At 72.2% G+C, this 57,159-nt stretch carries 44 protein-coding genes, 1 tRNA gene and 1 other RNA gene (2 of these 46 only partly in view); 23 read left to right on the top strand and 23 right to left on the bottom strand.

What is annotated here, in order from left to right:
- The 5 genes from WMF44_RS48200 to rpmE form a co-directional block, all read right to left on the bottom strand.
- Nucleotides 1-246 carry the 5' portion of a histidine triad nucleotide-binding protein gene (locus tag WMF44_RS48200; protein WP_012241641.1) on the bottom strand. Its footprint begins 93 nt before the window's first position, so the window shows 246 of its 339 coding nt (coding positions 1-246); it begins with the start codon at nucleotides 244-246; its stop codon lies beyond the left edge, outside the window.
- A 9-nt stretch (nucleotides 247-255) separates the two neighbouring features.
- Nucleotides 256-843, bottom strand: a complete 588-nt coding sequence (locus tag WMF44_RS48195) for a hypothetical protein (protein ID WP_437296784.1) — start codon at nucleotides 841-843, stop codon at nucleotides 256-258.
- Complete coding sequence (gene prfA / locus WMF44_RS48190; RefSeq protein WP_437296783.1) at nucleotides 843-1,937, bottom strand: peptide chain release factor 1; 1,095 nt, start codon at nucleotides 1,935-1,937, stop codon at nucleotides 843-845. The genes WMF44_RS48195 and prfA overlap by 1 nt, the downstream gene beginning before the upstream one ends.
- Nucleotides 1,938-1,999: 62 nt before the next feature.
- Entirely contained in the window at nucleotides 2,000-3,175 is a 1,176-nt protein-coding gene (locus tag WMF44_RS48185) for a DUF1385 domain-containing protein (RefSeq protein WP_437296782.1), read from the bottom strand.
- 264 nt (nucleotides 3,176-3,439) lie between these two features.
- Complete coding sequence (rpmE, locus tag WMF44_RS48180; protein ID WP_012241637.1) at nucleotides 3,440-3,646, bottom strand: 50S ribosomal protein L31; 207 nt, start codon at nucleotides 3,644-3,646, stop codon at nucleotides 3,440-3,442.
- Nucleotides 3,647-4,107: 461 nt separating this feature from the next.
- Between rpmE and dnaK the strand changes: the two genes are divergently transcribed.
- The 3 genes from dnaK (at nucleotide 4,108) to WMF44_RS48165 (ending at nucleotide 8,939) form a co-directional block, all read left to right on the top strand.
- Complete coding sequence (dnaK, locus tag WMF44_RS48175) at nucleotides 4,108-6,027, top strand: molecular chaperone DnaK (protein ID WP_437296781.1); 1,920 nt, start codon at nucleotides 4,108-4,110, stop codon at nucleotides 6,025-6,027.
- Nucleotides 6,028-6,258: 231 nt separating this feature from the next.
- On the top strand, nucleotides 6,259-8,286 hold the full coding sequence (locus tag WMF44_RS48170) for a hypothetical protein (RefSeq protein WP_437296780.1): 2,028 nt from the start codon (nucleotides 6,259-6,261) through the stop codon (nucleotides 8,284-8,286).
- A 182-nt stretch (nucleotides 8,287-8,468) separates the two neighbouring features.
- A complete protein-coding gene (locus WMF44_RS48165; RefSeq protein ID WP_437296779.1) occupies nucleotides 8,469-8,939 on the top strand; it encodes a TraR/DksA family transcriptional regulator in 471 nt (156 codons plus the stop codon).
- A gap of 168 nt (nucleotides 8,940-9,107) precedes the next feature.
- Here the strand turns inward: WMF44_RS48165 and def are convergent, their stop codons facing one another.
- Nucleotides 9,108-9,683 (bottom strand): peptide deformylase, encoded by a 576-nt coding sequence (gene def / locus WMF44_RS48160; RefSeq protein WP_437296778.1) that lies wholly within the window; start codon nucleotides 9,681-9,683, stop codon nucleotides 9,108-9,110.
- A gap of 104 nt (nucleotides 9,684-9,787) precedes the next feature.
- On the opposite strand from def, the gene WMF44_RS48155 reads away from it, so the two are divergent.
- On the top strand, nucleotides 9,788-10,711 hold the full coding sequence (locus WMF44_RS48155) for a hypothetical protein (RefSeq protein ID WP_437296777.1): 924 nt from the start codon (nucleotides 9,788-9,790) through the stop codon (nucleotides 10,709-10,711).
- Nucleotides 10,712-10,803: 92 nt separating this feature from the next.
- Here WMF44_RS48155 and WMF44_RS48150 read toward each other — a convergent pair whose 3' ends face one another.
- A complete protein-coding gene (locus tag WMF44_RS48150; protein WP_437296776.1) occupies nucleotides 10,804-11,592 on the bottom strand; it encodes a hypothetical protein in 789 nt (262 codons plus the stop codon).
- Between the two features lie 337 nt (nucleotides 11,593-11,929).
- On the opposite strand from WMF44_RS48150, the gene ffs reads away from it, so the two are divergent.
- Nucleotides 11,930-12,019, top strand: an RNA gene (ffs, locus tag WMF44_RS48145) — signal recognition particle sRNA small type.
- A 91-nt stretch (nucleotides 12,020-12,110) separates the two neighbouring features.
- Here the strand turns inward: ffs and WMF44_RS48140 are convergent.
- The gene (locus tag WMF44_RS48140; RefSeq protein ID WP_437296775.1) at nucleotides 12,111-13,580 is read right to left on the bottom strand and encodes a hypothetical protein; all 1,470 of its coding nucleotides are present in this window, start codon (nucleotides 13,578-13,580) and stop codon (nucleotides 12,111-12,113) included.
- A gap of 55 nt (nucleotides 13,581-13,635) precedes the next feature.
- Nucleotides 13,636-18,006, bottom strand: a complete 4,371-nt coding sequence (locus tag WMF44_RS48135; protein ID WP_437296774.1) for a protein kinase domain-containing protein — start codon at nucleotides 18,004-18,006, stop codon at nucleotides 13,636-13,638.
- Nucleotides 18,007-18,333: 327 nt separating this feature from the next.
- Between WMF44_RS48135 and WMF44_RS48130 the strand changes: the two genes are divergently transcribed.
- A complete protein-coding gene (locus WMF44_RS48130; RefSeq protein WP_437296773.1) occupies nucleotides 18,334-19,821 on the top strand; it encodes a sigma 54-interacting transcriptional regulator in 1,488 nt (495 codons plus the stop codon).
- Between the two features lie 89 nt (nucleotides 19,822-19,910).
- Here the strand turns inward: WMF44_RS48130 and WMF44_RS48125 are convergent, their stop codons facing one another.
- The gene (locus WMF44_RS48125; RefSeq protein WP_044967417.1) at nucleotides 19,911-20,351 is read right to left on the bottom strand and encodes a deoxycytidylate deaminase; all 441 of its coding nucleotides are present in this window, start codon (nucleotides 20,349-20,351) and stop codon (nucleotides 19,911-19,913) included.
- A gap of 280 nt (nucleotides 20,352-20,631) precedes the next feature.
- On the opposite strand from WMF44_RS48125, the gene purD reads away from it, so the two are divergent.
- The 4 genes from purD (at nucleotide 20,632) to WMF44_RS48105 (ending at nucleotide 24,379) form a co-directional block, all read left to right on the top strand.
- Entirely contained in the window at nucleotides 20,632-21,966 is a 1,335-nt protein-coding gene (gene purD / locus WMF44_RS48120) for a phosphoribosylamine--glycine ligase (RefSeq protein ID WP_437296772.1), read from the top strand.
- A 9-nt stretch (nucleotides 21,967-21,975) separates the two neighbouring features.
- Nucleotides 21,976-22,425, top strand: a complete 450-nt coding sequence (locus tag WMF44_RS48115) for a hypothetical protein (protein ID WP_437296771.1) — start codon at nucleotides 21,976-21,978, stop codon at nucleotides 22,423-22,425.
- A 223-nt stretch (nucleotides 22,426-22,648) separates the two neighbouring features.
- Nucleotides 22,649-23,527 carry an FHA domain-containing protein gene (locus tag WMF44_RS48110; protein WP_437296770.1) on the top strand — a complete coding sequence of 293 codons (879 nt, stop codon included), beginning with the start codon at nucleotides 22,649-22,651 and terminating at the stop codon, nucleotides 23,525-23,527.
- A gap of 3 nt (nucleotides 23,528-23,530) precedes the next feature.
- Entirely contained in the window at nucleotides 23,531-24,379 is an 849-nt protein-coding gene (locus tag WMF44_RS48105) for an FHA domain-containing protein (protein WP_012241622.1), read from the top strand.
- On the opposite strand, the gene WMF44_RS48100 is transcribed toward WMF44_RS48105, so the two are convergent.
- From WMF44_RS48100 to WMF44_RS48090, 3 genes are all read right to left on the bottom strand, one after another.
- Nucleotides 24,270-24,962, bottom strand: a complete 693-nt coding sequence (locus tag WMF44_RS48100; RefSeq protein ID WP_437301693.1) for a DUF721 domain-containing protein — start codon at nucleotides 24,960-24,962, stop codon at nucleotides 24,270-24,272. The genes WMF44_RS48105 and WMF44_RS48100 overlap by 110 nt on opposite strands.
- Before the next feature lie 277 nt (nucleotides 24,963-25,239).
- A tRNA-Leu gene (locus tag WMF44_RS48095) sits at nucleotides 25,240-25,322 on the bottom strand.
- Between the two features lie 214 nt (nucleotides 25,323-25,536).
- Nucleotides 25,537-26,400 carry a Crp/Fnr family transcriptional regulator gene (locus tag WMF44_RS48090; protein ID WP_437296769.1) on the bottom strand — a complete coding sequence of 288 codons (864 nt, stop codon included), beginning with the start codon at nucleotides 26,398-26,400 and terminating at the stop codon, nucleotides 25,537-25,539.
- Between the two features lie 241 nt (nucleotides 26,401-26,641).
- Here WMF44_RS48090 and WMF44_RS48085 point away from each other — a divergent pair, with 241 nt between their 5' ends.
- A complete protein-coding gene (locus WMF44_RS48085; RefSeq protein WP_437296768.1) occupies nucleotides 26,642-27,628 on the top strand; it encodes a hypothetical protein in 987 nt (328 codons plus the stop codon).
- A gap of 11 nt (nucleotides 27,629-27,639) precedes the next feature.
- Nucleotides 27,640-29,559, top strand: coding sequence for an NAD(+) synthase (nadE, locus tag WMF44_RS48080; RefSeq protein WP_437296767.1), 1,920 nt, complete (start codon nucleotides 27,640-27,642; stop codon nucleotides 29,557-29,559).
- A gap of 78 nt (nucleotides 29,560-29,637) precedes the next feature.
- Here the strand turns inward: nadE and add are convergent, their stop codons facing one another.
- Together add and WMF44_RS48070 are read right to left on the bottom strand one after the other, a co-directional pair.
- Entirely contained in the window at nucleotides 29,638-30,831 is a 1,194-nt protein-coding gene (gene add, locus WMF44_RS48075; protein ID WP_437296766.1) for an adenosine deaminase, read from the bottom strand.
- A gap of 57 nt (nucleotides 30,832-30,888) precedes the next feature.
- A complete protein-coding gene (locus WMF44_RS48070; protein ID WP_437296765.1) occupies nucleotides 30,889-32,274 on the bottom strand; it encodes a vitamin K epoxide reductase family protein in 1,386 nt (461 codons plus the stop codon).
- Between the two features lie 103 nt (nucleotides 32,275-32,377).
- Between WMF44_RS48070 and rnr the strand changes: the two genes are divergently transcribed.
- From rnr to WMF44_RS48025, 9 genes are all read left to right on the top strand, one after another.
- Nucleotides 32,378-34,750, top strand: a complete 2,373-nt coding sequence (rnr, locus tag WMF44_RS48065) for a ribonuclease R (RefSeq protein ID WP_437296764.1) — start codon at nucleotides 32,378-32,380, stop codon at nucleotides 34,748-34,750.
- Nucleotides 34,751-34,972: 222 nt separating this feature from the next.
- Nucleotides 34,973-35,455 (top strand): MSMEG_0572/Sll0783 family nitrogen starvation response protein, encoded by a 483-nt coding sequence (locus WMF44_RS48060; RefSeq protein WP_020742060.1) that lies wholly within the window; start codon nucleotides 34,973-34,975, stop codon nucleotides 35,453-35,455.
- A 14-nt stretch (nucleotides 35,456-35,469) separates the two neighbouring features.
- Entirely contained in the window at nucleotides 35,470-36,498 is a 1,029-nt protein-coding gene (locus tag WMF44_RS48055) for a Nit6803 family nitrilase (RefSeq protein WP_012241613.1), read from the top strand.
- Entirely contained in the window at nucleotides 36,443-37,762 is a 1,320-nt protein-coding gene (locus WMF44_RS48050) for an MSMEG_0568 family radical SAM protein (protein WP_437296763.1), read from the top strand. Before WMF44_RS48055 ends, WMF44_RS48050 begins: the two co-directional genes overlap by 56 nt.
- Nucleotides 37,659-38,165, top strand: coding sequence for an MSMEG_0567/Sll0786 family nitrogen starvation N-acetyltransferase (locus WMF44_RS48045; RefSeq protein ID WP_437296762.1), 507 nt, complete (start codon nucleotides 37,659-37,661; stop codon nucleotides 38,163-38,165). The genes WMF44_RS48050 and WMF44_RS48045 overlap by 104 nt, the downstream gene beginning before the upstream one ends.
- Nucleotides 38,165-39,145 (top strand): sll0787 family AIR synthase-like protein, encoded by a 981-nt coding sequence (locus WMF44_RS48040; protein ID WP_437296761.1) that lies wholly within the window; start codon nucleotides 38,165-38,167, stop codon nucleotides 39,143-39,145. The genes WMF44_RS48045 and WMF44_RS48040 overlap by 1 nt, the downstream gene beginning before the upstream one ends.
- Complete coding sequence (locus tag WMF44_RS48035) at nucleotides 39,142-40,371, top strand: MSMEG_0565 family glycosyltransferase (protein WP_437296760.1); 1,230 nt, start codon at nucleotides 39,142-39,144, stop codon at nucleotides 40,369-40,371. Before WMF44_RS48040 ends, WMF44_RS48035 begins: the two co-directional genes overlap by 4 nt.
- Nucleotides 40,372-40,387: 16 nt before the next feature.
- Nucleotides 40,388-40,675: an MSMEG_0570 family nitrogen starvation response protein gene (locus WMF44_RS48030; RefSeq protein ID WP_437296759.1), complete on the top strand. Its 288-nt coding sequence runs from the start codon at nucleotides 40,388-40,390 to the stop codon at nucleotides 40,673-40,675.
- Nucleotides 40,676-40,715: 40 nt separating this feature from the next.
- Nucleotides 40,716-41,627 (top strand): methylenetetrahydrofolate reductase, encoded by a 912-nt coding sequence (locus tag WMF44_RS48025; RefSeq protein WP_437296758.1) that lies wholly within the window; start codon nucleotides 40,716-40,718, stop codon nucleotides 41,625-41,627.
- Nucleotides 41,628-41,705: 78 nt separating this feature from the next.
- On the opposite strand, the gene WMF44_RS48020 is transcribed toward WMF44_RS48025, so the two are convergent.
- From WMF44_RS48020 to WMF44_RS48000, 5 genes are all read right to left on the bottom strand, one after another.
- The gene (locus WMF44_RS48020) at nucleotides 41,706-42,869 is read right to left on the bottom strand and encodes a flavin reductase (RefSeq protein ID WP_437296757.1); all 1,164 of its coding nucleotides are present in this window, start codon (nucleotides 42,867-42,869) and stop codon (nucleotides 41,706-41,708) included.
- Nucleotides 42,870-43,017: 148 nt separating this feature from the next.
- Entirely contained in the window at nucleotides 43,018-43,386 is a 369-nt protein-coding gene (locus WMF44_RS48015; RefSeq protein WP_437296756.1) for a cupin domain-containing protein, read from the bottom strand.
- Nucleotides 43,387-43,400: 14 nt separating this feature from the next.
- Nucleotides 43,401-43,865 (bottom strand): hypothetical protein, encoded by a 465-nt coding sequence (locus WMF44_RS48010; protein WP_437296755.1) that lies wholly within the window; start codon nucleotides 43,863-43,865, stop codon nucleotides 43,401-43,403.
- A gap of 55 nt (nucleotides 43,866-43,920) precedes the next feature.
- A complete protein-coding gene (locus WMF44_RS48005; RefSeq protein ID WP_437296754.1) occupies nucleotides 43,921-44,919 on the bottom strand; it encodes an FHA domain-containing protein in 999 nt (332 codons plus the stop codon).
- Nucleotides 44,920-44,953: 34 nt separating this feature from the next.
- Complete coding sequence (locus WMF44_RS48000; protein ID WP_437296753.1) at nucleotides 44,954-46,942, bottom strand: methyl-accepting chemotaxis protein; 1,989 nt, start codon at nucleotides 46,940-46,942, stop codon at nucleotides 44,954-44,956.
- Nucleotides 46,943-47,359: 417 nt separating this feature from the next.
- On the opposite strand from WMF44_RS48000, the gene WMF44_RS47995 reads away from it, so the two are divergent.
- On the top strand, nucleotides 47,360-49,135 hold the full coding sequence (locus WMF44_RS47995; RefSeq protein WP_437296752.1) for an ATP-binding protein: 1,776 nt from the start codon (nucleotides 47,360-47,362) through the stop codon (nucleotides 49,133-49,135).
- Between the two features lie 214 nt (nucleotides 49,136-49,349).
- On the opposite strand, the gene WMF44_RS47990 is transcribed toward WMF44_RS47995, so the two are convergent.
- From WMF44_RS47990 to WMF44_RS47980, 3 genes are all read right to left on the bottom strand, one after another.
- Nucleotides 49,350-53,240 carry a DUF4215 domain-containing protein gene (locus WMF44_RS47990; RefSeq protein ID WP_437301692.1) on the bottom strand — a complete coding sequence of 1,297 codons (3,891 nt, stop codon included), beginning with the start codon at nucleotides 53,238-53,240 and terminating at the stop codon, nucleotides 49,350-49,352.
- Nucleotides 53,241-53,694: 454 nt separating this feature from the next.
- Complete coding sequence (locus WMF44_RS47985; protein ID WP_437296751.1) at nucleotides 53,695-54,624, bottom strand: phosphatase PAP2 family protein; 930 nt, start codon at nucleotides 54,622-54,624, stop codon at nucleotides 53,695-53,697.
- A gap of 38 nt (nucleotides 54,625-54,662) precedes the next feature.
- The gene (locus tag WMF44_RS47980; RefSeq protein WP_437296750.1) at nucleotides 54,663-56,855 is read right to left on the bottom strand and encodes a beta-propeller domain-containing protein; all 2,193 of its coding nucleotides are present in this window, start codon (nucleotides 56,853-56,855) and stop codon (nucleotides 54,663-54,665) included.
- A 273-nt stretch (nucleotides 56,856-57,128) separates the two neighbouring features.
- Here WMF44_RS47980 and WMF44_RS47975 point away from each other — a divergent pair, with 273 nt between their 5' ends.
- Nucleotides 57,129-57,159 carry the beginning of a DUF4291 domain-containing protein gene (locus WMF44_RS47975; RefSeq protein WP_437296749.1) on the top strand. Its footprint extends 614 nt past the window's final position, so the window shows 31 of its 645 coding nt (coding positions 1-31); it begins with the start codon at nucleotides 57,129-57,131; its stop codon lies beyond the right edge, outside the window.

The following is a 57,159-nucleotide window of genomic DNA, read 5'->3' as shown; positions in this document are numbered from 1 at the left end:
GGTCCTGAAGCCGCTCTCCGCGATGCCGGTGAGCTCCGCGACCCGCCGCGCTGCGAGGAGCAGCCGGCCGAGGACGGCCTCGTCCTCGGGCGTGGCCTGGGCGATGCCCGCGATGTGGCGCTTCGGGATGACGAGCGCGTGCGTGGGCGCCTGCGGGTTCACGTCGTGGAAGGCGATGACGTGCTCGTCCTCGAACACGACCTTCGACGGGATCTCCTTGTTCGCGATCTTGCAGAAGATGCACATGGCCGCCTCCTACTCCCAGGGTGCTTGCGAGTCACGCCGCGCCTGGTCACGCGGCAGCGCCCTGGTCCCGGGGTCCGGCTCTCCCGGCTCCCCCTCGCCAGGAGGCTCCAGCGCTCCGCCAGCCTTCCCCTCGGGCAGCAGCCGGGCGAGCGCGCGCTCGATCCGCGACGTGTCCGCCGGCTCGGGGAGGAGCGCATCCGGCAAGGCGGCGCCTGTCGCCGAGCTCGGCGCGGCGCCCCCGCCGCCCGGCTGCTCGGCCCGCGGGACCACCCCGCGCGCGACAGCGATGCGGAGCACCGCGAGCTCCAGGGCGTCGAGCGCGGCGGTGCGCTTCAACCCGAGCGACGGCACGTCGTAGGTGAGCAGCGCGCCGCCGCTCGCGGCGGGCGCGAGCCCGGCGCGGTCCGCGCCCGCGACCAGCTGCCGCACGATGCTCCTGAGCAGCGCCGCCCGCCGCCGCACCCGGCGCGCCTCCGGGTCGGCGTACAGCGAGAAGAAGCGGTTTCGCGAGAAGGTCGACGGCGCCAGCACGAGCGCGACGAGCAGCGCCTCCAGATCGACGGGCGGCGCCCCGCTCTCGATGGACGGCGCCCCCATCACGTGGCGGGCTCCAGCGCGGGCCCCGAGAGCCCGCCACGCCGCAGGAGCTCCGCCTGGCGGTGCGTGCGCAGCGCGCCGATGAGCTCGTCGAGGTCCCCTTCGATGATCTTGTCGAGCTTGTGCAGCGTGAGGCCGATCCGGTGATCCGTCACGCGGTTCTGCGGGAAGTTGTAGGTCCGCACCTTCTGCGCCCGCTCCCCCGTGCCGACCATGGTCCTTCGCTCGGCGCTCTGGGCCTCCTCCTGCCGGCGCTGCTCGAGCTCGAGCAGCCGGCTCCGGAGCACCTTCATCGCCTTCGCCTTGTTCTTCAGCTGGGAGCGCTCGTCCTGGCACTTCACGATCATGCCCGTCGGCAGGTGCTTGATCTGCACGGCGCTGTTCGTCGTGTTGACGCCCTGGCCGCCGGGGCCGCCCGATGCGGCGATCGAGATCTCCAGGTCCTTGTCGTCGATGTGCACGTCGACCTCGTCGGCCTCGGGCAGCACGGCCACGGTCGCGGTCGAGGTGTGGATCCGCCCCTGCGTCTCCGTCGAGGGGACGCGCTGGACGCGGTGGACGCCGCCCTCGTACCGGAGGTGGGAGTAGACGTCCTGCCCCGTGATCAGCGCCGCGACCTCCTTGTAGCCGCCGGCGGAGGCCTCGCTCAGGTTGAGCACCTCGACCTTCCACCGCTTCGTCTCCGCGTAGCGGCAGAGCATGCGGAAGAGATCGGCGGCGAAGAGCGCCGCCTCCTCGCCGCCCTCGCCGCTGCGGATCTCGATCACGGTGTTCCGCGTGTCGTTGGGGTCCTTCGGCAGGAGGAGCACCTCGAGCTCGCCGGCGAGCCGCTCGCGCTCGATCTCGAGCTCGGGCAGCTCCGCCTGGGCGAGCTCGGACAGGTCGGGATCGCTCAGCGCCTCGCGATCCTCGGCGATGCGCCGCTCGACGTCCCGCAGCCGGGCGAAGGCGACGACCACCGGCTCGATCTCGGTCCGCTCGCGGTTGAGCCGCTGGAGCTCGGCCGGCGCGGAGAGCACCGCCGGGCTGCACATGAGGTGCTCGAGTTCCTGAAAGCGGCGCTGAACCGCCTCGAGTTTCGCGATAGGTAGCATCTGCAATCCGAAGACGACGCGGGGTTGGACGGCGGCGAGGGGCCCGGCGGAGCCGGCGCGCGCTAGCCGTGAGCGCCTGCGTAGCCGGGGTCGGCCAGCAGCTTGGAGTAGTCGGCGAACACCCGATCGGGCTGGACAGGAGCGGCCACCGAGGCCTCGCGCCAGAGCGTCGCGCGGAGCGACGCGAGGGCGATCTCCAGCTGCGCGTCGTCGGGCTCCGCCGTCGTGATCTTCTGGACCAGGAACCCCGGCCAGAGCAGCGCGCGGAGCGGGCCGGTGGTGCAATAACGCGCGAAGATCCGCTGGATCTCGAAGGTGACCGCGGCGATCAGCGGGAGGAACGGCAGCTTCATCAGGAAGAACGTGACGCTCTCGACGAGCCGGCCGCCGGGCAGCTTGGGCAGGAGCGCCCCGAGGGACGCCCCGGCCACCGAGAACACAACGATCGACACGAGCGCCACCATGACCAGGAACGTCGTCCCGCAGCGGGGGTGCATGGCCGTCTTCCGGCGCGCGTTCTCGACCTCGAGGAGCTCGTGCGCCTCGTAGGTGGAGATCGCCTTGTGCTCGGCGCCGTGGTACTGGAAAACGCGTCGAACCTCGGGGATCTGGCGGATCAGCAGGAGGTAGCCGACGACGATGGCGAGCTTCGCCACGCCGGTGATCGCCTGGAACGCCGGCGACGTGACCTCGAGGCCGAGGCCCAGGAGCTTGTTGACCAGCTCGGCGCCGGCCTGGGGCGCCGCCACGAAGAGCAGGACCGCGAAGAGGATCGGGATCATGCCCATCCCTCCTCCGCGCTTCTTCCCCTCTGCGCCGCCGCCCGGCGCGGGGCTGCCCGTGACCTGCGCGGGCTCCACGTCCTGCGCAGCGATCGCCGCCATGCTGAGCGCCAGGGAGGTGAGGTTCACCCCGCCCGCCTGCCCCGCGCTCGGGCGCTTCGACTCCGGCCCCTTGGCCGAGCCCGCCTCCTCGGCCGAGAGATCTTGCTCGTAGAGGTCCGCGGACCAGCGGAGCGCCTGGGATCCCAGGCGGAGCGACTCGACGAGCGTCGCGACCCCCCGCACGAACGGCCAGGTGCGCGGCCCCTTCGAGACGGCGGTCATCGGCTGCTCGCGCACGACCAGCTCTCCCGAGCGGCGCCGGCAGACGATCGCGACCGAGCTCGGCGACCGCATCATGACCCCTTCGATGACCGCTTGGCCGCCGATATACGGACGTGCAGGCTGATCGCTCATACGCGTTCCAATCTAGCGCATAACACGGCCAGCGCATCGGCCCGACCGACGAGCGCTGCACAGGTGAATGTGCCGACGTCGTCGGGTTCGCCTTCGCGTCCGGGTCCGCGTACGCCGCGCGCGACGTCTCGGCCGCTCACGTTCCGCGCAGGGCCAGCGGGCTCCAGGCGAACGAGCCCATCCGCCACGCCCTGGGCGGGCGCGGCGTGACGGGCGAATCCGGTGAAAGAAGGGAGTTCGGGGATAGAGGGACGATCGGCCCGGCTACTTGCCTGCGGTCGCGTACTTCTTGCGGAAGCGGTCAACGCGGCCGGCGACGTCCATGATCTTGTGCTTGCCCGTGTAGAACGGGTGGCAGGCGGAGCAGACGTCGGTGGTGAAGCTGCCGCGGGTGGAGCGGGTCTCGACGACGGCGCCGCACGCGCAGGTGATCGTGGAGGCCTTGTACTCGGGGTGGATGCCGGGCTTCATGGTGAGTCCTTCGGGTGTTGCGAGGGAGGGCGCCTATAGCTCAGCGCGTCTTGGACCGCAAGAAGCCCCTCGGACGCGCCCGCTCTTCTATTCTCTCGTCCGGTTCAGGTCCGGCCCGCTCGGCATCGTCTGCGATCGTTTGCGCCGCTAGCGATGCGAAGCGCGGACACCTCAGGTGCGGCGCGACCGGGCTCCGGTCAAGGTCCGGGCGGCCCCAGCCCGCGCGCACGGCAATTGCTAGAGGCGGCGTTGACGCTCGGGCGCACATGGTTAGCTTCGCGGTCGCGAGCCAGCGAGCTCGCGAAAACTCGGCGAAAGTATCCGGATTCCCAGCGGTTTTTGACGGCTCTGGAGCGGTGGCTCGCGGCAGCTGTCAGCTGAGCCCTGCTGGCCGGTCGGGTCTTCTCGCCCCCCGTGGCCATCAGGCCGTCGCGCAAACAGTTCTCGGAGGGTTCAACGTCATGGGCAAGATCATCGGCATCGATCTCGGCACGACCAACAGCGTCGTCGCGGTGATGGAGGGCAAGGAGCCCAAGGTCATCGTGAATGAGGAGGGCTCGCGCCTCACGCCGTCCGTCGTGGCCTGGGACGACAAGGGCGAGGTGCTCGTCGGGCAGATCGCCAAGCGCCAGGCGGTCACGAACCCCACCAACACCATCTACTCGGCCAAGCGCTTCATGGGGCGCCGCTACGAGGAGGTGCAGGAAGAGGCGAAGCGCGTCCCGTACACGGTCAGCAAGGGCAAGAACAGCGACGCCTCGATCGCGGTGCGCGGCAAGCAGATGTCGCCCCCCGAGGTCTCCGCGAAGGTCCTCCAGAAGCTGAAGAAGGCCGCGGAGGACTACCTCGGCGAGAAGGTCACCGAGGCCGTCATCACCGTGCCGGCGTACTTCAACGACTCGCAGCGCCAGGCGACCAAGGACGCGGGCCGCATCGCCGGGCTCGACGTGAAGCGCATCGTCAACGAGCCCACGGCCGCCGCGCTCGCGTACGGGCTCGACAAGAAGAACGAGCAGGTCATCGCCGTGTACGACTTCGGCGGCGGCACGTTCGACATCTCGATCCTCGAGGTCGGCGACAACGTCGTGCAGGTCATCTCGACCAACGGCGACACCCACCTCGGCGGCGACGACGTCGACCACCTCGTGATGGACTGGCTCGCGGCCGAGTTCAAGAAGGACACCGGCATCGACGTCTCGAACGACAAGATGGTCGTGCAGCGGCTCAAGGACGCCGCGGAGCAGGCGAAGATCGAGCTGTCGAACGTGCAGGAGACGACGATCAACCTGCCGTTCTTGACCGCGGACGCCTCGGGGCCGAAGCACCTCCAGAAGCAGCTCACCCGGGCGAAGCTCGAGCAGATGATCCGGCCGCTCATCGACCGCACGCTCGAGCCGACCCGCAAGGCGCTCGCCGACGCGAAGAAGTCGCCGCAGCAGATCGACGAGATCGTCCTCGTCGGCGGCTCGACCCGCATCCCGCTCGTGCAGGAGACGGTCAAGAAGTTCTTCGGCAAGGAGCCCCACAAGGGCGTGAACCCGGACGAGGTCGTGGCCGTCGGCGCCGCGGTCCAGGCCGGCGTGCTCTCGGGCGACGTGAAGGACCTCGTGCTGCTCGACGTCACGCCGCTCTCGCTGGGCGTCGAGACGCTCGGCGGCGTGATGACCGTGATGATCTCGAGGAACACCACGATCCCGACCCAGAAGAAGGAGATCTTCTCGACCGCGACCGACAGCCAGCCCAGCGTCGAGGTCCACGTGCTCCAGGGCGAGCGCACCGAGGCCCGCTACAACCGGACCCTGGGCCGCTTCCACCTGGAAGGGATCATGCCGGCGCCCCGCGGCGTGCCGAAGATCGAGGTGACGTTCGACATCGACGCGAACGGCATCCTCTCGGTCCACGCCAAGGACACGGCCACCGGCAAGGATCAGCGCATCACGATCACCGCGTCGGGCGGCCTGAAGGAGGACGAGATCAACCGGATGGTCAACGAGGCGGCGGCGCACGAGGCCGAGGACAAGCGCCGGCGCGAGGAGATCGAGCGGCGCAACAAGCTCGATAACCTCTGCTACACGCTGGAGAAGACGATCAGCGAGAACAAGGACAAGCTGCCGGAGGGCGACGTCTCGGCGCTGAACGGGGTCATCGCCGAGGGGCGGTCGGCCATCGAGAAGCAGGACGACGCGGCCGTGAGCGCGGCGCTGGAGAAGCTCGAGAAGGAAGCGCACCGCATCGCGAGCGTCATGTACGAGAAGGCCGGCCCGCCGCAGGACGGCGGCGGCGCCGCGCCCGGCGGCGCGCCGGGAGGCCAGCCGCCGCCCCCCGCCGGCGGCAAGGGGAAGGATTCGGTCATCGACGCGGAGTTCGAAGAGTCGAACTGATCGCCGCGAGGAGCCCGCTCCTCGACGGTGTGCGACGAGCGCGGATCCCTCCGCGCGCGTTCGCCGAGCGGCAAGCGCCAAACGCCAAACGCAACGAGCGCGGATTCGTCCGCGCTCGTTCGCATTTGGAGCGACCGCCGCGCGCTATGCGGCGCACGCGGCCGTCGCCTGCGCGGCGCGCTCCTTGTTGGGCGTCGACTCGGATGTCCGGGAGCCGTATAACCGGCGCTCATGCGAACTCTCCTGCCGATCGCCCCCCTGGTCCTGATGGCCGGTTCCCTCGCCTGCGGGCCGTCCCCCGCGCCTGTCGCGCCGACAGCAGGACAAGGCGAGGTCAAGGCCGGGCCTGCCCAGGTCGCCGCCGGCCCAGCGTTCGATCTATCCCCCGTCGCCGAGCCGGCCGACATCGTCGGCGTGCTCCGCTGGAGCAACCCCGCGGCGACGCTGTCGAGCATCGCGACGTGCGCGGGGCTGCCTCCGGCGCTCGCGGAGACGGGCGCGCAGGCGTTCTCCTCGGGTGTGCTGGGCGAGCTCGTGAGCCCTTCCATCGACACCGACCAGCTCGCCGCGGTGCTCGCGCTCGACGCGCCGGTGCACCTGATCGTCGCGCTCGATGACAGCTCGAAGCGGGGCAAGCCCGTGGCGGCCGTGTCGTTCGGGCTCACGTCGCTCGAGCGGGCGAGGGGCGCGCTCGAGGCGGGCGCCGCGCTCACCGAGGTGAAGCCCGGCATGTGGAAGATCGGCGGCAAGGAGCCCTCGTCATCGAGCTGCTTCCTCGCCGCGTCCGCCGGATCGGCGCCCGCGCGGCTCCTCTGCGGCGATCGGGACCGCGACGTGACGACGCTCGGGCCGTACCTCGCGCGCACGCTGCCGACGCTCGCGCCCGAGGCGCGCGATCTCCACGGCGAGGTCCGCTTCGTCCCGCTCAGCACGAAGTTCGGCGGCATGGCGAAGCAGCAGCTCGGCGGGCTCCCTATCCTCGCGCAGAGCCAGCTCTCGATCGGACAGCCCCAGTTCGATCGGGCGCTCACCGACGCGACGACCGCCGTCCAGCAGGAGCTCGAGGCGCTCATCAACGACGCGAGCAAGGCGGTCGTCGATCTCCAGGTCGACAACCAGTCCTGCGTGAGCCTCACGGCTGCCCTGGAGCTCCGGGGCCAGTCGTCGTGGCTCGCCAAGACGATGGCCGACGGCGCGAACCGCGCCGGGGCCGCGCCGGAGCTCTACTGGCGCGTGCCGAAGGACAGCGCCGGCGCGTTCTTCGACCACGGCTACGACCCGGCGCACTACGGCGGCATCCTGAAGACGCTGCGCGAGATGCTCGAAGGGTGGCTGGAGAAGGAGAAGATCGGCAACCCCGCCGATCGCAAGGCGCTCGCCGGCGTCCTCTCGCCGCCTATCAACAGGGGGCCCAGCGTGTCCGCCCACGGGTACGTCGACGCGCCTCCTGCCGCTGCGCAGGCCGGGAAGCCGACGCCGAACGAGGCGCTCGACAAGATGATGGGGGGCTTCGTCGGCTGGAACCTGTTCGGGTTTGAGGAGGCGCCCGACGCGATCATCAAGTACGTGAAGAACGCCGTCACCGCCTACAACACGCCCGGGCTGCGCAAGCGGCTCCCGGAGATCGACGTCAATCCGAAGGATCTGCCGACGGTCAAGACGGTCCAGGCGCCGAAGGAGCTCGGGAAGACGTCCCTCGCCGTCGAGGTCCAGCTCGTCCACGAGCTCCCGCCGCTCGACGGCGACGCGAGTTCGACCCCCGCCGCCAAGGGCAAGCAGAAGCCCAAGCTGACGATGACGCTCCACCTCTTCGTCATGGGTGACGAGAAGACGACGTGGGTCGCGTTCGGGCACGACAAGGGCGAGCTGCTGAGGCGGCTCGCCACGGTGAAAGCGGGCGCGCCCGCCGCGGCGACGCTCGCGTCACGTCCGGGGCTCGAGAAGCTGAAGACCGGGAAGTTCGCCTCGGGTGGATTCTCGACGCTCACCCCGATCACCCGCACGCTTCAGAGCGTGCTCACGACGCTGGACCAGCCCGGCGCGTCCCCGCTGGCGCTGCCTAGGGAAGCCCGAATGTTCGGCGAAGCGCTGGCAAAGCTCCCCCACAAAGGGGAAGGGCTGATGTTCATCACCACCCAGCAGCAGGGCGGCGCCGCGCCGCGGGCCGAGATCTCGATCAACGTGTCGAAGCCCGTGCTCGAGGACATCGGCGCGCTCGTCGCGGCAGGGTTTCGAATGGCCGGCATCACGAAGCCATAGGCTCGTGGATGCGCTATCACCATAGCCAGTAGCCTGGCGCGGCCGCTCCTGCTCGGTCGTGTTTCCTGGTCACCGCGCCTCGCGCGTGCTTCGTCCGCCCACGTTCAAGATCGGTACGCGAATTGCCACCGAAAAGATGAGAGGAAACAATGAACAACCGTGAAGGTGCGAGTCGCGACGGAATGAGCCCGGCGCGGCCGGAGACGTCCGTCACGACGGCAGCCGCCATGCCGAGGCCGCCCGTGCGCCGCGCGGCGCCCGAAACGGACGACTCCGACCTGCCCGATCTGACGCCGGAGCAGCTCGACGAGCTCAAGCAGGCGCTCGAGGAGCGCCGGGCGGCCCTCGTCGCCAACATCGATGAGCGGCAGCACGCGGAGCGCGACATCTCGCGCGAGGTGGGCGACGAGATGGACGAGGCCAACGCCGAGGGCGCGACGTCGCTGACGTCGAAGCTCCTGGAGCGCGACGTCCGCGTGCTCGCCGAGATCGACCGTGCTCTCGCGAAGATGAAGGAGGGGAGCTACGGGATGTGCGAGGGTACCGGCGAGCCCATCGGTTACCGCCGCCTCAAGCTGCGTCCCTGGGCGCGCTACAGCGTCGCCTACCAGGAGCAGATCGAGCGCGAAGAGCGGACCGGCGGCGGCGCCTGATCGCTCCCCGCCAGCAGGCACCGCACGTCCCTCCCCGCCAGCGCGGGCGAGAGGCGTGCGGCCTGCGTTCGCGGAGGCGCATGTCCGCGGGAGCGCTCGAGCTCGCGCCGAGCGCCCTGGTCCGCGCAGCGGTCACACGCACGAGCAGGGCCCGCGCGACGAGGCGCCTCAGCCGCCCATCCGCTGGATGAAAGGGACGATGCGCTCGACGAAGGGCTGCTTGTGATAGCGGTCGAACTCCGCCCAGGTGCAGAGCGTCCGCGGATCCTTCACGCGATCGATAAAGAGCACGCCGTCGACGTGATCCTTCTCGTGCTGGAAGGTGCCCGCCGACAGCCCGCGCACGACGCGGTCGATCGGCCTCCCGTCGCGATCCAGGCCGGTGAGCCGGATCTCGGTGGCGCGATCGACAACACCCCTCAGGTTCGGGACGCTCAGGCACCCTTCGTAGTTCTCGAACGTCTCCTGCGTGAGCGGCTCGATCACCGGATTGACCACGATGGTGAGCGGGATGTTCGGCTTGTACGGATAGCGGGGGTTGTCCTGCACCTCGACCGCGAAGATGCGCACCGGCACATGGACCTGGGTGGCGGCGATGCCCGCGCCGTTCGCGTCGCGCATCGTCTCCACCAGATCGTCGATGAACGCCTGCATCGCAGGGGAGGAGAGCTCTTCTGCCGTGACCTCACGCGCTCGCTGCCTGAGGACAGGGTTGCCGATGTGGGCGATTTTCAGGAGCGTCACGCGGCGATCGTACCATGGACGCGCGCCGTCGGCCTGGCCGGCCATGGCGGCGCCCAGGCGCTGGTCCATGCGGCGCGCGGCGGCGTCAGCTATGGAGACGGGGCATGCGCTACTTCCCTGACGAGCCTTGCGTCCCCGAGCAGCAGCAGGCGACCGCCGTCATGCACCTCCGCTTCGAAGACGTCAGCCAGAACGGACAGGTGATGCTGGACGCGCTGCCGCACGGCCTCGGGCCCGCGGTCTGGGCGAAGCTCCTGCGGGCGAGCCCCGTCGAGGCGCTCATGCTCACGCAAGGGATCGTCCCGATCCTCACCCGCCTCATCATCGAGGGCGGAGAGGGGCCGATCGCGACGCGGGAGCCGCTGGAGCTGCAGGGCCGCTACCAGCTGGCGCACACGGAGGACGCGACCTCCCAGGTGAACCGGCTGATCCTGGCCATGTGGCTCTCGGCCAGCGGGCGCCGCAGCCGGACCTACGGCCCGCCGCCGCCCGGCGCGGGCGAGCCGATCCAGGTGGGTCGCGTGTTCGCGGAGCACGTCTTCACGCGGCCCTTCGCGGCGCCCGAGGCGCGCAAGGTGCTGCGCTTCGAGTCCCCGGATCTGCCGGCGGTGCCGCCCGAGCGCTACGACTTTCGCTCGCCGGAGGCGTTGATGGGCCTGCCCGAGGGCGCGGAGCCGCTCGACGCGAAGCCGACCCTGGATCCGATCCCGGTGGCGTTCGGCCTGGATCACACGGACGGGAACCAGCACGTGAACTCGCTCGTGTACCCGCGGCTCTTCGCGGAGGCCGCGCTGCGACGCCTCTCGGCGCAGGGCCATGGCACGGCGGTGCTCGCCCGGAGGGTGGAGGTCGCCTACCGCAAGCCGTGCTTCGCGGGCACGCAGGCGAGGATCATGCTGCGCACGTTCACCCTCGGCGGCGCGCTCGGCGCGCTCGGCGCGTTCGTGCCGGACGCGCCGGAAGACGCCGCCAGCGCAGCCCCCGGGGCGCGCGCCTATTGCTACATCCGCACGCTGTTCCAGGGCTGAGCCAGCGCGAGCGCGAAGCCGGCGCGGCCTCTGGAAGGACCGGCGTTCCGGGTCGGCGCCGCGCGCAGCGGCGCCGCGCGACGACCGGCCCGCTACGCGCTCACCGTGCGGGGAAGGCCGGCGCGATCGGCGATCTCGTCGTGGAAGGCGCGGAACGTCGACTCCTGGGGCCATGAGGGCGCGTCGGCGAGGAGCTCTTCGACGCGGGTGAGCTCGCCCTCGTCGATGGCGACGACGGCCGCGGCGTAACGCATGGCCCAGAAGACGAGCGGGCTTGCCTCGCTCGCGCGCTCCAGCAGCGCGCGGTCGCCCGGCACGCTCGTGTGAGCGAAGGCGCGGGCGAGCGCGCCGGCCGCCGCTCGCAGGATGACCACCCGGCTGCGAAAGGGCGAGCTGATGTCCGGGAGAGGGAGGCGCGCCAGGCGACGCGCCTGCGCGAGCGCCATGTCGCGATCGCCCTCGAAGGTGCAGAGGAGCGTGTCGAGGAAGAGGCGGTGCTCGAGGGCCGCTTCCCACGCGGGCCCCCGCTCGGCGGCGGCCATGGCCGCGCGCGCCTTCTCGACCCAGCCATAGGCCGCGAACGCCGTCGCCGTCATGAGCGGCGCCATCGTGGCGGGGTGCGGGATGCGGTGAAGCGACGTCGACCAGCGCCGCAGCACCGAGCCCACGTCGCCCGAGCGCAGCAGCCGGCGCAGCTTGCGGCGCGCGAGCCAGCGGGCCGCGGCGAACACGAGAACCACGCTGACCACCGCCGCCATGAGCACCGGCTGCTGCCAGGCGAGCCGGAGCGCGGCCGCTGCCAGCGCTGCGGAGCCGATGAAGAGAAGCACCGGAATCAGCCGGCTGCCCCGTCCCTCGTCCTCGGAATCGAACGGATTCACGACAGCTCCAAGCGTACGGGGCTTCCTGAACGAGGCAAGTCCCGGCCGATGCCGCTCCAGGTCGATCGCTCCACGCTCACACCACCACCCTTTGCACACCCCGATCGCAGCTCACGCTCACACCTCACTCACTCCGCGCTCACCCCCCCGAAGACTCCCGAGGAGGGAACCAAACGTGGGCGACGTGGGCGACGTGGGCGACGTGGGCGGCGGCGCTGCGTCCGCGAAGGAGTCGAGACGCCATGGCCCACGAATCGCCGCCGCGCGCGCCGTGGGGCTCGACATGGGGACGAGGTTCGACTACGAAGTCCCTGCGTCAGGCAACAGCGCCTGGACCTCATGGGTCCGCCGACAGCGCGCCGTGAACCCCGCCAGGCCCGGAAGGGAGCAACGGTAGCGGAAAGCGAGTGTGGCGGGCCCACTTACTTTTTGTCGGTCCAGTTGTGGGCCCGACGCGCTCCCGCGCTCACCTCGGGACGCGGTCCCAGCGCCGGGCCGTCGCCGCGCGGATGCAGGCCTCAGGGGGCGTCGAGCGCCGCCGGCGCGATGGGCGCGACGGGCACGGAGAACAGCGCCTCCGGGCTCGTCACGATGCGCGGGACATCCGCGTCGCGCAGCGGGCTCATGCCGTCAGCGGGCAGACGCTGCTGCACGATGCCCGCCGCTTCGTCGCCGCCCTCCAGCGTCACGGCGGAGAGGCGGCTGTCCAGGCCGACGCCGCCGTCGATGAGCACGCTCGCGCGGCGTGACGGGCGGATGGAAGGGTTGAGGGACTCGAGCCCGTTGCCGCTCAGGACGAGCCCGAAGATCGCGGCCTGCGCGCGCTCCTGCCAGCTCACGCCGTCGCCGACGACCTCCTGGGCGAGCCCGCCGTCCGCGCTCACCACCGCCGAGTCCGCGAAGGTCCCGGCGATGCGCATGCCATCGATGATGATGCCGCGCGCGTCGCCGCTCATCCCCAGGCCGATGGCCCGGTTCTTCTCGAGCAGGCCTCCGGTGAGCTGGACGGTCTGCTCCGGCGTCGTGTGCTGGATCCAGATCCCGGGCTGGTTGCCGCTCACCTCGAAGCCCTCGCCGCTCTCGCCGAGGGCTGCGTTCGCCCGATCGATCAGGAGACCGAACCCGGTGTTGTCGGCGACCTTGAGGGCCGCCGCGTCGAGGCTCGAGCAGCCGGACACGGAGATGCCGCCGCTCGGGTCGAACCCGCTCAGGCCATTGCCGCTGACCTCGACGAAAGACATCGTGGCGCGCGCCCCGACGAGCGACACGCCGACCACCTTGCTGTCGCGGACGAGCGCGTCCTCGACGTGGAGCTCCACCGGCGCCTCGCAGTCACAGCCGCCGGTGCACTGCGCCCACAGCCCCGGCCCCTGCGAGCCCGAGACGACAGACCGCACGACGGAGACGCGGGCGGCGTCGAACGCGCTCAGGCCGTACCGCGCGGAGCCCTCGATCGCCGACGCGACGAGGTCGAGCGACGCGCCGAGGCCGAGCGTCACGCCGTCGGACGCGCTGCCGACGACGCGCACCGCCTCGATCCGCGCCCGGGCGCCGGCCGCGATCCGCACGCCGCCCTCGCCCACGGTCAACGCCCGGAGGACGGCGCCGTCGCCGGCCGCGAGCGAGACCGCCGCGACACTCACGGAGCCAGCGCCCCGGCCGAGCAGGCTCACGCCGGGGGGCAGATCGATCGGGCCGTAGGCGCCAGGGCCGAGCGCGATGCACGCCCCAGGTCGAGCGGCCTCGGTCGCCTGCGAGAGCGCGGCGGCGCTCGAGACCTCGATGACCTCGGCGCAATCGACCGACGCGGCGCAGAAGTCCCCGTCGCAGAGCGCTCCCGCGGGGACACCGATGCACGCGCCGGACGCCGCGCGCGCGCCAGGGCATCCGCCCGGCGGCGCGGGATCCGACGCGCACCCGAGCGCCGCCGAGCCGAGCGCGGCCGCGGCGGTCAGAACGATAGCTGCCTGATTCCAAGACTCGATCATGACGAACGTCTCCCGCGCGGCACGTCGCGCTACCTGACGAGAAAGGGTCAGCGCCTCAGGGATCCGAGAGCAGCGCGCGGCACTCGGCCGCCCGCGCCGCGAGCTCGCCGTCCCGGAAATGCGCCGCCAGCGAGGCGGAGAGCTGCGCCACGGCCGCCTCGGCGCGAGGGCGGGTCGAGGCGTCGCGGAGGGCCGCGCGGCAGATCCGCGCGAGGCCGAGCGCGACGTCCGCGAGGTACACGCGCCCGCCGCCCACCTCGGCGAGCCGCAGCGCCGCGCAGCCGGACTCGAGCGCCTCGCCGACGTGGCCGGCCGCGAGCAGCGCGGCGGCGAGGTTGCGGTACGCGTCCGGGAGATCGGCGCCGGCGCCGGCCTGCTCGCCCAGCCTCACGGCGCGCCGCGCGTGCTCCAGCGCGGCGTGCGGGCGCGCGAGGCGGAGCTCGACCTCCGCGAGGTTGTTGTGGCCCGACGCGATCGCCTGGAGATCGCCGAGCCGCTCCTTCAGCGCGAGCGCTCGGGCGAACACCTCCCGCGCGCCGCCGAGATCGCCCTTCGCGAACAGCACCGCCGCGACGCCGTTCAGCGCGAAGCCCAGCGCCTCTGGGTACGCGCGCTCGTCGACGGCCCGCGCGGCCTGGCGGTAGCAGCGCTCCGCCTGCGCCAGCCGACCGCGCGAGTAGAACACCGTCCCGAGCGCGAGGAGCAGCTGCGACGCCGCCACGCGGCGGCGGTCGTCGCCTCGATGCAGCGTCCGGCAGATGCGCAGGCTCCGGAGCGCGACCGCGCGGCACGCGTCGAGATCGCCGGCGCGCCGGTGGAGCGCCGCGAGCAGCCCGTACATGGGGAGCGTCTCCGGGGCGGCGCCGCCGCGCTCCGCGAGCGAGATCGCGCGCTCGACCAGCGCGCGCGCGTCGGCCGTCGCGCCGCGCACCTTGAGCACGAGGGCGAGGCGGAAATCCACGCGCGCATCCCAGAACAGCGCCGCCTCCGGGCCTTTCGCGGGCGGGGCGGAGGCGCGCCGCTCGACGCGGAGGATCCTCGCCCGCGCCTCGAGGTACGCGCGCTCCGCCTCGTCGAGCCGGCCCGCCCTGCGGAGGGCGTCGCCGACGTCGAGCAACAGCGCCGCGCGCTCGTGCCAGGCGAACAGCCGGCGCTCGTCGCCCCCCGGCGCGGCGGACGACGGGGCGCGCGCCGCAGAGCCCCTCGCCGGGGCGCCGTCCGCCGCGCTCGCGTGGATCTCCCGGGCCCGCTCGAAGTGCCGCAGCGCCTCGGCGTTCTGCCCGAGCGACGACGCGCTCGCCGCCGCGCGCGCGTAGGCGAGCGCCGCGCTCCGCGCGTCGCCGCCGCGATCATGGTGGAGCGCCGCGAGCGCCTCCCCGAGCCCCCGCGGCGCGCGCGCAGGCGAGCGCCCCGCCGAGACGCCGTCGACCCAGGCGGCGACCGCGCGATGCATGGCCCGGCGCACCTTGAGGCTGAGCGTCTCGTAGGCGATCTCCTGGGTCGCCGCCTCGGCGAAGACGTACTCGCAGTCCTCGGGGAACGTCGACGCGTCACGCGCCTGGATGATCTGCTGATCCCGGAGCCGCCGCAGCACGTCCGCAGTGCTCGATCCGCCGCCGTCGAGCGGCGCGGCGCCGCGGAGGTGGTCGATCGCGCCCTTCCAGAACGTCCTGCCGACCACGGCCGCCTGCGCCAGGACCGCGCGCGCCTCGCCGTCGAGCCGATCGAGCCGCGCCTGGACGATGCCCTGGATCGTCGCCGGCAGCGAGAGCCGGGCGAGCTGCTCCTCGTGCAGGATCCAGGGCTCGTCGAGGCGCCGCTCGAGCGCGCCGGCGTCGATGAGCAGGTACAGCGTCTCGGTCAGCGTGAGCGGGTTGCCCTCGGCGCGCTCCGCCAGGGCGCGGATGGCCTCGGCGGAGCAGCGCGCGACGAGGCGGAGGCGCTCGCGCGCCATGTCCTCGATGTGCCGCCGCGGCAGCGGGCCGAGATCGAGGCGCGCGTGGCTCGCCTTCCCTTCGCCCCAGTGCGGCCGCCGCTCGTAGAGCTCGGGCCGGGCCGCGCCGACGAGCAGCAGGGGCGCGTCCGACAGGCGCACGGCGAGATCGTCGAAGAGGTCGAGGCTGGCGTCGTCCGCCCAGTGGATGTCGTCGAGCAGCACGACGACGGCTCCGCGCGCGGCCATCGCGCGCAGCAGCATCGCGACGGCCGCGGCCACCCGCTTCGCCACCTCGGCGCCGCCCTCGTCGGGGACGATCGCCGTCGCGGGCGCGGCTTGCGCCGCCGGGCACGGGCAGAGCACGGCCGCGACCTCCGCCAGCGCGTCCTCCAGGGCGAGCGGGTGCGGCGCGCCGCCGGCCTCGCCTCCGGCGTCGACGCCGAGGACGCCGCTCGCGAGCTTGCGCAGCACGACGTCGCGCGCGTCGCCGTCCTGGACGCGGAAATGAGCGCGAAGGAGCGACGCGGCGAGGTGGTAGCTCGCATCCATCGACAGCGACGAGCACGCCGCGCCGAGCACGATGCACGGTTCCGCGCACGGTTCCGCCTGCGACAGCGCCCTCGTTCGGACCTCGGCGAGGAGGCGGCTGCGGCCGATGCCGCCCGCGCCGATCACCGAGACGAACATCGCGCGCCGCTCCGCGATGACCGTCTCCAGCGCCTCCGAGAGCCGCTGCACCTCCCCCGCCCTCCCGACGAAGCGGGTGTCGAGGCCGAGGAAATCGGATCCCGCGCCCGATCCGCTCGCGAGCTTCAGCACACGGAAGCACGGCGCGCCGTCGCCTTGCGGCTCGACCTGGAAGAGCCCGGCCACCTGCCGGAACGTGGGCTGCGCGATCAGCACCGCGCCGGGCGCGGCGGCTTGCTGGAGCTGCGCGGCCGCCTTCAAGGCCTCGCCGGAGGCGTCGACCGGGGCGCCCCGTCCGGTCGCGCCGCTCACGAACAGCCTCCCCGTGCTGATGCCCACGCGCAACCTCGGCCGGGAGCGCGGCGGCAGCTCTACAGGGAGCGACGCGGCGTCGAGCGACGCGAGCTCCAGCCCGGCGCGGACGGCGCGCTCGGCGTCGTTGTCGCTCGCGCGCGGCGCGCCGAACAGCGCGGTGACGACGCCCTCGCTCCTGCCCTGCACGACGCCCCCGAGCGCCTCGACGCGCTCGCGGACGAGCTCGCGGCACGCCTCGCGGAGCTCCAGCTCCTGCTCGGGATCGAGCGGCTCCTGCCCGTCGTCGCCGGCGACGATCTCCGCGGAGAGCACGGTGCAGACGCGGTACTCACCCGCGGGCGCCGCGACCTTCGCCCCGCCCGCGGGCGCCGCGACCTTCGTGGCGTCCGCGGGCGCCGGGGCGGCCGGGGGCGCCGCGCTCGGACCCCGCGGAGACGCCTGGTCGGCGCTCGGCGAGATCGCGGAGAGCGGGGCAGCCGGCGGCCGGAGCGCGGAGCCGGCGCGCGCGGACGCGAGCGCTTCACCGAGCTCGCGCGCGTCCCGGAAGCGCGCTGCGGGCTCGACCGCGACGGCCCGCGCGACGACCGCCTCGAGCGCGGGGCTCGCCTCGACGCCGAGCCCCGCGAGCGACGGCCGCCTGCGCGGGTCCACGGCGGCGAGGTAGAGCTCGGCCCAGTCGCGCCCGTCGATCGGCGGCTTCCCCGAGGCGAGCTCCAGCAGCACGAGCCCGAGCGCGAACACGTCCGTCCAGGGCCCCGTCGCGCCGAGCTTCGGCTCGAACTGCTCCGGAGCGCCGTAGAGCGGCGTGAACACGTGCAACGTCGGCGACGTCGCGAGCACCTGCGTCGTGTCGCTGGGGCTCACGGCCCGCGCCGCGGCCGCCACGGCTCGCCTCGTCTCCGCGAGCGCCTTCGACAGCGGCATCGACGCGTCGATCACCTTGGCGATGCCGAAATCGACGACCTTGATCGTCGTCGCGCCGGGAATCTCGACGAGGAACAGGTTCGCCGGCTTGACGTCGCGGTGAGAGACCCGCTCGTCGTGCGCCATCGCGAGCGCGCCCACCGCGGGTGCCAAAAGCTCGATCGCCTCGTCGACGGAGTACGGCGCGCGCCCGGAGGCGCGCCGCGCCTCGATGTGCTGCGCGAGCGTCTCTCCCTCGAGCCACTCCATGACGATGTACGGCGTCCAGCAGCCCTCCGGCGAGGTCGCGGCGGAGACGTCGAGCGCCTGGACGATGCCCGTCGTCCGGCGCGAGAGCCGGTGCAGCAGCCGGGCCTCGCGCTCGAACGTGTCGAGCAGCGACTGCCGCTCTTCCGGCAGGAGATCTGCGGGGATCTTCAGGCACTTGACCGCCACCTGCTCCTGGAATCCCAGGTGGGTCGCCCGGTAGACCACGCCGAACGTCCCCTCGCCGGCCACGGCGTCCACCAGCAGCTTGCCGCCGATGGTGCTGCCCACCCAGCCGAACGGGTCCCGCGCGATCATCCGCGGAAATTCTACTGCCCGCGCCGCGGCGCCGGGAGCGCGCCGCCTCGCAGCGATGACGATCGCCGCCCCGCGCGCGCTGGACCACCTCGACCGCCACGGCCGGGGAGCCCCGCGAGCCCAGCGAGCCCCGCTCGCCCCGCGGGCGCGAGGCGAGCGCGACGGCGGTCGCCCTGCGCGCGCGTCCGTGCTACGCAGCCGGCTGCTGGGCGTGCCCTCGGTCCTGGCGACCGTCCCGCGAACGCTGCCGCGACGGTCCCCGGAACGGATCGCACGCGCGCAGCGGCAGGGCGTCGCTCGTCGTCCGGCGCGACTCTGGGGTGCGATGTGGCTGAGCCGGAGATTCTTTCCCGCGATGGTGGCTCGCTCGAGCTCCTGATCATCACCCAGAGCTCGATGAGCACCCGGCAGCTGCCGGGCTCGGGCAGCGTCGTCCTGGGCAGGGACGAGGACGCCGGCATCTGCGTCCCCGACGCCTCGGTGTCGCGCCGGCACGCGGTGCTGCACCTCGGCCCGCCGCTCCGGATCGAGGACCTCGGCAGCAGCAACGGGACCCGCGTGCGCGCCCGGCACTGCAGCGCGGCGACCGAGCGCCTGATCGATGTGGGCAAGAGCACGCCCGCGCGCGGCGCTGCGGTCGAGCTCTCGCCCGGCGACGTCATCTACCTCGGCGCCGCGCGCGTCGTCCTCCGCCAGAAGGGCGGCGAGCGGGACGCGGGGAAGGACGTCATCGTCAAGGACGACGCGATGCGCGCCGTCTACGAGCTCGCCCAGCGCGTCGCGAACGGCCCGATCAACATCCTCCTGCTCGGCGAGACGGGCGCCGGCAAGGAGGTGCTGGCCGAGTCGATCCACAGGGCCTCGCCGCGCGCGAGCCGCCCGCTCCTGCGCCTGAGCTGCGTCGCGCTGTCCGAGTCGCTGCTCGAGAGCGAGCTGTTCGGCCACGAGCGCGGCGCCTTCACCGGCGCCGTCCGGGCGAAGCCGGGGCTGCTCGAGACGGCCGAAGGGGGCACCGTGTTCCTCGACGAGATCGGCGAGCTGCCGCCCTCGATCCAGGCCAAGCTGCTCCGGGTCATCGAGGAGCGGAAGGTGATGCGGGTCGGCGGGCTGACCCCCATCAAGATCGACGTCCGCTTCGTCTCGGCCACGCACCGCGACCTCGAGGCCGAGGTGAGCCGCGGCGCGTTCCGGCAGGACCTGTATTTCCGGCTGAACGGCGTGACCCTCTCCATCCCGCCGCTGCGCGAGCGGCCCGGGGAGGTCGCGGCGCTGGCGCAGCTCTTCGCGGAGCGCACGGCGAAGGAGCTCTTCCCCGGCGAGGCGAGCGCCGCGTCCGTTCCGATCTCGCCCGCGGCCCTGGCCGCGCTCCAGCGCCACAGCTGGCCAGGCAACATCCGGGAGCTGCGCAACGTGATCGAGCGCGCGGTGATCCTCGCCAACGGGGCGCCCATCGGGCCGGAGCACCTGCTCCTCTCCTCTCTGGCCGATCCCACCCGTCCATCGCATGCCATGCCCCTTCCGGCGCGCCCGCCGCAGGCGCCCTCGAACGCGCGTGCGCCGGCGCCGGCGCCGGCCTCAGCATCGACGATTGCGAGGAGCGTGCCCGACGGCGCGAAGAGCGCGCCGGACGGCGTGGACCCGGGCCCCACCCGGCTGCGCGACGCCATGGAGGCCCACGAGCGCGAGCGCATCGTCCAGGCGCTCGAGCAGTGCATGGGGAACCAGACGCGCGCCGCGGCGCTGCTCGGGATCTCACGGCGCACGCTGGTCGAGCGGATCCGCGTGTACGGGCTGCCGCGGCCGCGCAAGGCCTGAGCGTTGCGCAGATCGCCGCGCAACCCGGCGTCGATCTGGCGTCGATTGCGCGAGGGCTCGCTCAACCGAGCGGCCGCCCGCGCAACACCTCAGGCGGGCGTCTCGCGCCGCTCCAGCGGGGCGAGCTCGATCCCGAGCTCCGTGGCGAACCGGAAGATGCGCTCGTCGCGGTAGAACTCGCCGAAGACGACGCGCGAGAGCCCCGCGTTCGCGATCATCTTGAAGCACCCCCAGCAAGGCGAGGCCGTGACGTAGACCGTCGCGCCGTCGATCCGCACCCCGTTCCGCGCGGCCTGGATGATGGCGTTGGCCTCCGCGTGGATCGTGCGCACGCAGTGGCCATCCTCGATCAGGTGCCCGTCCTCGTCGCAGTGAGGCAGCCCCCGGATCGAGCCGTTGTACCCGGTCGCGAGGATGCTCTTGTCGCGCACGATCACCGCGCCGACGTGCTTCCGATCGCAGGTCGCCCGCGACGCGACGACCTCGGCGATGCGCATGAAATATTCATCCCACGAAGCCCGATGCGTCATCGCTCACCTCCACGGCGGGGGATCCGCGCCCGCCGCCCCCTCGACGTCCCCTCGACGCCGAGCGACCCGCGCTCGCCGATCCCTCCAGAATGTTCAGGGATCCGCCCTCCGGTCCCCCTCGCGAAGGGCCCGGCGGCGCGCGCCCGCGGCCCCGGCTGAGCCGCGCCGCGCGCCCAGCGGGCGCTTCTAACACGACGCCGGGCGCCGCGGAGCCCCCCGCGGGCGCGGGACCGCGCGAGGCGCCTCGACAGCGAGGCCCGGCGCGTGGTAGCGCGCGGGGGTGAGCTCCGCCGCCCCCCGAAGGTCAGATCGCCGCATCCTCGTGCTCGGCTCCGGGGGGCGCGAGCACGCCCTCGCGCGTGCGTTCGCCCGATCGCCCTCGGTCGCCGAGGTGATCGTGGCGCCCGGGAACGCCGGGACCCACGCGCGAGCGGGCGCCGGCCGCGCCCCGATCCGCCGCGTCGACCTCCCGTCCCTGTCGCCCGCCGAGGCGACCCGGCTCGCCGTCCGCGAGCGCGCCGACCTGGTCGTCGTCGGCCCCGAGGCGCCGCTCTGCGCCGGCGTCGCCGACGCGCTCGCCGCCGAGGGCGTCGCCGTCTTCGGGCCGAGCCGCGAGGCGGCGCGCCTCGAGGGGTCGAAGGCGTTCCTCAAGGAGTTCGCCGCCCGCCACGGGATCCCGACCGCGCCGTTCCGGATCGTGCGCTCCTTCGACGAGGCGGCCCGCGTCATCCGCGAGCGCGGCGCGCCCATCGTCGTGAAGGCCGACGGGCTCTGCGCCGGCAAGGGCGTCGTCGTCGCGACGACCGTCGACGAGGCGCTCGCGGCAGCGAAGGACATGCTCGTGGATCGCCGCTTCGGCGACGCCGGCGCGACCGTGATCCTCGAGGACGCGATCCAGGGCGAGGAGGCCAGCGTGCACGCAATCAGCGACGGCGAGGCGATCTTCGTCCTGCCGGCGGCGCGCGATCACAAGCGCGTCGGCGAGGGCGACACCGGGCCGAACACGGGCGGCATGGGCGCGTTCGCGCCGAGCGCCCGCGTCACCCCTGCCCTTACCGCGCGCGTCGAGCGCGAGATCCTCCGGCCGACGATCGACGGCATGCGGGCGGAGGGGAGGCCCTTCCGCGGGGTGCTGTTCGCGGGCCTGATGATCACGCCCGCCGGGGACCCCATCCTGCTCGAGCACAACGTCCGCTTCGGCGATCCCGAGTGCGAGGCGCTGATGGAGCTGCTCGAGGGCGACGTCGCCGAGCTCTGCGCGTCTGCCGCGGCGGGCGCGCTCGCTCCCGGGGCGGCGCGCGTCGCCCCCGGCCGCCACGCGCTCACCGTCGTGCTCGCGGCGCGCGGCTACCCCACGGCGCCGGTGACCGGCGACGTCATCCGCGGCCTCGACGCCGCGGCCGCGGTGGAGGGCGCCTTCGTGAACCACGCGGGCACGGCCGAGCGGGACGGCGCTGTCGTGACCGCCGGGGGCCGCGTGCTCGCCGTCACCGCCGCGGGCGACTCGATCGCCGAGGCGCGGGAGCGCGCCTTCCGCGCCGCGGGCGCCATCGACTTCGACGGCAAGGTGCTCCGCCGCGACATCGGGGTGGACGGAGCGCGCGCGGCCGGGTGAGACGGCACCATGGAACCCATCGTCGATCTCGCCCCAGGCGCTGAGGAGAACCCGCTCGCGGCCTACCTCGGTCACCTCATCCGCGAGCACCTCGCGCGCGACCCGAAGCGCGCCTCCGATTTCCGGGCGCTGCGCGGGTCGGTGCTCGTCGTCGCGCAGGACGTCGATACGTCCATGACGATGCGCTTCGACCACGGGCGGCTCACCATCCACGACGGCGCCATCGGCATTCCGTCCGTCACGTTCTGTGGCGACGAATCGGCGCTCCGCCGGCTCCCCGACGTCGCGTTCCACCGCTGGCTGCGCCTCCCGAAGCTGGGGGTGCTGCACCGTCGACAGAGCGGCCCCCTGCGCGACCTCGCGCGCCTCGTGGCCCGCGGGGAGCTCAAGATCTACGGCCTCGTCGCGCACCCAAGGCTCCTCCTTAGACTGCTCCGGGTCCTCTCTCGCCTCCCCTGAGCGCCTCGCCCAGGCCGGTAGCAACGCCGCGCGACGACACGCGACAACGTGCGACGACGATGCGACGACGATGCGACGACGGCGATAACTGGTGTGATACTGTAAGACGAAAGCGGACGTCCCGTCCGGATTGCACGGCCGTTCTTGTGGGCTTGCAAACCAATGCTACACGGCCCGAAAGCTGTCTTTTGACGGCCTGTTGGGCTGTTGGTATGGCTCGATCATGGGCATCCGATTGCGCTACCTCGCCCACGATCTCGAGGTGCCGCTCGGCGAGTTCTTCATCGGACGGAGCGCGGACTGCCAGCTGTCGCTGGACGACCCGCTGGTGTCGCGCAGGCACGCGCTGCTGACCGTCGGTGAGGGCGGCGTCGCGATCGAGGATCTCGGCAGCCGCAACGGCGTGCTCATCAACGGGGCTCGGATCGCGGGGCGCCAGATCCTGTCGGACGGCGACAAGATCGCGATCGGGGGGCAGGAGATGTTCCTGCTCGGGGCCATCGAGCCGAGCTCGGCGCACTCGCCGCGGAGCGCGCCGCTCTGGACGAGGCAGCAGAACGCGCGCACGGTCGACATGAGCGAGATGCCCGCAGGCGAGGACGACGGCGCGACGGCCATCGCCTCCCGGAGGTCGCTCCCCGGGCTCGTCCCCCAGCACCCGGACAAGCGCGTGCACGCGCTCAGCCTCATCGGCAGCGTCGCCGACAAGGCGCTCGCCCTGGGGCGCGTCGACGAGGCCGAGCGCATCCTCCAGCGCTCGCTCAGCGACATCCTCACGAAGGCGCGGGACGGAGGCGTCGGCGCCGTGCAGCCCGAGCTGGTCGAGAAGGCAAGCATGTATGCGGCCCGCCTCGCCGCGGCGACGGGTCGGGGCTCGTGGATCAACTACATTTTCGAGCTGAATACCCGGCTCGAGCTCCTCCTCCCCGCCTACCTCGTCGATGAGCTGTATAGTGTCCTGCGCAAGGTGAAGGCCGTCGACATGTCCATTCTCCGTGGCTATGCGAAGCGGCTCCGCGAGCGCGCTGGTGAGCGTACGCCGGCGGAGCGGTTCATCCTCCAGCGCATTGAAGGGCTCGAGCGCCTCGGCGCACTGAAATAGACCATGCCTTTCCGCCTCCGGTACTTGGCGCACGATTTCGAGCTCCCCGAAGGGCCCTTCGTGATTGGCCGGAGCGGCGACTGCCAGCTCTCGCTCGATGACCCGCTGGTGTCGCGGCGCCACGCGACGCTGCAGGTGCGCAACGACGGCGTGGCCTTGCACGATCTCGAGAGCAGGAACGGCGTGTACGTCAACGGCACGCGCATCTCCGGCCAGCGCGAGCTGACCGACGGCGACCGCATCATCATCGGCAGCCAGGAGATGCTGCTCTACGGCGGGGAGGAGTCGCGCCCCCACGACGCCTACGGGGTCGAGTTCCGTCGCGCGACGGCGACGCTCGGCGCGATGGCGCTGACCGAGATGCGCAAGATGTCGGACGACCCGACGGAGCTCACGAGCCCGACGGGAGACGGCGGATCCAAGGGCTTCCAGTCGCTGCGCCTGCTCGCGAGCCTCGCCGACAAGGCGCTGGCGATGGGCCGCAGCGAGGAGGCCGAGCGCATCCTGCAGACGGTGCTGATCGACATCCTGAGCCGCGCGCGGACGAACGTGCCGCTGGAGATGCCGGCCGCCGAGCTCGCCGCGCGCTACGCGGCTCGCCTCGCCGGCGCCACGACCAAGGGGACGTGGGTCAACTACGCGTTCGAGCTCTTCACGATCGCCCGCCGCCCGCTGCCCGGCCCCGTCGTCGACGAGCTCTACACCGTCGTCCGGCGCGTCAAGACGCTCGATATCCAGCCGCTCAGGATCTACCTCGACGACCTGCGCCGGATGGCTCCGTCGTTCGGTCCGACCGAGCGGTTCTTGATGCAGCGGATCGAGGGTCTCGAGCGCCTCGTCGCGGCGAAGTAGCCTCCGCATCGCCGCCGGGCGTCGCGGGAGCGGCGGCCTCTGGCGACACGCGCGACACGCGCGACACGCGCGGAGCCGGCGGCGGCGCCGTGCGAGCGGCCCCGTGCGGAACAGGCGGCGGCGCCGCGCGTGAAGCAGGCGGCGGCACACCTGGGGCCGGCGCCGCGGAGGGCTGGAGCGGCGGCGGCGCGTTGCGGGGACGCGCGCTCGCCTCGGCTTCCTGCCAGCCGAGGTTCCTCGCGGCGGCCTTCGCGATCGCCTCGCGCAGCTCGGTGTCGGCGACCTTCCCGAGCTCTCGCCGCACCTCGGCCGGGAGCGGCGCCTCCTTCGGGGTCGGGCGGACCTCCTCGCGCCACGGCGGCCGCGCGACCGGGTCCACCTTGCCCACGCGGAACCGGAGGGACTGCACCGGGAGGCCGCGCGACCGGAGCTGCGCGGTGATGGTGTCGCCGAGCAGCGAGAGCTCCTGCGCCCACATCGAGCTCGCCGCGCGGACGTGGAGCACGCCGCGCTCCAGCTTGAGCGGCCGCGCGCGCGCGGCGATCCTGGACCCCACGGCCGCTTCCCACTCGCGGAACGGCATCGGCGAGGTGTCGACCTCCGACGGCGCCGAGAGCGAGGACCCGCGCTGGATCAGCGCACCCAGCCGTTCGATCCCACCTCCGCTCCGACGCGACATGCGCGCCGAGCGTAGCAGCCTGACAGCGCCGTGCTCCGGCAGAGCGCGCCGTCCAGGCTCGCCCAGCGTCACGGACGGTCAGCCCCTACGGCGCCGCCTTGTGACCAAGGCGGTCGCCCGCCAGAGCAAGGCACCCGCCCTCGGCTGCCTGGCGTCGAACGATCGTGAGGGGCGCTCTCGGTACCGAAGGTGGGACTCGAACCCACAAGCCCTTGCGGACAGCGGATTTTGAATCCGCCGCGTCTGCCATTCCGCCACTTCGGCTCAGCGCTGCGATGTCAGCGAGCTCCTGGAACCGTAGATCACCGGGCACGATCCTGGCAACCATCAGAGCGCCTGAGAGCCTGAGAGCCAGAGCGCCTGAGCGCCCGAGAGCGGTCGCGCGGGCAGGAGGCGCGGCGAAGCCAGGAGCAGCGCCGCCGCGCCGCCGCCACGCATCGAGGCGCGGCCCGCGATCGCGGCGCGGCGCGGCGCGAGGTCACACCACGAAATCCAGCATCTGGAGGCGCGTCAGGTAGTCCTGGAGCGCGGAGGCGTACTCGTCGATCAGGAGATCGAGCTTCACCAGCGCGCCGTGATCGTCGACCGCGTCGAGGGTCCCGCTCACCGGGATCTCGCGCGCGGGCAGGACGAGCACGCCGCTCCAGTGCGCGCCCTTCGCGACGTCGCGCAGTCCGGCGAGGCGCAGCCAGCCGTCCGAGAGCTCGACGACGGGGACGAGGGCGCCGCTGTCCAGGCGGACCGAGCTCTTCAGCGTGTGCGCCGGCTCGACCATGTAGTGGGAACGCCGGTTCTTCTCGATGAGCTCCTCGAGGGTCGCGCAGATGACCTTGCTCAGCGGCGTCTCCTCGCTGTCGAGCACGAGATCGAGGAGCCGCTTCATCGCCTTCTGCGTGCGGATCAGGTTCGCGCGGGTCTCCTCGAGGCGGCGCGCGTCGCGCCGGATCTTGCCGGCCACGACGTTGAGCAGGTTGTTGTAGAAGGGGTACGCGACGTCCCCGTGGTCCTCGAAGAAGTCCTGGAGCTCGGCGGCGCCGATGCGCCAGATCTCCGAAGGCTGCGCCGTCACCGCCGTCGTCGTCCGCCGGAAGCCGGTCAGCGCGCCGAGCTCGCCGATGGGCGAGATGGGGCTCAGGCGGAAGCGCGTCTCGCCCGCGTCGAGCAGCGCGACCTCGCCCCGGACCAGGAGGAACAGGTGCGCCGGGGCGCTCCCGGCCTCGAAGAGCACGTGGCCGGACGGGACCTCCTGGCGCTGGAACGCCTTCATCAGGTCATCGAGGTGATCCTCCGTGATTCTCTCGAACAGCGGGATCGCGTGCAGGTCGGATGGGCGGACCGCCATGGGATGACACTCCTCTTCAACATGGGTCGGGCGCCGCGTCCGCGGCGTCGCGGGACACGGAGCCTTGCGGCGCGCACGAGCTCTGCGTGGACCGCGGGAGCGGCATCCTACTCCAGGTCCCGAGCCGAGGAAGAGGGATGGCCTCGCTGCGGCGAGGTGCGCGCCGAGGTGCGCGCCCGGGCGTCGTGGAGGTTTGCCCCGCTGGCAGGATCGGGTAGGTGCCGGTAACGTCGCCCGGGTGATGCCGTCCGTTCGCCAAGGGCTCCCCGCCGCGATGTGCGCCTCGCCGCCGCGCCGCTCGCTGCTGCGGCTCGCCGCCATCGGCCTCGCCCTCCTCGCCGCCTCGTGCGGCTCCGCGTCGTCCGGAGCGCCGGTCAGCGCGGAGACGGCGCCGCCGCCGAAGCCGCGCAACGCGGCCGCGATCGCGCAGTCGATCGCCGGGGGGAAGGTCTCGGTGCTCGTCTACGGCGACAGGACCCGGGGACACCCCATCATGGCGCGGCTCTCGGCGCTCGATCTGTGGGGCCCCGTGCTCACCGGCACGGGGCTCGATCCGGAGCGGGACGTCGAGCGCGCCTTCGTCACAGCGCCGCGCGCGGACGCGGCCCACGAGGCGGTGGTCGTCGTCCAGCACAGCGTGCCGCCGGACAGGCTGGCGTCCGGCCTCGACGCGCTCCTCTCGCGCAGCCAGCCGCCAGGGGCCGAGGAGAGCGGGCTCGGCGTGCCGGCGGTGCGCGTGACCATCAAGGGGCACACGCGCGTCGTGGCGACCGTGGAGCCCGACTTCCTCGTGGTCTTGCCGGTCGCGCGGGCCCGCGAGGCGCGGCGCTTCCTTGGCACGGGCGGCTTCCCCGATCCGACAGGGGACGAGGCCGCGATCGCCGCGGCGATCGACCCGGCGCGGACGCTGAAGGGACCGCGGGAGGCGCCCCGGGTGCCGCCCACCCTGAGGTCGCTCGAGGCCACGGTGACGCTGACCAAGGACGGCGGCGCCACGGTCGCGCTCGACGGCGCGAGCGAGAGCCCCGAGCTCGCCGCCCGCGACGCGGCCTTCCTCAACGAGGAGATCGAGCGCGCGACCTCGTTCCGCATCGCCATCGTGACGGTCCGCGTCGTCGACCCGATCGTCTTCTTCGCCGAGGGGGACCGCGTGAGGTCGAACCGGCGCGTGACGCCCGGGGAGCTCGACAAGCTCTTCGGCCTGCTCAGCGCCGTGCTGCCGCGGTAGGCTGCCGCCCGATGCGACTCGTCAAGATCGGAATCGCCAGCGTCAACGCGACCGTCGGCGCCGTCCGCTCGAACACCGACCGGTGCCTCTCGCTCGCGCGCGCGATGGCGCGCGACGACGTCACCCTGGCGGTCTTCCCGGAGCAGGTGATCGGCGGCTACGCGGCCGAGGATCTCGTGCAGTGGCCGGCGTTCGTCGCGAGCCAGCAGCGCGAGCTCCGCCGGTTCGCCGAGGAGACCGCGCAGCTCCGCACCGTGTTCGTCATCGGCGTGACCGTCGGCGTGGGGGGCGACCTCTTCAACGCCGGCGCCATCGTCCACGCCGGCCGGGTGCTCGCCTTCTCCCCCAAGGAGAAGCTGCCGACCTACAACATCTTCTACGAGGCGCGGACGTTCTCGCGCGGCATGCCGCTCATGGAGCTCGACGCCGACGGCGTCCTCTGCGGCGATCGCGTCTACGCCTTCGATTTCGGGACGATCGCCGTCGAGGTGTGCGAGGACATCTGGTCGCCCGACGGCCCGATGCGGCGTCGCTGCTACGCCGGCGCCGAGATCGTCTGCAACATCTCGGCGTCGCCGTTCCGCGCCGGGGTGACGAGCACCCGCCGCGAGATGATCGCGACCCGCGCCGCGGACAACCAGTGCACGGTCGCCTACGCGAACCTCGTCGGCGGCAACGACGGGCTCGTCTTCGACGGCGGCGGGTTCATCAACCAGAACGGCCGGCCGATGCTGGAGGCGCCGCGGTTCCGCGAGGGGTTCTCCGCGGCCGTCGTCGACCTCGACCGGACCACCCGCTGCCGCCGCGAGGCGAGCACCTGGCGCAGCGATCTCGAGGAGTTCCGCCGCGCCTCCGCCCGCATGGTGCAGGTCCTCCGGATCGACGGGGAGACCGCGGACCGCGCGCGCCTCGCCTACCCCGCCCCGCCGGCCGGCACGACGCCGTTCCTGCCCTCGGCGGCGCTGCCCGCGATCTCCGCGCGCGACGAGCTGCTCGACGATTTCTACGAGGCGCTCGCGCTCGGCGTCGCCGACTACTACCGCAAGATCGGCGCCTTCAAGAGCATCGGCCTCGCGCTCTCGGGCGGCCGCGACTCGCTCCTCACGCTGCTCGTCGCCTGGCGCGCGGTGCAGCTCATCCACCCGGGCCTCGAGGGCGCGGCCCTGCGCGAGCGGATGGGGGCGTCGCTCCACGCGTTCTTCATGCCCTCCCGCTACTCCAGCGACGCCACGCACCGCGCCGCCGCGCAGATCGCCGACGATCTCGGGGTGTCGTTCGCGGTCATCCCGATCGAGGACGCGTTCCCCCGGGAGCTCGAGGCCGCCCAGGCGATGGTCGGCGAGGGCGGGCAGCTCACCGAGCTCACGAAGCAGAACGTGCAGGCGCGCATCCGCGGCGGGCGCATGTGGAACTGGGCGAACACGAGCGGCGCGCTGTTCCTGCAGACGGGGAACATGAGCGAGAAGGCGCTCGGCTACACCACGGTGGGCGGCGACCTCGAGGGAGCGTTCAGCGTCATCGCCAACCTGCCGAAGACGGTGGTCATCGCGCTGCTCGAGCGCCTCTCGCAGCGCTTCCGCTTCCAGGGCATCCAGCAGACGCTCGCCACCACCGCCGGGCCGGAGCTCGCCGAGAACCAGTCGGGCGAGGCCGAGCTCATGCCGTTCGAGGTCCTCGACGCGTGCCTCCACCTCTACGGCGCCGAGAAGCTCGCCGCCGACGAGGTCGCGGCGGCGCTCCCGAGCCTGTTCCCCGACAAGGACCCCGCCGCGCTGCGGGCCTGGGCCGAGAAGTTCGCGACGCTGTTCTCGAGATCGATCTTCAAGTGGGTGCAGTCGCCGATCGCGATCCACCTCGGCTCGCTCGATCTCGACCGCGAGCGCGCGCTGCAGCTGCCCGTGGTGCAGCGGACCGAGTGGAAGGGCGGCTGAGCCCGCTCCGAGGGCGCGGCCGCCGCCCTGCGCCGCGCGATCGGCGCTTCGATCCGCGGCGCGCCGGCGGGCAGCGCGTCAGTTGGCGGCCTTCTCGACGGAGGCCGAGGGCCCCTGCCTGCCGTCCTTCCCGTCCCTCGCGGCGATCTCGATCCCGTCGTGGCCGGCGGCCATGCCAGGAGCCACGGGCGTCACGGCGGGGCGGATCGAGCCGTCCGCCGAGAAGCGCTCGAGATCCTCGGTGACGCGGCGGAGATAGGCCTGCTTGATGTGGAACGGCAGGAAGGCGCTCTTGAAGCCGGCCACGATGGTCGCCTTGATCTCCTTCAGCCCGAACCCCATCTTCGTGTGGCAGTGCCAGAGCTCGTGGGACACCGTCGTGTCGGTGACGAGCCGGTTGTCGGTGTTGACGGTCACGCGCAGGCCGAGGCTCTGGTAGAGCTTGAGCGGGTGCGAGGCGAGGTCCCGCACGGCGCCGGTCTGCACGTTCGACGACGGGCAGCACTCGAGCGGGATGCGGTGATCGTTGATGTAGTGGAGCAGGTCGCCGTCCTCGCGCAGGCGGCAGCCGTGGCCGATCCGGTGCGCGCCGCAGACGTGGAGCGCCTGCGCGATCGACTCGGGGCCGTACGCCTCGCCGGCGTGGATGGTGCAGTTGATGTTGTTCTGCCGCACGAGCTGGAACGCGGCCTTGTGGTGCTTCGCCGGGTGGTCGTACTCGGCGCCGGCCAGGTCGAACCCGACGACGCCGCGGCCCTTGTACGCCACCGCGAGCTCCGCCATCTCCAGCGACGACTCCGACGAGATGTTGCGGATGCCGCAGACGATGACGTTGCTCTCGATGCCCAGCGCGTCGCGCGCCGTCCTGAGCCCGGAGAGCACCGCCTCGACAACGCTCGTGAGCCGCAGGCCGAGGCGGGTGTGCAGCATCGGCGAGTAGCGGACCTCCATGTAGCGCACGTTCTCGCGCGCGGCGTCCTCCGCGAGCTCGTAGGCGACGCGGTGGAGGGCCTCCTCGGTCTGCAGGACGCGCAGCGTGATGTCGAACGCCTTGAGGTACTCGACGAGCGAGCCGCAGTTCTGGCCCAGGTTCATCACCCTGCGCAGCTCCGCCGGCTCGTACGTGGGGAGCTCGACGTGGTGGGCGCGGGCGAGCTCGATGATCGTCTCGAGGCGCAGCGAGCCGTCGAGGTGGACGTGCAGATCGGTCTTGGGTAGTTGCCGGAAGAACTCCAGGGGGAGCTTGCCGGCTAGCTCGGGATGATCACTCATGAGCTATTCTGTCACCCGGCGACCGGCCGCGAAAGGCAGCGCGGGGCGCGACGTCGCTCACGATCGCTCTGGCGAGGACGACGAGGGCGCGGCGCCCCCCTCGTCCGCCGCGCCGCGCGAGCGATCCCTTCCGGCCGCGACCACGGCGACGGCGGCCACGCCGAAGAGGGCGACGAAGAGCCACGGGAGCGGCAAGCTCATGTCGTCCCCGGCGGCCTCACGGCGCAGCGCATCGCGGATCCGCTCGGGGTTGTACGCCACAACGAGCCGCCGGCCGACGTAGGTCGTCGGGAGCCCGCGCGCCTCCATCCGCCCATACAGCGCGACGTCCGCGTCGATGGCGGCCTGGGTCTCGGGCGCGGCGAGGCAGGCCGCGAGCTCCGCGGCGGAGAGGCCGAGCGGCGAGAGGACGGAGGCGACGCGCTCGTCCGTGAGCTTGCTGGGCGACGCGCTGTAGAGCAGCGCCGCGGCCTTCTCGCGCTTGTCCTCGGGCGTGCAGACGTAGGCCTTCGCGGCGGGGAGCGCGCCGGGGTGGATCGGGAGCGGCACCATCTTGCGCACGTGGCGCACCCTGTCGCCGTAGGGTTCCTCGATCTTGGTCAGCTCGGGGTGCAGCCTGCGGCAGAAGGGACACTCGAAGTCGGTGAAGGCCACGATCGTGATCTTGCCCGGCTCCTGCAGCGCCGCGAGCTCCGGCGGGAGCGGCGGAATGACCGGGTGGCTGCCCCACAGGAACGGCAATCCGATCGCGGCCGCGGCGGCCGCGCCCCACACCGTGACGCCCAGCGGCCCGCCCTGGGCAGCGCGCTCGAACGCCCCGGCCGGCATGCGCCGCGCCTGCCGCGCGACGAGGGCAGACGTGATCGCGGCGGCGAAGGCCGCGAGATCGACCGCGATGCACCACGCGCAGAACGCGCCGATCACGAAGCTCTGGAGCCCGAGGAGCACCACGGCGGCGAGGCCGCCGACGGCCGAGGCGGCCGCGATCGCGGCGTGGTGCCAGCGCGCCCGCGCGAGCAACGAGGCGGTGAGGAGCGCGGTGAAGGCGGCGAGGCCGAGGTTCGGCAGCGGGACGCCGAGGAAGCGGCTGTACGGCGAGATCCTGACGGCGAAGCACCCCGACGTGACGCCGCAGAACGCCGGATCACCCGCGTTCTGGTACTCGACGACGAGCGCCGCGCTCGCCGCGATGGCGACGAAGAGCGCGAGCCGGAAGAGCGTGACGAAGAACCGGGCGCGCCCAGCCTGCCGCTCGCTCGAGGACGGCGACGCAGGCGCCTCTGGGCTCGCCTGAGAGGCCTCCGCGCGCCCAGGCCGTCCGTCGTGTCCTTCGCGTCCTTCACGCCGGTCGCCGGCCGGACGCACCGCGAAGACGTTGCCCCTGCCGGCGAGGGCGACGAGGAGCACCAGCGCGAGGAGCAGGGCGATCGAGTTCAGCAGCATCGGTCGTTGCGGGTGCGTTGCAGGTGGAAGAGGGGTGGGTTCGAGGCATACCGGACCCGGGCGGAGACAGCCAGCGCGAGGAGACTCGTGCTAGTCGAGTTTCATGCGTTCTTCATCTCGCGGAGATCCTCCGACGACCGGCTCCGGCGCGCGCCGCCGGGAGGCCGTCGTCGACCTGCTGTCCTCGTTCAAGCGCGCCCTGCACGCGAACGAGATCGCCGAGCGCCTCGGGGTCGAGCCGGGCCGCTACGCGAAGCTGCAGCGGCTGCTCGAGGAGCTGTCGCTGGAGGGCAGCATCGTGGCGCTCCCCGGGCAGCGCTTCCGCACGAGCCAGAAGCAGGTCGAGGCGCGCGGCGCCGAGCGCGAGGGGACGCTGACGGTGCACCCGCGCGGCTTCGGCTTCGTGGCGCTCGGAGGGGCGGCCGAGGACGTCTACATCTCGCCCGAGGCGATTGGCGGCGCGCTCCACGGCGACACCGTCCTCGTGCGCATCTCGACCCGCTCGCGGCGCGGCGTGGAGGGGGAGATCGTCCGGGTCGTCAAGCGGCGCCACGCGCGCGTGGCGGGCGTGCTGCGGCGGCGCGGCAGGAGCGCGTGGCTCGAGCCGGACGACGGGCGCGTCCGCGGGCCGATCGTGATCGTGCCGCGCGAGCCGGGCGGGCCGCTCGTTCCGCCCGACGCGGAGGACGGCGCCGCGGCGGTCGTGTCGATCGCCCGCTTCCCGGATCTGGCCGACGAGAACCCGGAGGGCGTGCTCGAGGCCGTGCTGGGGACGCCCGGCGACCCGAACGTGGAGGTCGCCAAGATCCTGGTGCGCGAGGGGATCGAGGAGGAGCACGCGCCCGAGGCGATCGCCGAGGCGGAGGCGTTCGGGGGCGAGGTGCCGGCCGAGGCGCTCGAGGGGCGCACGGACCTCACCCACCTGCCCATGCCGACGATCGACCCGGAGGACGCGCGCGACCACGACGACGCGGTGTGGGTGATCCGCGAGGAAGACGGCTCGTACCGCGCCTGGATCGCGATCGCCGACGTCTCGCACTACGTGCGGCCGGGCACGGCGCTCGACCAGGCGGCGCTCGGCCGGGGCAACTCGGTCTACCTGCCCGATCGCGCGATCCCGATGCTGCCGCGGGCGCTCTCGTCGAACCTGTGCTCGCTGCTGCCGGGCGTGATCCGCCTCTGCCTGTGCGTCGAGGTCGAGCTCGACGCGACGGCGACGGTGCGGCGGGCCCGCGTCATCGAGGGGTACATCCGCTCGATCGCCAAGCTCACCTACCCCGGCGTGGCGCGCGCGCTCGGCTTCACCCCCGAGCCGCCGCGCAGCCCCGAGGCCGAGGCGCTCAGGAACGACCTTCAGGTGATGTGGGACCTCGCCCGGCTGCTCCGCGGCAGGCGCATGCGGCGGGGCGCGCTCGACCTCGACCTGCCCGAGGCGAAGGTGGTGCTCGACCCGGAGACGGGCGCGCCCGTCGACGTGCAGAAGCGCAGCCACGACCCCGGCGTGGCGAAGGCCTACCAGCTCATCGAGGAGATGATGCTCCTCGCGAACGAGACGTGCGCGCAGTTCGTCGTCGACCAGGGCATCCCCACGGTCTTCCGGTACCACGCGCCCCCGGACCAGGCGAAGCTCGAGCGCTTCGCGACGATGTGCGGCGAGCTCGGGCTCGCGTTCGACCCCGAGGACGCGGCCGACCCCAAGCGGCTGTCGGTGTTCCTGAAGAAGCTCGACGCGCACCCGCAGAAGCAGGTGCTGCACATGCTGCTGCTCCGCGCGATGAAGCAGGCGGTGTACGACGTCGCGAACGTGGGCCACTTCGGGCTCGCCTCGAGCGCGTACCTGCACTTCACCTCGCCCATCCGGCGGTACCCGGACATCACGGCGCACAGGGCCATCCGCGCGGTGCTGCGCGGCGAGCGCGTCGACAGGAGCGAGGCGGCCACCGAGCGGCTGCGCGAGGCGGCCATCACCGCGTCGGAGCGCGAGCGAAAGGCGATGGAGGTGGAGCGCGAGGTGGTCGACCTGCACCGCGCGCTGCTCATGCGCTCCCGGCTCGGCGACACCTTCGAGGGCACCGTCACGGGCATCGTGGGAGGGGGCGTCTACGTCAACATCGAGGATCCCTTCGTCGACGTGCTCGTCCGCATGGAGTCGCTCGGCCCGGATCAGTACGAGATCGACGACGAGGGGCTGCGCGTCATCGGCCGCCGCTCGGGGGACCGGATCGCGATCGGCGACGCGATGCTCGTGCAGATCGAGGACGTGGCCATCCTCCGGCGCGCCGTCTATGGCCGGCGCCTCGCCGGCGAGCCGGCGGCGGACGAGGCGAAGCCGCGCCGGCTGCGGCGCGACGCGGCGGACGCACGGCCCCCCCGTCGTGTCAAGATCAGCAAGAGCACGAGGCCCCTGAAGGGCGTTAAGACCAGCAAGCGCACCAAGGGCGGCAAGAGCGCCAAGGTGCGAAAGAAGCAGCGGTAGCAGCCCGCCCGAGGGCTCGATTCCCTGCAGGCTTTGCGCTCGAACGCACGAGCGCGCAGCGCCTTCCCAGCCACGCTCGTTCTCGCGGACAACCGCGCGAAACCTCGTCGAAATCGTCGAGATGCCCCGGCCCGCTCATAAAGAGGGAGGGTTCCTGCATTTTCCTTGCGCCCAGAAAACCACTATGTTCTCAACTAACTCATTCTAGGAGAGAGGTAACCAATGCCCAAGCCGACGTATCCCGCCTACAACGCTGGTGACTTCCTGGTCGATTACGAGGAGAAGGTCTTCGAAGACGTCAAGGCGAAGCCGGGAGAGAAGGCGCTGGTTACCTTTCACACGGTGGCCTTCGAAGGGTCCATCGGCCTCGTCAACGTGCTGACGGCGATCCGCCTGCAACGTAAGGGGTTTGAGACATCCATCCTGCTCTATGGGCCGGGCGTCACGCTGGGGCTCCAGCGCGGCTTCCCCAAGCTCGGCAGCGAGGCGTTCTCCGGGCACCTCGCGGTGAACCAGCAGATCGGCCGGTTCATGGAGGAGGGCGGCAAGGTGTACGCCTGCCGGTTCGCGCTGCAGGCGCTCTACGGCCACGGCGAGCACGCGCTGATCCCGGGCATCAAGCCCATCAGCCCGCTCGACGTGCTCGACATCCAGCTGATCCACCGCCGGGAGAACGCGTTCATGGTCCACTCCTGGACGCTCTGATCCGGGCGCGGTCCATGGAGTTCAACCGCAAAGTCCGGGCGGCCGCGGTGCAGGCCAGTCCCGTCCTCGGCAGCCGGGACGGGACGACCGAGCGGGTCGTCGCCGCGATCGCCAGGGCCGCGAAGGAGGGCGCCGAGCTGTGCGTCTTCCCCGAGGCGTTCGTCCCGTATTACCCGTACTTCTCCTTCGTGCTCCCGCCGCCCGCCATGGGGAAGGAGCACATGCGCCTTTACGACGAGGCGGTCACCGTCCCCGGCCCGGTGACGCGGGCCGTGGCGGCCGCCGCGCGCGCGCACGGGGTGGTCGTGGTGCTCGGCGTGAACGAGCGCGATCACGGGACGCTCTACAACGCGCAGCTCGTCTTCGACAGCGACGGCTCCCTGGTGCTCCACCGGCGCAAGATCACGCCGACCTACCATGAGCGCATGATCTGGGGGCAGGGCGACGGCTCGGGGCTCAGGACCGTGGACACCGCGGCCGGGAGGCTCGGGGCGCTGGCCTGCTGGGAGCACTACAACCCGCTCGCGCGGTTCGCGCTCATCGCGCAGCACGAGCAGATCCATTGCAGCCAGTTCCCCGGCTCCCTCGTCGGGCCCATCTTCGCCGAGCAGATGGAGGTGACGATCCGGCACCACGCGCTGGAGTCGGGCTGCTTCGTGGTGAACGCCACGGCCTTCCTGACGCCGGAGCAGGTCCGGGAGGTCGCTCCGAACGAGCAGATCCAGGGCGTGCTGCGCGGCGGGTGCATGACGGCGATCGTGACGCCCGAGGGCGTGCACGCGTGCCCGCCCGTGACCGACGGCGAGGGGATGGCCGTCGCCGAGCTCGATTTCGCCCTGATCACGAAGCGAAAGCGGATGATGGATGCGGCGGGGCACTACGCCCGGCCCGACTTGCTGCGGCTTTGGATGGATACGGCGGAGCGCTCGATAACGCTCGGCGCGGGCAGCCCCAAGGCCTCCTCCCTTGCCCCTGCGGCGGTGGACCATGGATACCCAGACGCTGATCACCGAGCTCCAGTCGTTCGGCCTGAGGCTGGCTGAAGCCCCCGAGGGCGCCCCCGAGGCGGGCGCCGCGCCCCCGCCGGAGCGCGCCTCCGGCGAGGGCGACGGCGGCCGCGCGGCGTGGACCTCGCGGCGCGGCGGCGCGGGGCCGACCCAGCACGTCGCGGCGACGCTGCGCGGGGCCACGGTGATGATCCCGATCCACACCGACCAGGCGGCGGCGTCGCCGTTCGTCGCGCGGCTCGGGCGCGACGGCGCGGGGACGGTGGAGCGGGACGGCCAGGCGCTCGCGCCCATCGCCCTCGTGAAGACGCCGCGCTTCTACGCCCTCTCGACGAAGGACGGCATCCCCTACCCCAAGATCGCGCTGCTGCACGGGGCGGACGTCCTCGCCTCGACGGTGCTCCAGACGTGCATCCGGTACACGGAGCGCGAGAAGGCCTGCACGTTCTGCGCGATCGGGCAGTCGCTCGCGGCGGGGCGCACCACCGCGAAGAAGACGCCGGAGCAGCTCGGCGAGGTCGCCGAGGCGGCGGCGCGGCTCGACGGGGTGCGGCACGTGACGCTGACGACGGGCACGCCGCGCTCGGCGGATCGCGGCGCGGCGCACCTCGCCGACTGCGCGCGCGGCATCAAGGCGCGCGTCGATCTGCCGGTGCAGGCGCAGTGCGAGCCGCCCGACGATTTCGCCTGGTTCGAGCGGATGCGCGCCGCCGGCGTCGACAGCCTGGGCATGCACCTCGAGGCGGTCGAGGACGAGGTGCGCGCGGCCGCGATGCCGGGCAAGGCCGAGGTGAGCGTGGCCCGCTACTTCGAGGCGTTCGAGGCGGCCGTGCGCGTGTTCGGGCGCGGCCAGGTGTCGACCTACCTCATCGCCGGGCTCGGCGACTCCCTGGCGTCGCTGCTCGACGCGAGCGAGCGGCTCATCGCGCTGGGGGTCTATCCGTTCCTCGTCCCGCTCGTGCCCATCCCCGGGACGCCCGGGGCCGATCGCGCGCCGCCCTCGGGGGACTTCATGCGGGCGCTCTACGAGCACATCGGCCCGCTGCTCGCGCGGGCGGGGCTGCGCTCGACCGACGTGAAGGCGGGCTGCGCCCGCTGCGGCGCCTGCTCGGGGCTCTCGGGCTTCGAGGCAGAAGGCCGGCCCGCGGCGCGGCCAGGACCCGGCGCGGCATGGACACCAACCTCGGAGAGCTCCGATGACGCCACGTTACAGCTTCGAGCTTGTGCAGAGCAGGGACACGTACCTCGAGTACCTCCGCTTGCGCCGGGCCATCTTCTGCGACGAGCAAGGGCTGTTTAAGACCACCGACGAGGACGACTGGGACGCCTCCGCGTTCCCCATCGCCGCCCTGGAGCACGGGGCGCCCGGGGGCCCGCGGCTCGTCGGCGCCGTGCGCATCTACGAGGCGGAGCCCGGCCTCTGGTACGGCGGCCGGCTCGGCGTCGAGCGCGCCCACCGCAAGCAGGGCGTGGTCGGCCGCGGCCTCGTCCACAAGGCGGTCACCACCGCCCACGGCTGGGGGTGCCACCGGTTCCTCGCGCTCGTCCAGGCGGCCAACGTCCCGTTCTTCGAGGGCATCCACTGGCGCTCCCTCGAGGAGCGAGCGCACCGCGAGCGGCCGCACCACCTGATGGAGGCCGACCTCGACAGCTACCCGCCGAGCGACGAGCCGCGCCCGCCGCCCGGGCAGAGGTTCCGCTGATGCTCGGCGGCGTCGCGGCCGAGCTGCGCGGCGCGATCGGCGTCCTCGCGAAGCGGGACGTGCAGATCCCGGCGCGGCACCTGTCCGGCGCGCCGGGCGCGGCCGGCTCCGTCCAGCGACCCGCGGCGCTCGGCGACGACTGCGCGGCCATCCCCGACGGAGACGGCTACCTGCTCCTCGCCGCCGAGGGGATCTGGCCCGCGTTCCTCGAAGGGGACCCGCGGTTCGCCGGCTACAGCGCCGTGATGGTCAACGTCAGCGACGTCTACGCGATGGGCGGCCGCCCCATCGCCGTTGTCGACGTCGTCTGGGGGACCTCGGCCGGCGCGCTGGAGCCGGTCTTGGAGGGCATGGTCGCCGCGTCGCGCGCCTACGGCGTGCCGATCGTTGGAGGGCATACGAGCGCGCGCGGCCCCTACAACGCCCTCGCCGTGGCCATCGCGGGCCGGGCGCGGCGGCTCATCACGAGCTTCGCGGCGCGCCCCGGCGACGTGCTCGTCGCGGCGATCGATCTGCGCGGCGCGATGCACGCGGAGCACCCGTTCTGGAACGCCTCGACGGGCGCGGATCCGGCGCGGCTCCGCGGCGACCTCGAGGTCCTGCCCGCCCTCGCCGAGGCGGGCCTGTGCGACGCGGGCAAGGACATCAGCATGGGCGGCGTCGTTGGGACGCTGCTCATGCTCCTGGAGACGTCCGGCGCCGGCGCGGTGCTCGATCTGGAGGCCGTCCCGCGGCCGCGCGACGTCCCGCTCGCGCGCTGGCTGCTCGCGTTCCCGAGCTACGGCTTCCTGCTCAGCGTGCGCCCCGGGGTCGCCGGCGACGTGCTCTCGGCGTTCGCGCGGCGGGGCATCGCGAGCGCGGCGGTCGGCGCCGTCGACGGCTCGCGGCGGCTCACCCTCCAGGCCGCCGGCGAGCGACACACGCTCTGGGACCTCTCCGCGGAGCCGCTCACCGGGCTCGCGCGCGAGGGCGCGCGATGAGCGCCCGCACCCCAGCCGGCGCGATGAGCGCCGGCGCCACGAAAGCCTCCGGCGCGCCGCTCTCTGTCGCGCTCCTCACCTACTCGACCAAGCCGCGCGGCGGCGTCGTGCACACGGTCGAGCTCGCGGAGGCGCTCCACGACCTCGGCGTCTCGGTCTGCATCTACGCGCTGAACAAGGACCAGGGCGGCTTCTACCGCGCGCCGCGCTGCCCCTCGGTCCTCGTGCCCGCCGCGCCCCCGCCGGCGGGGATCGACGCTGTCGTGAAGCAGCGCATCGCGGAGTTCGAGGACGGGCTGCGCCGCCTCGGGGCGCGGCACGACGTCTGGCACTCCCAGGATTGCATCAGCGCCAACGCGCTCGCGGCGCTGCGCGCCGAGGGGCGCGTCCCCCACTTCCTCCGGACGGTGCACCACCTCGACGACTACGACAGCCCGTACCTGCGCGCCTGCCAGGACCGCTCCGTGCGCGAGGCCGACGCGTGCCTCGTGGTCAGCGAGGCGTGGAGGAAGGCGCTCCGGGCCGAGCACGGCGTCGACGCGGCGATCGTCCCGAACGGCGTGAGCCTGCGCCGCTACACGGCCACGCCCGACGAGCGGGACGCGGCGCTGCGCGCGCGCCTCGGCGCCACCGGATCGCCGCTCTACGTGACCGTGGGCGGCGTCGAGCCGCGCAAGAACTCGATCGGCCTGCTCAAGGCGTTCCTGTCGGTGCGGAAGCGGCTACCCGGAGCCCAGCTCATCATCGCCGGCGGAGAGACGCTGTTCGACTACGAGCCTTACCAGCGCGAGTTCGAGGCGATCGCGCGCGAAGGCGGCGTATGGCCCTCGCCCGCGGGCGCGTCGCCGCCGCCGCTCGTCCTCGCGGGCGTGCTCCCCGACGCGCTGATCCCGCCCCTCTACCGGCTGGCCGACGCGTTCGTCTTTCCGTCCGTCCGCGAGGGGTTCGGGCTCGTCCTGCTGGAGGCGATGGCCTCGGGGGCGCCGGTGGTGAGCTCTGCGCAACCTCCCTTCACCGAGTTCCTCGCCGACGGCGAGAGCGCGCTGCTCGTCGATCCCTCGAGAACAGACGATCTCGCCGGCGCGATGGAGGCTATCCTGGACGAGGGCGTGAGGCGGCGCCTCCGCGCCGCGGGGATCGAGACCGCGGCCCGGTACACGTGGGATCGATCGGCCCGCATCGCGGCCGGCGTGTACCGCGAGTTCCTTGGATCCCGTCAAACGTAGGACAAGCGAGCGACGTATGCCGGAGATGCGCTTCGTTATCGAGTGGCCGAGCGGCGAGCAGCAGGTCTGTTACTCTCCGTCGCTCGTCGTGAAGGAGCACCTTGACGTCGGGGAGAGCTACGAGCTCGACGACTTCGTGTCGCGTTGCCGGACGGCGCTCGATATCGCGAGCGAGCGGGTCTTCAAGAAATATGGGTTCCCCTGCAGCCTGGCGCGGGCCGAGGCGGCGCGCATCGCGAGCGCGGCCGCGCGGTTCCACGGCCGGAGCGGGGCCAAGGTCCGGGTCCTCAGGTTCGTCGAGTGACGGAGTCCTCAGGTTCGTCGAGTGACGGAAGGAGCAGGAGATGGTGACGAAGTCGAAGATGGAGCGCCTCCTCAGCGAGCGCCAGTTCCTCGTTTCCGCCGAGCTGACGCCCCCGCGTCACTACGATCTGGAGAAGTTGCTGAAGCACGCCCGAAACATGGCGGGCTGTGTGGATGTGGTGCAGATCAACGATCACCTGCTCTCGCAGGCGCGCTGCGCCAACATGGTAGTCGGCCATTTCGTGAAGCAGGAGGGGCTCGAGCCGGTGCTCCAGTTCTCGCTCCGCCACAAGAACAAGATCGCCCTCCAGGGCGACCTGCTCGGGATGGCGGCGCTCGGGCTCTCGAACATCATCGTCCTCGGCGGCTACCCGTGCGCCATCGGCTCCGATCCCGACGCGAAGGAGGTGAGCGACGTCGACAGCTACGCGGCGATCGAGCTGACCCGCCGGCTGACGCGCGAGGGGAAGCTCTTCAACGGAGACGTCGTCTCGCCGGCGCCCTACTTCCACGTCGGGACCATCGATTTCCCGTGCGCGGAGCAGGCGATCGCCGGGGCGATGGACCGGCTCGCCGCGAAGATCGACGCGGGCGCGAGCTTCATCCAGGTGCAGGCGGTGTTCGAGCTCGCGTCGATGCGCCGCTGGATGGCCGCGGTGGTGGAGCGCGGGCTGCACGAGCGGGCGCACTTCATCGCGGCGATCTTCCCGTTCGCGGGCGTGGATCGGCTGAGCTTCCTGCAGAAGGTGCCGGGCCTCGTGGTCCCCGATCACCTGATCGAGCGCGTCCGCCTGAGCGGCGACGCGGAGGGGGAGAGCTACCGGATCACGCTGGAGCTCATCCGCGGGCTCCGCGACATCCCCGGGCTCTCGGGCATCCACATGCGGTCCATCGGCGCGGAGGACTGGGTGCCCCGGCTGGTCGACGAGGCAGGGCTCCGGCGGGCGGCATGAGTCTCTAGCGCGGGGCTCCGCGCGCCGGACGGGGGCCGGTGCCTGGTGCCTGGTGACGGGGCGCTTCGGGCGGCGCGCTCAGGCCTTGCGGGCGATCCAGAGCAGCGCGAGGCCGTTCATCCGGCGCTCGCGGCGGTCGACCTGGAGCCCTGCGCCGCCGAGCTCGCCGCCGAGCTTGTCCTCGGTGTGGCGGTAGGTGACCTCCGCCGCGTCGGCCCACGCCAGCATCGCGTGGGCCGTCGACGGGTTGTACCGGTGGCCGCGCAGGTAGCCGGCCATCGCGGCGCGGCTCATCGTGGCCGCGGGCTCGAGCAGCGCCAGGCGGCCGCCCGGGCGGAGGACGCGCGCCGCCTCGGCCAGCACCGGGCCCGGCTCGGGCAGGTGCAGGAGCAGGTTCGACGCGGTCACCACGTCGAACGAGGCGTCGGGGAACGGCAGCCGCGTCGCCAGCGCCTCCCGGAACGTCACGTTGTCCAGGCCGAGCGCCTTCGCCCGCTGCGCGGCGCGCTCCACCATCGCCGCCGTCGCGTCGATCCCGATCGACTCGTGGCAGCGGCGACCCATCTCGCGCGTCAGGCGGCCCGTGCCGCAGCCGAGGTCGAGGCACCGCTCCTCGACGCCCGGATCGACCAGCGTGACGAGCTCGTCGATGAGCGTCGCATAAGGGCCCTCCGCCTGCATGCGATCGAAGAAGTCGACGAGCTCGTGGAACGGGGTCGCCTGCTCTCGCGCCGCGTAGCGATCGCGCCACCGCCAGACGTCGTCGAGGGCCTGGTACGTACCCCGGTAATACAGGAGCGGCGCGCCCGCCTCCCCCCGGCCCGACGCGAGCACGCGACCGACGTAGATGATGTGATCACCCCCCTCGTACGTGTGCTCCACCTTGCAGTCGATGAAGGCCAGCACATCCTTGAGGATCGGGCTGCCCGACTCGGCCACGTGAGCCTCGGTGAGCACCGCCTGCCGATCGATGTCCGTGCCCTTGCCGGCGAACAGGTCCGAGAACTCCCGCTGCTGCTCCCGCAGGATGTTCACCGCGAAGACCCCGGACGCCGCGATGGCCGCGCTCGTGCGCGACCGCCTGTCCGCGCAGAACAGCACGAGCGGCGGGTCGAGCGAGACCGCGCTGAACGAGTTCACCGTCATCGCCTGCGGCGTGCCGTCCTGCACCGTGGTCACGAGCGTGACCCCGGTCGCAAACTGGCCCAGCACCTTCCGGAACTCCGCGGGATCGAAGAGCATGGGGCATAGTACGCGCTCGGCGCCCACCAGGGATCCAGGATCTGCGCGGCGCGCGGCGCCAGCACGCGCGCCGCGCACCGCGATGCGCGCGTCATGCAGCGGCGCCGCGCGGAAGATCACGCGCCGCGCAGCGCGCGCACTGCGGAGCTCACTCGGCGTCGCGCCGCGCCAGGTCCGGCGCGAAGGCCGGTATGCAGAGCGCGAAGTACTCGCTCTCCTCGTCGAACGGGTTGCTGTAGCGGACGCGCTGATCGGGCTCCGTCCAGAGGGCCTGGCCGGCCGAGACGTCGACCGTCTCGCCCGCGATCTCGGCGCGCACACGGCCGCGGATCACGAGCGTCAGCTCGCCGAACGAAGGCGTCTGCGCCGGCTCGCTCCAGCCCGGCGGGGCCACCATGTGCGCCAGGCTGAACCCCTCCGTGCCGGTGTTCACGCGGCCGAAGATCTCCTCGATGAGCTTGCCGCCAGGGACGGGGATCCGGGCCCTGGAGGTGACGAGACGGTAGGGATGCGCCATGGGGTACCTCGCGATCACATCGCGCGCGTCCGATCATCGGACACGCGGTAGAGCTGCATGAGCAGGTGACGGCCGCCGTACGGCTGCAGGTAGCGGATCGCGCCCGCCTTGCTCGCCCAGAAGCGATGGTAGCGCCGCGCCGGCACGGCGATGAGATCGCCCGCGCCGACCCAGATCCGCAGCCAATCGTCGTTCGTGCAGCGGATGTCGTAACAGCCCTGTCCCTCCACGAAGAGCCGCACCTCGTCGCCCAGGTGGCAGTGCTCATCCGCCTCTCTGGCGCTCTCCGCCTCGTCGCGCGGCTTGCTCCCGTCGCGGCGGACATCCTCGTGGTCCGTCCACCCGCGGTCCGCGACAACGCGCTGCAAGGCGAGCTCGGCTGCGCCCGGGTCGAACGCGCCGCACCGGATCCCTTCCGCCTCAAGCTCCGCCTCGGTGGCCTCGCCCTCGCCGTCAGCTCTCATTCGGATCGCACGCATGCGCACCCCTCCGGACTGCGCTCATCGAACCCTGCGCGCGCGCGACGTCAAGACGCTAAGAGCGCCCCAGCAGCCACAACAGGCCAGCAATGCTGAGCGCCAGCACACCGAGCGCGAGCAGGGCAATGAGCGCCTCTGTGAAGCCCCATCCACTTCCCTGCGCCGCGCGAGACACCGGAGCCGCTTCAGCGGGCTGCGCGAGCGGCGAACTCGTGCTCACCGAGGCAGGCGGAGGCGTCGGCGTGGAATGCGCTGCCTTCGGCTCCTCGATCGAAGGCGGCTCGAACACCGCGTCTGGACGGAGCGGCTCACACGGGCTGCGCTCGATCTCCGCGAGCGCCTCGGCGGCCGGGTGCTCGAAGATGAGCCGATCGCCCGAGATCGCGAGCACCTGTCCAGGACGCCAGATCGTATCGAACTGAGGCACCGGAGCGCCGTCGAGCGAAGCGCCCGAGCGCGATCCGAGATCTTGAACCGAGAATTGATCGCCCCTGCGGGTAATGGCCAGATGACGGCGAGAGACGTCCGGGTCGTCGAGGACGAGATCGGTGTCCTTGGCGCGCCCGAGGATGTAGGGCCGCGCCGCCTCCTCGATCCGCAGCGCGCGGCCGCTGTCGGGGCCCTCGACGACGACCACGCGCGGCGCCGGATCCTCCCCTTGCGCCGCGAGGCCGCGCGCGACGAGCTCGAGGGCGAGCTCCTTGGCGGCGGCCGCCGGGGCGGCCTTCGCGACCGCCGGCTCGATCCGGAGCAGGAGCCACACGCGCCCGATGCGGATGCGGTCGCCGCTCTTCAGGGGCATCGCCGTGCGCAGGGCGATGCGCGTCTTGCCGAGGAACGTGCCGTTCTCGCTGCCCTCGTCGAGGAGCAGGTACGTGGCGCCCCGCTGCCGGATCGACGCGTGCCGGGGGCTCACGCTCGTGTCGGGGAGGCGCACCTCGCAGCCCTCCGCGCGCCCGATGATGACGCGGGGCGCGTCCAGCGTCAGGGAGAGCTCGCCGCCGTCCGCCTTCCCCGCCCCGTCGGGCGCGAGCACCACGATCGTCAACGCCATCGATGCTGCCTGCGCGCGAGGGGGCGGCTCGGCCTCAAATCGCCGCCGTACGGCGCATCCGCTCGGTGGCGCTGAGGAGCTGGCGCACCGCCTGGTCCTGCTGCCGCGCCGCCTCCTCGATGCGCTTGCCGGCCTCGACGAGCTGCTCGCCGCCGCGCGTCTGGCTGCGGTGCGAGATGTTGAGGCTGTTGACCCCGTGCGAGATCTGCTCGATCGCGCTCGTGATCTGGCGGCCGCCGCGCGCCTGCTCCTGGCTCGACCGCTCCACGTGCTGCGTGATGGTCCGCATCTTCTCGGCGCTCTTCATGATGAGCTCCGAGCCGCGCGCCTGCTCCGCCGTGGCGGCGGCGATCTGCTGCACCGTCTCGGCGATGCGCCCGATCGCGTCCGTGACCTGCTTCGACCCCTTGGCCTGCTCGACCGTGGCGCGGGCGATCGCGCGCACCATGTTGGTCGACTTCTGCGAGCTCTCGAGGATCTTCTTGAGGGCCCGCTCGGCCTCGTTCGAGACCTCGACGCCGCGGTCGACGTTGTGGGCGCCGCGCTCGACGGCGGCGATCGCGTTCTTCGACTCGGACTGGATGGTCTTGATGAGCTCGGCGATCTCCTTCGTGCTGCCGCCGGCGCGCTCGGCGAGGTCCTTGATCTCGTCGGCGACGACGGCGAAGCCCTTGCCGTGCTCGCCGGCCTGGGCCGCGATGATCGCGGCGTTCAGGGCGAGGAGGTTCGTCTGCTCGGCGACGTCGTCGATGACGGCGAGGATCTGCCCGATCGCCTCGATGCGGAAGCCGAGGTTCGAGATGACCGCCACGGCCTCCTGGCTCGACTCCTTGATGCGGTAGATCTCGCCGATCGTCTTCAGGATCGCCTCGGCGCCCTTCTCGGCGTCGGTCGCCACCTCCTCCGAGAGCCGGGCCGTCTCGTTCGCGTTCGACTGGACCTGGTCGATCGAGACGTCCATCTGGTTCATCGAGGAGCTCGTCTCCTCGGCCGTCAGCGCCAGGGCGTCGACGTTCTTCGCGACCTCGCGGATGGAGTAGGCCATCTCCTCGATCGAGGAGACCGTCTCGCGCACGCTCGACCCGAGCTCGCCGACGTTCTCGGCGACCTCCTCGTTCGTGGCCGTCATCTCGAGGATGCTCGAGCTCGACTCCTCCGCGCTCGACGCGAGCGACTCGACCGACTGCGCGATGTTGGCGAGGGCGGTCGTCATCTCGCGGATGTACACGGTCGCCTGCTCGCTCGCGTGCATGACGCTGCTCACGCCGTCGCTGAGCTTGGGCAAGAGCTCGTCGAGGAGCACGGTGGCCTGCGCCAGCTCCGAGCGGCGCTGCTTGTCGCGCAGCTCCGCCTGGGTGATCCGCTCCGCGATGCCGCTGAGCTCCGAGTAGAGGCGCGACAGCTCGGGCGACGAGCCCGGCGGGACGCGCACCCGCTCGCCGGCGGTGGCGCGGAGCACGGCGTCCACGAGCGCGTCGACGTCGATGTCGGGGCCGCGCTGCGCGAGATCGTTCACCTTGCGGGTGAGCGTCGAGCACTCCCGCTCGAGGGTGTCGCGCTCCTTCGCGAGCCCGTCGCGCTCCCGGCTCAGGTTGTCCCGCTCCCGCTCGAGGGTGTCGCGCTCCTTCGCGATGCCGTCGCGGTCCCGGCTCAGGCCGTCGCGCTCCCTCGCGAGCTTGTCGCGCTCCTCGGCGAGCGCGTGGCGCTCCTCCGCGAGCTCGAGCTGGCGGCCGGCGATGTCGGCGATCTGCTCGTAGGTCTCGGCGACGTCGGCGGGGGCGCCCTCGGGGAGCTTGGGCCGCTTGCCCCGGGCGGCGCCGCGGAGCGCGTCGCGCAGGCCTCCCAGGGGGACGCCGCCCTTGGCTCCGAGGCTCGCGTACAGCACCGCCCCCGCCGCGGAGAAGCCGAAGACCATGAACAGCTGGCCCGAGAACTCCGCCAGCGACCTCGACGCGAAGCTCAGCCCGAGGCCGATGAGCGCGAGGATGGCGGCGATGGGGATGGAGAGCTGCTTGGCGTTCATTTCGTGCGTTCCAGCGCGGTCGAGCTGCGGCGCGCGCTGGCCGGCGCGCCAAGGGCGACCCCGAAGGACGACCGAGCGTAAGAGGCGAGTGCCCCCCGGTGCAAGGAGAGCGCGCGGCAGAGGCGCGGCAAGCTGCGGCGAGCTACCGCGGGCAGGCGAGCCGCGAACCGAGATCTCCTGGGCAGAGGCGCAGGGGACGGGCCCGCGCGGTTGGGGGAAACGCGATGAACTTGGACGATCTCGACCCGATGGCGTATGCACGGAGGTTGCGGCGGAGGAGGAGCCCGCCGCGGGGGCTCGGCACCGGCGCCGATTCCTCTAGGTTCGACCGCACCGACCCTGAACACCGCCGCGGACCGCGGCGGCCGCCCGGCCGTACCGGCGGCCGTCCGGCCGGGCGGGCGTGGCCGTCCCGCCATGTCCCTCGCCGCTCGCCTCCTGCTCGCCTTCGGGCTCGTCGCGATCATCGCGACGGCGTTCGTCGGGCTGACCCTCCGCGAGGCGTCGCGCGAGATCATCGAGGGCGGCTTCGCCGAGCGGATCGACGCGGCGCATGCAGGCGTCCGGCAGCAGCTCGCGTGGGAGGCCGACGCGCTGCGCGACCTCCTGCCGCCGCTCTGCCGGCACGACACGTTCGTCGACAAGGCCCATGTCGAGCTGGAGCGCGCCAAGGGCGACCCGGACGCGATGGACCCGGGGAGCCGCATCGCCCTCGCGCGGCTGGTCCCGAGCCAGGCCAAGGCGCTGCGCCTCGACGAGCTGTCGCTCGTGGCGGGCGACGGGAGCGTCCTCGGGGCCGAGGACGCCGCGCGCACCGGCGCGCGCGACAGGCGGCTCGCGGAGCTGATCCAGGCCCCCGGGGGCGCGCCGCGGCTCCGGCTGGCGAAGGCGGGCGGCGAGCCGTCGCTGGAGGTCCACTGCGCCCTGTCGCGCCACGGGGTGACCATCGGCCTCGTGGGGGCGCGGCGGATCGGTCCGGTCCTCGCGCGGATCGGCGAGGCGTACCATGTGCGCCTCACGGCGGCGCAGGAGGGGGAGCTCGCCCCTCGGAGCAGCGAGGCGGAGGTCGTGCGCGTCCTGCATTTTGCCGAGATCCCGGGCCTTGACGTCGTCGCGTCCGTCCCGCGCGATCCGCTGAGGCAGGCGCTCGTCCGGCTCGATCGCGCGATCGCGCTGACGGGCGCCACGGTGCTGGCGATCGCCGTCGCGATGGCCGTCGTGCTGGCGCGCAGCCTGTCGCGGCCGCTCGTGGCGCTGGCCCGCGAGACGCGCGAGGTGATGAGCGGCGCGCCGCGGCGCGTGGAGGGGCGCGGGGGGCGGGAGATCGCGGATCTCGCGGCGGCGTTCAGCGCGACCATCGACGAGCTCGCGGCGATGCGCAAGCGCCTGGCCGCGACCGAGCGCATCGCCGCGCGGCGCGAGGTCGCGCGCCAGATCGCCCACGAGATCAAGAACCCGCTGGCGCCCATCCGCGCGGCGGTGGAGACGCTGCGCCGGCTCCGTCAGCGCGACGACCCGGCGTTCGACGACTACTTCGCGGAGGCGACGTCGACGGTCCTGAACGAGGTGCACCGGATCGCGAACATCGTGACCGAGTTCACCCGGTTCGCGCGCCTGCCGCCGCCGAACCTCACGCCCATCGATCTCGTCGCGGTCGCGCGCGGGGTGGTCACGCTGCACGCCGCCCCGGCGTCGGGCGAGGCGACCTCCGGCGCGGGGTTGTCCTCCACCTCCGGTGCGTCGTCGCCGCGCGTCGAGCTCGTGGCGGATCCGATCCCGGAGGTCTCGGCCGATCGCGATCAGCTGATCCAGGTCCTCACGAACCTGGTCCAGAACGGGCTGGACGCCGCGAGCGCCATCCGGCGCGACCCGCGCGTCTCGGTGACGATCGGCCCGTTGCCGAACGACCGCGTGCGGATCGTGGTGCGCGACAACGGCCCGGGCGTGGCGGACGAAATGGTGCCGCGCCTGTTCGAGCCCTACGCGACCAGCAAGGAGAAGGGGACGGGTCTAGGCCTCGCGATCGCGCAGCGGATCGTGTTCGAGCACGGCGGTGAGATCACCTACCGCAAGGCCAAGAAGGGGGGTGCTGTCTTCGAGATCTGGCTACCCATCGCGGGCCCCCCTCTCCTGGAGAAGCCGCTGGGCGACACCACGGTGCGCCCGCGCCCCCCCGACGCGCCGCGCTCGTGAACGATCGCGCTCTCGCGCGGCACGCACAGGTCAGCCGAATCGCAGGCTGCTCTCCCGCCTCTCGTCCGCCCTCCCCCGAGCGACGCCGCCGCCGACGGTCACCCGCACAGGAGACGGGCCCAGATCGGCGTTTTCGGCGCGGAAGCGTACTCTTGTACGCTGAGCACCGAAAACGTCGAGGTGGGCCCGGATCCGCAGCGGGTGACCGTCTCTTCTAGAGGGGTTGGCCGTCGGTCTTGCAGGCCGAGCTGCAGCCGTCGCCGCTCGTGTTGTTCGCGTCGTCGCACTCCTCGTACAGGCTCTGCCGCACGCCGTCGCCGCAGTAGGGCCCGTAGATGCACCCCGGCGCGCACTTGCCGTAGCCGCCGGTGTTGTTGCCGTCCCCGTCGTCGCACTGCTCGGGGCCGTTGACCACGCCGTCGCCGCAGCGCGGGCCGTACAGGCAGCTGGGGCCGCACTCGCCGTAGCCGCCGTCGTTCACGCCGTCGTCGCACTGCTCGCCGAGGTTGGCCTGCACCACCGAGTCGCCGCACTGGGCGCCGAGGCGGCAGTTCTCGCTGCAGCCGGTCGCCTCGTTCGGGGGATCGCACTGCTCACCCCATTCCTCGTCGACGCGGCTGTCGCCGCACTTGGCCGCCGGCGTGCAATCGGGGAAGCAGCTGCCGTAGAAGCCGTCGTTCACGCCGTCGTCGCAGGTCTCAGCGCCGTTGACGGCCGCGTCGCCGCAGTACGGCCCGTACGCGCAGTGCTGCGTGCACCCGTTGTAAGCGCCGTTGTTGTCGGCCTCGCCGAGGTCGCAGTCCTCCTCGTCGGGCTGCACCACGCCGTCGCCGCAGCGCGGGCCGTAGAGGCACATCGGCGCGCACTCGCCGTAGCCGCCGTCGTTGACGCCGTCGTCGCACTCCTCGCCGTAGCTCGCCTGCACCACCGTGTCGCCGCAGAGCGCCCCGAGCTGGCAGCCCACGCAGTTCGGGTCGGCCGGGTCGTCGCACTCCTCACCCCACTCCTCGTCGACGTTGCCGTCGCCGCACCGCGGGGCGGGCGTGCAGTTCGGGTTGCACGTGCCGTAGAAGCCGTCGTTGCTGCCGTTGTCGCACTGCTCGGGGCCGTTCGTCGCGCCGTCGCCGCAGTACGGCCCGATCTCGCACTCGATCGAGCAGCCGCCGTAGCCGTTCGCCGTGTTGCCGGCGCCGAGGTCGCACGCCTCGTACGGCGCGTTGATCGCGCCGTCGCCGCACCGGGGCGGGGCCACGCACCCCGGCGCGCAGGCGTTCGAGGCGTTGGCGTACGCGCTGTTGTTGACCCCGTTGTCGCAGGTCTCCGGGCCGTTCCTCTGGCCGTCGCCGCAGTACGGCCCGAGCTGGCAGTCGTTGCACTGGCCGTAGCCCGTCCCGTTCTCGGTGCCGTCGTCGCACTCCTCGCCCGGCGTCACGACCGGCGGGTCGACCCCGCACTGCGGCGTGCACACCGACGTGCCGGCGCTGAAGCCCGACAGCGTGAGCTGGTAGTTCGACCCCGTGACGTGGCGCTCGGCCTGGAACACCGCGATCTCGTAGACCTTGCCCGGCTCGAGGTTCAGGTCGACCTCGTAGGGGTTGCGGGCGTCCGCTGGGCAGACGTTCTGGTTGCAGGGGGTCACGCGGGCGTCGCCGTTGTCCAGGATGGTCACGCTCTCCTGGAGCTGCCCGTGGATGCCGCCGATGTCCGCGGTCAGCGTGTTCTTGATGAACACCCAGACGTCGTCGTCACCGAAGAAGGTGAGCACCGGATCGGCCGCAGCGCCGTTTGGCGTGAACTGGAACCAGTACCGGACCTCGCTCGTGAAGTAGAAGTTGTGCCCCTGGTCCTGCGCCTTCTCCAGCCCGGCGGAGACCAGGTTGTCGAGCACGGGATCGCCGTTCGGCTGGGTGCGATCCACGGGCCAGAACGGGTTCCGCTGGTACACGTATCTGCCGGCGTCCGGGAGCAGCTCGATGGTGGTGACGAGCGTCCTGTTGTACGTCGGGTTGTCCCGGTACCACCACTGGAAGTTGTTCTGCCCCGTGGTCCAGCCGTTCGCGTCGCTCGGCGTGACGAAGTCGGGGCCGAACCTGCTCACGGGCTTGCCGTCGGCGTCGAGAGTCGTCTGGACCGTGCGGTCGGTCTGAATGCCGCTGGCGTTGCTGGGCGTGATCTCGAAATCGAAGTGCCCGATGAGGCTGTCCGTCAGGTTGTTGTCGCACGCCGTGTTGCTGACGGTGCGGTCGTACGTGGTCGGGCACCAGCCGATGAAGTCGCGGAGGACCATCGGCAGCCGCATCTCGGTGGGCTGAACGGTGCAGGTGTAGCCCGGCTCGATCGTGCACGTCGCGGAGCATCCGTCGCCGCTCACGGTGTTGCCGTCGTCGCACGCCTCGGTGGTGTCGCCGGGCAGGAGCATGCCGTCGCCGCACTTCGAGACGCACGCGCCGCCGCTGCAGTCCGGCTCGCCCTTGCAGTCCGGCGTGCAGCCGTCGCGCCAGTTGCCGTTGCCGTCGTCGCAGGCCTCGGTGCCCTCGCGAATGTTGTTGCCGCAGACGGAGTAACCCGTGCAGTCCTGGGGCACGGCGCTATTGCACACCCGCCCGGGCTCGATGCGGCACGTGTCGTCGCAGCCGTCGCCCGAGACGAGATCGCCGTCGTCGCACTGCTCGGCGCCGCGCTTGCGCCCGTCGCCGCAGATGGTCTTGCAGGGGAACCCGACGCGCGAGCAATCCCACCCGTCCTCGATCGTCTGGCAATCGGCGCTGCAGCCGTCGCCGCTGACCGGCGGGCTCTGCCCGTCATCGCACACCTCGGTGCCGCCGATCTTGCCGTCGCCGCACACGGGCGGCGGCGGCGGAGTGCAGCGCCCGCCGCCCGGCGGGCACGTCCAGCCGACCTCGATCTTGCACTGCGCGGTGCAGCCGTCGCCGCCCTCAGGGGACGTCCCTCCGCCGTCGTCGCACTGCTCGCCGAGCTGCACAACGCCGTCGCCGCAAAAGGTCCTCACGGTGCAGGGCTGGCCGGGCCTGCAGACCCAGCCCTCCTCGAGCCGGCAGTCCGCCGTGCAGCCGTCGCCGCTCTCCGGCGGGTCGTCGCCGTCGTCGCACTGCTCGTTGCCGCTCACGCGGCCGTCGCCGCACAGGTAGAGCGGGATGCACGGCTCGCCCGGCTCGAGGCACACGTACGCCGGGTCCTTCACCTGGCAGTCGGCGGAGCAACCGTCGCCGCCCACGGCGTTGCCGTCGTCGCAGAGCTCGCCCGGCTGCACCTTGCCGTCGCCGCACTCGATCAGCCGCACGCAGGGCGATCCGGGGGTCGGGCAGTTGTAATAGGGCTCCTGCCGGCACAGGCTCGAGCAGCCGTCGCCGCTCGCGGTGTTGCCGTCGTCGCACCCCTCGCCAGTCTCCTTGGCGCCGTTGCCGCAGACCGGCAGCCGCGTGCACGGCTGACCGGGCCGGCTGCACTGGAACCCCGCCTCGCGCTTGCAGTCCGCGCTGCAGCCGTCGCCGGACGCAGGCGGGTCGTCGCCGTCCTCGCACTCCTCCGAGCCGTTCACGCGGCCGTCGCCGCAGTCGTAGAGCAGGATGCACGGCTCGCCCGGCTTCGGGCACACGTACGAGGGGTCGACGTAGTAACAGTCGGCGCTGCAGCCGTCGCCGTCGATGTTGTTGCCATCGTCGCAGAACTCGCCGGGGTCGACGACGCCATCGCCGCACGCGATGGTCAGCTCGCAAGGCTGACCGGCCGTCGGACACTCCCAGTAAGGCTCGATCTGGCACTGCCCAGAACAGCCGTCGCCCGGCAGCGTATTGCCGTCGTCGCAGGCCTCGGACGCCTGGTTCAGCGCCGCGTCTCCGCAGGCGGGGCCGGGAGGCAGGAAGCACTCGGGGGGCGGATCGTCGACCGCGCACGGGTCCGGCTCGCCGCCGCCGTTGCCGCCGAGGCCGATGCCGCTGCCCACCGTGAACTCGGGCTCACCCCCGGTGCCGCCGGCGCCGCCCACGCCAGGCGCGCCGCCGCCGGAGCTCGCGCCGCTCCCGGAGCCGGTCGCATCGCTCGTGGTCGCGCCGCCCCCGCCGCAAGCGACCGTGATCTGAAGCAATCCCACCGCCAAAGCCAGATAAGAAGTCCTTAACCCCACGGCCACCTCGATAACGCACGTTGCGCTCTTCCCGAGCAAACGGCGCTAGACACACTTTATCGTAAAAGTGCACCCCGGCTCCAGGCGAAATTGGCGGCGCCGCTGTGCTCGGCGCAGCGCTTCGTCCTGCTCATCATCCTGCTCACCGCCGGTAGCCGACGTGGTTCTGCGCCCAGGCGTCCACCTCGGCGCTGCGCTCTGGTCTCCACCTTGGTCTCGGCGCAAATTCCGACAATAATATCTATTTCCACCGTGACTCAACTCGGCTTCTGCCGACGAGCTCGCGGCTTGATGTCGAATCGAGCACGGCCGGAGTTCGATCTTGACATCGCCGGGCGCGCCGCGGATCAGGGCGGCGGCGGCGAGGTGTACGCGGGCCAGCCGCCGCTCACCCGGCGATCGGCGACTGGCCGTCTCAGGAAGGCAGCGGCTGCCCGTCGTTCCGACCTGGCCTGCGCCGCGCGACCTCGATCCCCGAGATGCAGACGGCCAGCCACACGGTGCCTGCGGCGAACCCCGCGAGCACGTCGCTCAGGTAGTGCACGCCGAGGTACATGCGGCTGAAGCCCATCGCCACGGTCCAGCCGAGCGCGAGCGCGACGAGCACGAGGCGAGCGCGCAGCGTCCGGAGGAGCAGGAGGCCCAGGTACGAGAGCATGCCAAAGGCGACGAACGTGCCCATCGAGTGCCCGCTCGGGAAGCTCCACCCCGCGGCCACCGCGAGCGGATCGGCGAACGTCGGCCGCGGCCGGGCGAACAGGGCCTTGAGCGCGGAGTTGAGGAGCCCGCCGCCGGCGAGCGCGAAGAGCCACCCGACCGCGAGGACCCGCCGGCCCCGCCTCAGCAGCGCCGCGGCCACGACGAGCGCGAGCAGCGCGAGCGCCCAGAAGCTGCCGAGGAGGGTGAACGCGCGGAGCGCCGCCACGCCGGCGCGGCTCGACGACGCGTGGAGCGCGCGCGCGAGCGCGAGATCGACGTCCACGATCGGCTCGCCCTCGCGCACCCCCTCCGCGAGCGCGACGAACACGAGCGCGGCCATGCTGAGCGCCAGCCCGAGGCCGAGGTGGATCACGAGGTACTCGGCCGCGGAGAGCTCGCGCAGCACCCGCGCGACCGCGGGGAACCGGGCCGAGAGGCGCCGCGTGGCCGGGTGCGCGGCCGCCGCGGCGTAGGCCCGGACGGCCCACGCCCACAGCGCCCGCGCGTGGCGGTCGGAGAAGCGCGCGACGGCGACGAGCCCGAGGAGCACCCCCACCGTTCCGATCAAGAGCAGCGCGAGCAGCAGAAAGGGCCGCGCGCCGACCGCCGAGGCCAGCTGCTCGGCGGGGAGGTCCAGCGCTTCCATGGCGGAGCTCTAGCACGCGGCCGCGCCGCGGCTCTCGCTCAGGGGACGAGCGACACGACGGCTTCCGGCGTCGCGAGATCGCTGATGTTGGCGACCCGGATCTCGTCCTCGGAGACGGAGTAGACGTGATCCTCCATGAAGACGCTCCGCTTCACGAACGACGTCGCGTTGCTCCACCAGCTCCCGCAGCTCGCGCCGCTCCCGCCCGCGCTCGCCTCGGGCAGCGGGTGGGGCACGCCCCCGACGGACGTGAAGCCCGCGCCGGTATCCACCTTGTAGACGAGCAGCCCGCTGAACGTCATCGTGTCGCCGAAGTCGCCGCCGCTCCCGCCCTCGCAGATCACCATGGGGATCCCGAGCAACCCCCGCTGGGTGAAGTAGTTGAACGCGAGGTGGTTGGTCGCGGCGTCGCTCGCGGAGCCGCGCGTCCCGATCACCTCCTTGTGTGTGAGCGTCGGCGCGTCGAGGTCCGTGACGTCGAAAATCTGGAGCAGGATCCCCTGGAACCACGCGAAGTCGCCCTGGTCGTCGGCGTCGTAGCCGATGCTCATGACGTGCCCCTCGTCGATCCTGTGCATGTAGGTCGAGAAGCCGGGGATCTTCAGCTCGCCGCGCACCCTCGGCGCCTCGGGGTCCGAGAAGTCGATGGTGTAGAGCGGGTCGGTCTTCTTGAAGGTCACGACGAACCCGACGTCGCCGTAGAAGCGGGCGGATCGGATGTCCTCGCCGGGCGCGAGCTGGTCCACCATCCCTTTGACCACGAGCGCGCCGCCCTCCTGCTTCAGCGACGCGACGGTGTTGTGCGTGTCCGGGTCGGGCAGGTGCCCGGTGGTGGTCGCGATGCGGAGATACCCCTCGTGCTCGCTGAGGGCGAACTGGTTGAGCACGCGCCCCTTCACGACGCCGCTCCCCAGGTACGCGCTCGGCGCCGCGCGCTCGCTCAGCGCGAACTTGTGGACGGTCGTCGCGTCGGGCGTCGTCTCGCCGTCGTCGTAGAACCAGCCGTACGTCTCGCCGTACTGGTGCCGGCTCGCCACGTAGAGCGAGTCCGCTGTCGCGTAGACGGCGCCGGGCCTGCCCACGATCGTGGTCTGGCCGAGCGCCTCGGCGCCGAGCTCTGTCGAGACGACCGAGAGGAAGCTCTGCCCGTCGCCCGTGTTCGACAGGTAGAAGTTCTCGCAGCTCGCGAACGGGGCGTGGCTGCTCGTCGAGGCCACGCCGTCCCGGTACAGCGTGTCCTCCACGGTGGGCAGCTGGATGTCGAGCGGGGCCGCGTCGATCACGGCAAGGTTCTTCTCCACGAGCTTGTCGTACGCGCTGTTGACGGCGGCCACCGTGGACGGGTTGACCCCCTGCGCGGACAGGGTGCAGACATCGATGCCCTCTGGCCAGGTAGAGAGTCCCTCCACCACCGGCTCGGGGGAGGCCACGACCGTGTGCACGGCGCTCCCGATGCGCCGGGCGTTGAGGAACGATCCGGAGAACTTCAGCGTCCGCACGACGGTCGGCGCCGTGAGATCGCTGATGTCGAGCTCGGTGACCAGGAGCGGCGTGCCGTCGCCCGTGAACTCGCAATCGTATCCGTACGTGCATTCACCCCTGGTATAAGGGAGCTCGCCGTCAGGCGACGAGGACGGGGACAGCGACGAGTACACGAGGGCGCGCTTCTCGTGGACGAAGAGCTTCTTCGGCTCCCCCTCGATCGCGACCGACGCGACGCGGTGGATGTCGGCTGCGGGCCACGCGTCGAAGATCTGGAATTGCCCGTGGGCCAGGATATAGACGTTCTCTCCGTCGTTCTTGATGAAGTCGGCCTCGTCGACGTCCGCTTCCTGCGTGTTCGTCGTCGAGTACTCCGTGGCGGCCCCGTCGTCGACACCCCCGCCCCCTGACTCCTCGGCCGGCGGCGAGACGGGCCCTCCCGTGGAGGAGGAGGAGCCGGAGGAGGCGGATGCGACGACCCCGCCGTCCGCTCCGAACCAGTAGCACCCCGCCTCGAGCTGCTGCAGGGCGGACTTCCGCGCCACGTCGACCGACTTGATCATGTTCTGCTTCAGCCGTTCGCGGAGCAGCGCCTCGACATCGTCGCAGCTCGTCGCGGGCGTGAGGGCGCTCTGCGCCAGGCCCGTCTGCGCGGGCCCGCCCGATCCGCTCCCGTGCGAGCAGGCGGCGAAGCCGGCGCCTAGCGCCAGCAGAGAAACAAGCGTACAACCCCTGTAGAATGATCGCATGTGAGTCTCCGTGTCCGTCTGTCGTTCGGATCGATGGCCTCAGGAGAAGCACTCGGCATGCCGAGACATTTCGTCAGCAATTACGGGTAGATACGGCGTACACCCCCTGGCACATGCCGGCACAAACTGCGCCTGATACCTGATTGAGTCGGCGCGCAGGCGCCAGAGGGCCCAGGAGGAAGTGAGGAGCAAGAGGAGCGCCGCGGTGACACTGCGGCTCGGACGAGGCACGGTGGGTCGAGGAGAGCACGAGGAGGGAGTGATGCAGGCGTGATGAAGAAGCTGGAGCTCGAGTCGTATTCTG

The sequence above is a fragment of the Sorangium sp. So ce426 genome, assembly GCF_051475585.1.
In the GTDB taxonomy this organism is placed as follows: Bacteria; Myxococcota_A; Polyangia; order Polyangiales; family Polyangiaceae; genus Sorangium; species Sorangium cellulosum_B.
This window is presented reverse-complemented; position numbering and strand designations above follow the sequence as displayed.

Coding starts and splice junctions, on each gene's coding strand:
- dnaK (WP_437296781.1), top strand. CDS start 4,108: ATGGGCAAGATCATCGGCATCGATCTCGGCACGACCAACAGCGTCGTC.
- WMF44_RS48085 (WP_437296768.1), top strand. CDS start 26,642: ATGCCGTCCGTTCGCCAAGGGCTCCCCGCCGCGATGTGCGCCTCGCCG.
- WMF44_RS48110 (WP_437296770.1), top strand. CDS start 22,649: ATGGGCATCCGATTGCGCTACCTCGCCCACGATCTCGAGGTGCCGCTC.
- WMF44_RS48100 (WP_437301693.1), bottom strand. CDS start 24,962: ATGCCGTTCCGCGAGTGGGAAGCGGCCGTGGGGTCCAGGATCGCCGCG.
- WMF44_RS48090 (WP_437296769.1), bottom strand. CDS start 26,400: ATGGCGGTCCGCCCATCCGACCTGCACGCGATCCCGCTGTTCGAGAGA.
- WMF44_RS48115 (WP_437296771.1), top strand. CDS start 21,976: ATGGAACCCATCGTCGATCTCGCCCCAGGCGCTGAGGAGAACCCGCTC.
- WMF44_RS48155 (WP_437296777.1), top strand. CDS start 9,788: ATGCGCTACTTCCCTGACGAGCCTTGCGTCCCCGAGCAGCAGCAGGCG.
- WMF44_RS48185 (WP_437296782.1), bottom strand. CDS start 3,175: ATGAGCGATCAGCCTGCACGTCCGTATATCGGCGGCCAAGCGGTCATC.
- WMF44_RS48055 (WP_012241613.1), top strand. CDS start 35,470: ATGGAGTTCAACCGCAAAGTCCGGGCGGCCGCGGTGCAGGCCAGTCCC.
- WMF44_RS48025 (WP_437296758.1), top strand. CDS start 40,716: ATGGTGACGAAGTCGAAGATGGAGCGCCTCCTCAGCGAGCGCCAGTTC.
- WMF44_RS48060 (WP_020742060.1), top strand. CDS start 34,973: ATGCCCAAGCCGACGTATCCCGCCTACAACGCTGGTGACTTCCTGGTC.
- WMF44_RS48010 (WP_437296755.1), bottom strand. CDS start 43,865: ATGCGTGCGATCCGAATGAGAGCTGACGGCGAGGGCGAGGCCACCGAG.
- rnr (WP_437296764.1), top strand. CDS start 32,378: ATGCGTTCTTCATCTCGCGGAGATCCTCCGACGACCGGCTCCGGCGCG.
- WMF44_RS48105 (WP_012241622.1), top strand. CDS start 23,531: ATGCCTTTCCGCCTCCGGTACTTGGCGCACGATTTCGAGCTCCCCGAA.
- WMF44_RS48000 (WP_437296753.1), bottom strand. CDS start 46,942: ATGAACGCCAAGCAGCTCTCCATCCCCATCGCCGCCATCCTCGCGCTC.
- WMF44_RS48005 (WP_437296754.1), bottom strand. CDS start 44,919: ATGGCGTTGACGATCGTGGTGCTCGCGCCCGACGGGGCGGGGAAGGCG.
- WMF44_RS48030 (WP_437296759.1), top strand. CDS start 40,388: ATGCCGGAGATGCGCTTCGTTATCGAGTGGCCGAGCGGCGAGCAGCAG.
- WMF44_RS48140 (WP_437296775.1), bottom strand. CDS start 13,580: ATGATCGAGTCTTGGAATCAGGCAGCTATCGTTCTGACCGCCGCGGCC.
- WMF44_RS48195 (WP_437296784.1), bottom strand. CDS start 843: ATGGGGGCGCCGTCCATCGAGAGCGGGGCGCCGCCCGTCGATCTGGAG.
- WMF44_RS47995 (WP_437296752.1), top strand. CDS start 47,360: ATGTCCCTCGCCGCTCGCCTCCTGCTCGCCTTCGGGCTCGTCGCGATC.
- WMF44_RS48040 (WP_437296761.1), top strand. CDS start 38,165: ATGCTCGGCGGCGTCGCGGCCGAGCTGCGCGGCGCGATCGGCGTCCTC.
- WMF44_RS48070 (WP_437296765.1), bottom strand. CDS start 32,274: ATGCTGCTGAACTCGATCGCCCTGCTCCTCGCGCTGGTGCTCCTCGTC.
- WMF44_RS48045 (WP_437296762.1), top strand. CDS start 37,659: ATGACGCCACGTTACAGCTTCGAGCTTGTGCAGAGCAGGGACACGTAC.
- add (WP_437296766.1), bottom strand. CDS start 30,831: ATGAGTGATCATCCCGAGCTAGCCGGCAAGCTCCCCCTGGAGTTCTTC.
- rpmE (WP_012241637.1), bottom strand. CDS start 3,646: ATGAAGCCCGGCATCCACCCCGAGTACAAGGCCTCCACGATCACCTGC.
- WMF44_RS48050 (WP_437296763.1), top strand. CDS start 36,443: ATGGATACCCAGACGCTGATCACCGAGCTCCAGTCGTTCGGCCTGAGG.
- nadE (WP_437296767.1), top strand. CDS start 27,640: ATGCGACTCGTCAAGATCGGAATCGCCAGCGTCAACGCGACCGTCGGC.
- WMF44_RS48015 (WP_437296756.1), bottom strand. CDS start 43,386: ATGGCGCATCCCTACCGTCTCGTCACCTCCAGGGCCCGGATCCCCGTC.
- WMF44_RS48170 (WP_437296780.1), top strand. CDS start 6,259: ATGCGAACTCTCCTGCCGATCGCCCCCCTGGTCCTGATGGCCGGTTCC.
- WMF44_RS48125 (WP_044967417.1), bottom strand. CDS start 20,351: ATGACGCATCGGGCTTCGTGGGATGAATATTTCATGCGCATCGCCGAG.
- WMF44_RS47980 (WP_437296750.1), bottom strand. CDS start 56,855: ATGCGATCATTCTACAGGGGTTGTACGCTTGTTTCTCTGCTGGCGCTA.
- WMF44_RS48165 (WP_437296779.1), top strand. CDS start 8,469: ATGAGCCCGGCGCGGCCGGAGACGTCCGTCACGACGGCAGCCGCCATG.
- prfA (WP_437296783.1), bottom strand. CDS start 1,937: ATGCTACCTATCGCGAAACTCGAGGCGGTTCAGCGCCGCTTTCAGGAA.
- WMF44_RS48035 (WP_437296760.1), top strand. CDS start 39,142: ATGAGCGCCCGCACCCCAGCCGGCGCGATGAGCGCCGGCGCCACGAAA.
- WMF44_RS47985 (WP_437296751.1), bottom strand. CDS start 54,624: ATGGAAGCGCTGGACCTCCCCGCCGAGCAGCTGGCCTCGGCGGTCGGC.
- WMF44_RS48135 (WP_437296774.1), bottom strand. CDS start 18,006: ATGATCGCGCGGGACCCGTTCGGCTGGGTGGGCAGCACCATCGGCGGC.
- WMF44_RS48020 (WP_437296757.1), bottom strand. CDS start 42,869: ATGCTCTTCGATCCCGCGGAGTTCCGGAAGGTGCTGGGCCAGTTTGCG.